Here is a 57,274-nt window from a genome sequence, read left to right on the forward strand (position 1 = left end):
ACAGGTCTCTCGACCATCTCGCATGGGGAGAGAGGCCCCTCACCCCAACCCTCTCCCCGTAAGAACGGGGAGAGGGAGAAGAGAGCTTAATCCAGCTTCGCCTCCATCCCCCGCTTCACGGCCGGGCGCGCCATCAGGGCCTCGTACCAGCGCTTGACGTTGGGGAAGTCGGCCAGATCAACCTTGTGGCGAGGATGGCGCCAGGCCCAGCCCAGGATGGCAAAATCGGCAACCGAGAGCTCGCCGGCGACGAAGTCGCGCCCCTCGAGGCGGCGGTCGAGCACGCCGTAGAGCCGGCGCGTCTCGGCCATGAAGCGCTTCAGGCCGTAGGCCCGGTCCTGCTCGTTCTCGAGTGCGATGAAATGGTGTACCTGGCCGGGCATCGGGCCGAAGCCGCCCATCTGCCACATCAGCCATTCGTAGACCGGGATGCGCTGGATAAGCGATTTCGGCAGGAATTTGCCGGTCTTTTCGCCGAGATAGAGCAGGATCGCGCCGGATTCGAAGATGCTGACTGGCTTGCCCTCAGGCCCCTCGGGGTCGACGATCGCGGGGATCTTGTTGTTCGGCGAGAGCTTGAGGAACTCGGGCGCCATCTGCTCGCCCTTGGTGATGTTCACCGGGATCACCTTATAGGGCAGCCCCATCTCCTCCAGCGCGACCGAGATCTTGCGGCCGTTCGGCGTGTTCCAGGTATAGAGCTCGATGGTCATTCCGTGTCCTTCCCCAAGAGGCGTGCCCCCTCACCTACTCCAGAAGGTTGCACCCTCACAACCTTTGGGCCGGGATGGCCGATCCCTGTTGACGGGAGACGCCCCCTCTGGAATGTCGCGTCGGTCGCGGATAAATTCCGCCCCCACCAAAAACGCTGTTCGAGGGACCGCCGTGTCGAAATCCGCCTCCCGCGCCCGCCTGTTCGAGATCATCCGCCGGCGCTCATTCGGCCGCGGCGAGGTGACGCTCGCGTCGGGCCGCAAGAGCGATTTCTACTTCAACCTCAAGCCGACCATGCTCGACCCCGAGGGCGCAACGCTGCTCGCCGAGCTGACTTACGAGGCGCTCAAGGACGACCAGCTGGATTTCATCGGCGGGCTAGAGATGGGCGCGGTGCCGCTCGCCGGCGCGCTGGCGCAGATCTCCTGGATCAAGGGTCATCCGATCGCGGCCTTCTTCGTGCGCAAGAAGCCGAAGGAGCACGGCGCGAAGCTCGCGATCGAGGGCCTGCCCAAGGGCGAGACGCTGGCGGGCAAGCGCGTCGTGATCGTCGAGGACGTCACCACCACGGGCGGCTCGGCGATGAAGGCGGTGGAATCGGTGCGCGAGGCCGGGGCCAATGTCGTGCTGGTGCTGACCATGGTCGATCGCGAGGAAGGCGCCACCGACACGTTCGGTGCGGCTGGCCTGCCGTTCCGCTCGCTGTACAAGGCGTCGGAATTCTTGAAGGGGTGAAGTGGCGGAAATTTCTCCGCCGTCATGCCTCAATGTGTCCCGGTAGCAACCACCCGTCCAAAGCTGCGCCCGGCCTTAAAGAGGCCACCGCCTCGTCTTGAAACCGCCTACGCTCAACTGCTCATTTACCATCCCGCTTTATGGTGAATCGTGTGCTGAGATCGCTCGGTCCCAGCCGATTCAGTAGCGTCGGGTGGAGTAAGCGTTGCGTACAGTCATGTCCCATGCGCGCGGCGGCGTCGCGCTTCGCTTGTGGCCGCCATGCTGGCAGCGCCGCTGCTGGCGGCGCCGACCTCGGTTGCGGCCGAAGGCCTGTTCGATTTCCTCTTCGGCGGAATGCAGCAGCGGCCGCAGCGCGAGGTGCCGCCGGCGAACTCCCACGTCGATCCCTTCAGCAGCCAGCAGAATGGCGCCACGCCGCAATATGTGCCGCCGACCCGCTCGGCCGCGGCCGGTGGCTCGGGACCGGCCTTCTGCGTACGCAGTTGCGACGGGAAATACTTTCCGCTGATGCGCGGTCTCGTCTCACCCGCGCAGATGTGTCAGGCGTTCTGTCCTGCCAGCGCGACCAAGGTCTATTTCGGCTCGTCGATCGACGGGGCCTACTCCCAGACTGGCGAGCGCTACGCCGACAGCGAGAACGCGTTCGCCTATCGCAAGGCGCTGCGCGCCGACTGCACCTGCAACGGCCGTGAACCCGTCGGTCTTGCCCCGGTCGACCTTGCGCTGGATTCCTCCCTGAAGGCCGGCGACGTGATCGCCACCAGCGACGGCCTCGTCGCCTATACCGGCGTCCGCGTCGGCAACGACCAGGCTGCGGATTTCACCCCGGTTGCCTCCTATCCCGGCCTCACCGCGCAGGTTCGAGCGCGGCTCGGCGAGATGAAGGTGGCGCCGGTGCGCGCCGAGACGGTGTCGGCAGATGCGCCAGCGTCAAACGAGTTCGTGCGCGAGCCGCTGCCGGACGTGACAGTGCCGAAGACCGCCGCGAAGCCGGCGAAGCGGGCGGGGTTGGATTAAGCCTCACCTGTAACCACACCGTCATTGCGAGCGTAGCGAAGCAATGACGGAATTTGCGGCACTACCTCCCGATGATCACGCCGATCACATTCGGCGCCGCCAGATATTTCTCCTCGATCGCGGCGCGCGCGGAGGCGCGGTTCTCCGGCGTCAGGAGGCCGCGCTTCTCGGCCAGGATCATCCAGCAGAAGCCCCACCAATCGGTCAGCATGCCCTGATCGCCGACGAGGTCATAGCCCTGCTCGGCCGCGAAGATGCGCGCATGCGCTTCGTCCAGCGTGTCGAGAAACAGATGGTCCTCGGGCGAGAACAGATCGTCGCTGACGTCGTCGATGGTGTAGCCCCAGATCGACTGGCAAACCGCGTTGAACTCGCGGTCGAACTGGTCGTCATCGACCCTCTGGCGCCGCGCGGCCTGATGCAGCCGTGACAGCGAGCGCGCGAAATCGGCGATCCGGGTGAGGGCAAACTGGTCGAAGGCAATGGTGGACATGTAGTCCTCGCAAAGTCGGACAGACGCTAGATATTGTATCGGCGAGGCGCCGAATCACAATGATATATCAAAGACTTGCTAAAGTGTTCTTAATTTGTTCTGGGCGCGCGTGGAATCGAAAGGGGCCGCCCGAGGCGACCCCTTTGCCGGTTGCAATCTTGTTCGGGATGAAATCCAGCCCCGGCAAGCGCGGACGTTAATACCGACAGCGGGCTTTGCGCGATTCCGGAAAAATACCGGTCGTAGTGCTGTCCTAATGCAGCCGGCGCCTCAATGGCAGCGCGAGGCCGCAATGGCGTGGACGCGGCGGTCGCCGAGGAGATGGGCGACAAAGCCATTCGCCGGAAAGATCTTTGCGAAGGCTGGATCGCGGACGCTGAGGCCCCCCGCGTAAGCACCGAATGCCGGCATCACCGCCCGCATCCCGTCGCTGGCGAAGCAGCGGCGCTCCATCGAGCGGCCACGCGCCGAGACACGCGCCTTCGGATGCAGATGACCGGCGATCTCGCCGTGGGCGCCGGTCGGCTCGTGGCGGAAGGTGATCGGGCCGATCGCGACTTCGTCCGCGATGGTGCCGCCGAGATCGCGCGGCAGCATGGGGTCGTGATTGCCGGAAATCCAGATCCAGTCGCGGCCGGTCTGGAGTGCGGCCAAGGCGTCGCGGTCCTCGGCGGACAGGCGCTCATGCGCGCTGCGGTCGTGAAAACTGTCGCCGAGCGCGATGACCACTCGCGGATCATGGCGGGAGATGACAGCAGCGAGCCGGCCGAGCGTCGCAATGGTATCGTAAGGCGGCAGCAGGACGCCGCGCGTGGCGAAGCTCGAGCCTTTCTCGAGATGCAGGTCGGAGACGACGAGCAGGCGCTGCTCGTCCCAGAACAGCGCGCCGGAGAGATCGGCCGCAAAGGTCACATCGCTGATCGTGACTCTGGAAACGCGCATGTCCTCGACATCTCCCGAAATCAGCGCGCCTGCCGTCACGTCTTACCCGCTTCTATCCATCGCCTCTTTGACGAGCTCGTCGGCGGCTTCCGCCAAAAGCTCGTCTGCAGCTTCGCCATAAACTGACTCGCGGCCGATTTCCAGCATCACGGGCACGGCGAGCGGGGAGACGCGGTCGAGTTCCCGGTGCGTGATGCGGCCGTGGATGCGCATCAGCATGTCGCCGAGCCGGCGCAAATCGAGCAGGCCGGTGGCGGCATCGGCGCGCGCAGCGCGGAGCAGGACGTGATCGGCCTGGTGCTTGCGCAACACGTCGTAGACGAGATCGGTCGAGAACAGCACCTGACGGCGGCTCTTCTCCTCCCCGGTGTGGCGGCGCGCGATCAGGCCGGAGATGATGGCGCAGTTGCGGAAGGTTCGCTTCATCAGCGCGGATTCGGCGAGCCAGGCTTCGAGATCATCGCCGAGCATGTCAGGATCGAACAGCGCGTTGAGGTCGATCCGCCCATCGCGGATCATGAAGGAGAGATCACCGAGCCCCCAGATCGCCACGGCATATTCATTGGCGACGAAGCCGAGCGGACGCGCGCGAGCGCGCTCCAGCCGGCGCGTCAGCAGCATGCCCAAGGTCTGATGCGCGAGACGGCCCTCGAAGGGGTAGCAAACGAGATAATGCTTGTTGGCCCGCGGAAAGCTCTCGACCAGCAGCTCGCGGACCGCCGGCACTCTGCTGACATCCTTCTGCAGCGACAGCCAGTCGCGCACCTGCTCCGGCAAGCCGCCCCAGGCGCGGCCATCATCGAGCAGGCGGCGCACGCGCTCGGCGAGATAGGTCGAAAGCGGAAACTTGCCGCCCATGTAGGACGGCACCTTCGGGTCCTTGTCATGCGCGCGCGAGACATAGACCTGGTCCTCGACCAGGGTCTCGTAGCGCACCACCTCGCCCGAGAACACGAATGTGTCGCCGGGGGAGAGGCCCTCGATGAAGGCTTCCTCGATCTCGCCGAGCAGTCGGCCGCCGCGTGCGATCACGCCTGTGGATCCTGCACCGCTGCCGCGCGAACGCACCAGCCGCACCTTCAGCATGTCGTCCTCGACGATGGTGCCGACATTCATGCGGTAGCTCTGCCGCACCTTGGGATTGGCGACGCGCCAGCGTCCCTCCTTGTCCTGCTTGATGCGAGCAAAGCGCTCATAGGTCTTCAGCGCATAGCCGCCGGAGGCGACGAAATCGACGACGTCGTCGAAATCCTGCCGCGACAGGCTTGCGTAGGGCGCGGCGGTGCGAACCTCGCCATAGAGCTCGTCGCTGAAGAACGGCTCGCCACAGGCACAGCCCAGAACATGCTGAGCCAGCACGTCGAGCGCGCCAGTGCGCAAGGGCGGCGTATCCTGCGCATTCTCGGCGATGGCGTCGATGGCGACGCGGCACTCCAGCACTTCAAAACGGTTGGCGGGCACCAGCACCGCGCGGGAAGCCTCGTCGAGGCGGTGATTGGCGCGGCCGATGCGCTGCATCAGACGCGAGGAGCCTTTTGGCGCGCCGATATTGACGACGAGATCGACGTCACCCCAGTCGACGCCGAGGTCGAGCGAGGAGGTGCAGACCACGCCGCGCAGCCGGCCCGCCGACATGGCGTCTTCGACCTTGCGGCGCTGGGCGACGTCGAGCGAGCCGTGATGCAGCGCGATGGCAAGGCCATCGTCGTTCATGCTCCAGAGATTCTGGAACAGCATCTCGGCCTGGCTGCGGGTGTTGACGAAGACCAGCGTGGTCTTGTTGGCCTTGATCAGCTCGTAGATTTCAGGGAGCGCGTGACGCGCGCTGTGACCGGCCCAGGGCAGCCGCTCGCGCGTATCGAGCATCTCGACCACGGGCGGCGCGGCGCCGCCGGCGACGACGATGTCGGCTGCCCGCTCCTTGCCGTCGGGCTGCGGCACCAGGAAGCGCGCGAGCTGCTCTGGCTCGGCTACGGTCGCGGACAAGCCGATCGCGCGCATCTGCGGCGCGAGGCGCCACAATCGCGCCAGCCCGAGGGAGAGCAGATCGCCCCGCTTGGACGTGACCAGCGCGTGCAGCTCGTCGAGCACGATGCGCTTGAGAGAGGAAAACAGGAACGGTGCGTCGTCGGAGGAGAGCAGCAGCGCGAGCTGCTCGGGCGTCGTCAGCAACACGTCGGGCGGATAGCGCCGCTGCCGCTGACGGCGCGACACCGGCGTATCGCCGGTGCGGGTCTCGACCTTGATGGGCAAGTCCATCTCGGCGATCGGACGCTCGAGATTGCGCGCGATGTCGACGGCGAGCGCCTTGAGCGGCGAGATGTAGAGGGTGTGCAGGCCGCCGCTGCGCTGCACGCTGCGGCCGGTGGAGACGAGGTTCTTCTTCGCACCCGCGTCGCGTGTCAGCGGCTGCGTCGACAGCTCGACCAGCGTCGGCAGAAATCCGGCCAGCGTCTTGCCGGCGCCGGTCGGCGCAATCAGGAGAGCGGACCGGTCCTCGCGCGCCTTCTCCAGCAGCGCCAATTGATGCGCGCGCGGCGACCAGCCGCGGGCTGCGAACCAGGCCCGAAAGCGATCCGGCAGCAGGGCGGCCGGCTCGGTCGATGTTTGGAGGATACGGGGCGGCACGGCATGACAGGTAAGCCGTAGGGATGGCTTCGTCGAGGGGGGCTATGGCCTGCGACAGGGCGATCGCACACGCGCTGTCCATTTGAGGCACGATAGACTCGACATCGTCATGGCCGGGCTTGTCCCGGCCATCCACGTCTTACCCGCGGCACGAAGAACGTGGATGCCCGGGACAAGCCCGGGCATGACGACCGCTTGTGAGGTCCAAATTTCGGTCCTCTCCTCGCCTGCGCGACGAGGGCCAGCGCTCTCACGCCCCGGCCGGGACCTGATCGAGAAATCCGGTCACGCTTCTGATCCGGCCGTCCTTCAGCACGGCGAAATCGGTGCCCTTGATCGGGCTGTCGGCGCCGTCAGGGCCAAGTCCCCACGAGAAGCGGATGTGATCGCCGTAGCCGTTGGGCTCGCCGATCAGCTTGAATGTGAAATCGGGAAAGCGCTGCTGCACACCTGCGATCAGCGCCTCGATGCCGTCCTGGCCGTCGCCCTTCATCACGGGGTCGACGTAGCTCGCATCCGTCGTCCAGCTTTCGCTCAGCAGCTCGCGGCGGCGGCCGGCGGTGCGCTCGTTCCAGAGCTCGATGTAGCGACGGGCGATGGTGACGGGGTCGGTCATGGTTCTCTCCTTCGATGGCGCCGTGTTGTCCGGCTGACCGTGACTATCGAAGGTTCACGCGCGTTGATCGATTACCTCGGAGGTCATCAACGCGCGTGAGGTTTTCGCAAAAATTACTTCGCCGCCGTCACCATGATCTCGACGGTGTATTGCGGGGCGGCCAGCTTGGCTTCGACGGTGGCGCGCGCAGGCGTATTGCCGGGCGAGACCCAGGCGTCCCACACAGCGTTCATCTCTGCGAAGGTCTTCATGTCGGTGATGTAGATCGTGGCCGAGAGCAGCTTCGACTTGTCGGTGCCGGCCTTGGCGAGGTGACCGTCGATGGTCGCCAGGATGTCCTGGGTCTGCTTCGTCACGCTTTCGCCGGCCGCCTTGTTGGCGACGACACCGGCGAGATAGACGGTGTTGCCGTGCACGACGACCTGGCTCATGCGCGGGCCGGTTTCAAAACGCTGAATGCTCATCTGGATCTCCTGGCTGGAATGGCGGCCCTGTCTAGCCCAGCGGTTTGCACTGTGCCACCCCTTGGCACGCGTGCGTTGCCTGCCACGCATGCGTTGCCCGGCACGCATGCGTGGGGCAGCAACGCCGTTCACGGAAACCGGCTGAAGAACGTCCAGATCGTTTCGGCGCCGTCGATGTCGCCGTTCTGCGGTCCGAGCAGGTTCCTGGCGACCTTCGGGAATCGGGCATCCGGAGCAAAGCCTGGCATGCGGTGGCCGCCGTGGTTGATGCGATAGAGCACGACGTCGTGCCCAGCCGGACAGCGCGAGCTGATCCGCGTCACCGTGGACTGGTCCGCCGGCGTCGCGTCGGGCATGTCGGTGATCCCGGCGTCGTCGGTCTCGCAGCCATTGAGCCTGCGCCAGAACGCCAGCGTCTCGTCCGTCGACCAGAATCCCTCTGCGGCAAAATAGCTCGATCCGCGCCCGCCCTCATAAGGGACCAGCGGATCTTCGGTCCCGTTCATGAGCAGCATCGGCAGCGGCCGCGACGGATGACAGGTGACGGCGGCTTCATCGTTGAGGTTCATGATCACACTCGCAGCCGCCGCAAACAGATCGGCCCGCGCGCAGGCCATGGTCATCGCCATGGCACCGCCATTGGAAACGCCGGCGACGTAGACGCGCTTCGCATCGGCCGTGCCGTCGGCCACCAGCTTCTCGACCAGCCTTGCGATGAAGGCGACGTCATCGGTGCCGACCGGTGGTCCGCGCAGGGCCGGCCCCGCCTTGGTGCGCGCGTCCGCCCATGCGTTGTTGAGCCCGTCCGGAAACACCACGGCGAGGCCCTCGCGCTTGGCGACCTGCGGCCAGGCCGTCCGTGTGACCATGTCGGCGCCGCGCTGGGTCTTGCCATGCAGCACGATTACGAGCGGTGCGGGCCGCTTGGCTGGCAGTTGCGCGGTGTAGGAGCGCTTCACACCGTTGACATCGACCGTATCGGCGGACGCAGCCGAAGCTGCCGTCAAAGCAGCGATCAGCGTGGCGATGCGCATCCGCCGCCGCATGGTCTAGCCCACTGCCTTGGCGGCGGCACGGCCAGCATTGCGGCCCGAGAACAGGCAGCCGCCCAGAAAGGTGCCTTCCAGCGAGCGATAGCCATGCACGCCGCCGCCACCGAAGCCGGCGGCCTCGCCGACGGCGTAAAGGCCGGGAATGACGCGGCCCTCCTCCCCGAACACGCGGGAGTCGAGATCGGTCTCGAAGCCGCCCAGCGTCTTGCGGGTGAGGATGTTGAGCTTCACCGCGATCAGCGGTCCATGCGCGGGATCGAGGATGCGGTGCGGGGAAGCGGTGCGGATCAACTTGTCGCCGATATAGCGGCGCGCATTGTGGATGTTCATGACCTGCGCATCCTTGACGTAGGGATTGGCGATCTCGCGGTCACGCGCCTCGATCTGCATCCTGATGTGCTCGAGCTTGAGGAGATCGCTGCCGGCGAGCTTGTTCATGGCCGCAACGAGCTCATCGAGCTTGTCGCGGACAATGAAGTCGACACCATGGCTCTTGAACGCCTCCACCGGCGCCGGCGCGCCCTTGTTGGTGGCGCGGCGAAGCGTCATGCGCCAGCTCTTGCCGGTCAGGTCCGGGTTCTGCTCCGAGCCCGACAGCGCAAACTCTTTCTTGATGATGCTCTGGGTCAGGATGAACCAGGAATAGTCATAGCCGGTCGACATGATGTATTTGAGCTGGCCGAGCGTGTCCGAGCCCGGGAATAGCGGCGCCGGCAGCCGCGTGCCTGTGGCGTCGAACCACATCGAGGAAGGACCCGGCAGGATGCGGATGCCGTGGCGCGGCCAGATCGGGTTCCAGTTCTGGATGCCCTCGACGTAGTGCCACATGCGGTCGCGGTTGATCAGCCGTGCGCCGGTCTTTTCCGTGATGCCTATCATGCGCCCGTCGACATGCTCGGGCACGCCGGAGATCATGAACTTCGGGGGCTCACCGAGCCGCTCCGGCCAGTTCTGCCGCACCAGCTCGTGGTTGCCGCCGATGCCGCCGGAGGCGACGATCACGGCCTGCGCCTTCAACGCGAAGTCACCAACCACGTTGCGCGAGGAGCTCTTACCGCGCTCTGCATCATCAGGCGCAAGAACGACGCCGCTGACGCCATCCACCGTGCCATTGGTGACCGAGAGCGCATCGACGCGATGGCGAAATCGGAAGATCAATCGGCCGGTCTTCATCGCCTCGCGCGCGCGGCGCTCGAACGGCTCGACGATGCCCGGGCCGGTGCCCCAGGTGACGTGGAAGCGCGGCACCGAATTGCCGTGGCCCATCGCATCATATCCGCCGCGCTCGGCCCAGCCGACCACGGGAAAGAAGCGATGGCCCATCGCGCGCAGCCAGCCGCGCTTCTCGCCGGCCGCGAAGGCCACATAGGCTTCGGCCCATTGGCGCGGCCAGAAATCCTCGTCGCGGTCGAAGCCGGCGGTGCCGAGCCAGTCCTGCATGGCAAGCTCGTAGGAGTCCTTGATGCCGAGCCGGCGCTGCTCCGGCGAATCGACCAGGAACAATCCGCCGAACGACCAGAACGCCTGGCCCCCCAGCGACTGCTCGCCTTCCTGGTCGATAACGATCACGCGCTTGCCCGCATCAGCGATCTCAGTGGCGGCAACGAGGCCCGACAGTCCCGCACCGACGACGATGACATCCGTTTCTTCAACCATGCGCTTCCCCCTCCAAGTTCTTCTCCTCCTCAAGGGTTCCCCCCTGTAGTTGCCCGGATTGAAGCCAGCGGTTGCAACTGAGATCAAGGGTATGGCGCGCAAGACCTCGTTAACTTGTTCCACTTTGGGATGGAGACCGGCCGGGTGCAGCGCGGACGCAACACTGGATTTAATTTGTTTTGAGCCAGCAGGCCTGCCTAGACAAAGCCTCGGTTACGACCGACGCTAGCCGTGCATCATCACCTGACACACAGATTCGAATTCGACTGGGGCGGGGGAAAATGAATTTTCTGACGGGGTTGCTTGCGGCGGTTCTCTTGATCGCAGGCATGGGGGCTTCTCACGCGGTGGTTCGGATCGCGGACGACCGCGGCGGCCGGATCGGAACCTACGTCGACAAGTACCAGGACCTCAGGCAATCGGGCGAGACGGTCATCATCGATGGCCTCTGTGCCTCGGCCTGCACCATCGTCCTCGGTGCTATCCCGCACGACCGCATCTGCGTGACCTCGCATGCGACGCTGGGCTTCCACGCCGCCTGGGATTTCGGCGCCAACGGCCGCGCCATCACCAATCCCGAAGCGACCCAGATGCTGTACGCGATGTATCCCTCGCAGATCAGGCGCTGGATCGGCCAGCGGGGCGGCCTCACCCCGCGGATGCTCTTCCTGAGGGGCAAGCAGCTCCAGGCCATGTACAAGCCGTGCTACCTGGACGCGCAGGCCTCGACGACCAGGCCGTCGCGCCGGTCGCTCCCGCAAGCGGAGCCGCTCGAATCCGCCCGGGGCCAGCTCCTCCACTGACATCCACAGGCTGGCGGCGTCCTTTGGCGCCGCCGCGGCGTCTTGCCAGCTGGCGGAGCCTTGCCTGCTGGCGGCGCCTTGCCGGCAGCCGGCGCAAAGCCTATCTGAAAGCCAGGGAACCGGGGCCTTCGTCCCGATCGTTGTCATGGCTCAACCGCTGCACCCGGCACATCGGCTATCGGACAATTCGCCCACTGCCGGGCGGATGCCATCCGTGCTGCTGTGGGCGGGCGCTGCAATCGGCGGTCTCGCCGTGATCGGCGCGCTGGCGCTCTGGTTCCACTATGGCAGCCAGGTGTTCTTCGAAATGATCAGGACCGGCTTTGCCGCCTGCTTCTGACCTGCGACAGGAAGTTTTCCGCCCATGAGCTCCGCCACCCGTCCGCTGGTGATCGCGACCGCCTTCGCTACAAGCCTCGTCGTCGGCCTCCTGATCATGTTCTGGGCGATGGGCGGGGTCGGCAAGGTGGCACAGCCGGCCGCGATCGGCGGCCCGTTCCAGCTGACCGACCAGAACGGCAAGGCCGTCACCGACAAGAGCCTGAAGGGCAAGCCGACCCTGATCTTCTTCGGCTACACCCATTGCCCCGACGTCTGCCCGACCTCGCTGTTCGAGATCTCGGAAGTGCTGCGCGCGCTGGGCAAGGACGCCGACAAGGTCAATGCCATCTTCATTTCGGTCGATCCCGAGCGCGACACGCCGGCGACGATGAAGGATTACCTGTCGAGCTTCGATCCGCACCTCCAGGGCCTGTCCGGCGACCCCGCCGAGACCGCCAAGGTGATCTCCTCCTACCGGGTCTATGCCAAAAAGGTCCCGACCAAGGACGGCGATTACACGATGGACCACACCGCGCTGATCTACCTGATGGACCGCGAGGGCAGGTTCGTCTCGCCGTTCAATTTGAAGCGGACGCCGGAAGAGGCAGCGGTTGATTTGAAGCGGTATCTCTGAGCTTCACGCTGGCCACAATCGGCGCTCGCGTTCCCGGCGGGATGGTCTATAAGGCCCTCCGATCCCGACGAAATTCATTCCTTCGGCCGATGGCTCCATCGCAACAGGCGAAATCGCTCAAATCTGTCCGTGGCTTGCTGGCAGGGCTGGCTGCTGGCCTTTGCCTGCTCGGCGGCCTCACCGAGGCGAACGCGCAAGCTCCCGCCAAGCGGCCTCCGGCTGCGCCACAGACCACCCCTCAGGCGGCGCCCCAGGCCGCCCCGCAGGCGGTGCCCGGGTTCTGGGACCCGCGCCGGCGCCCCGAACGGCCGGACCTGTCCCGCCTGACCGTGATCCGCTTCCTGACCGAGACCGACTATCCGCCGTTCAACTACACCGGTGCGGACGGCAATCCGGCCGGCTTCAACGTCGATTTCGCCCGCGCCCTGTGCGAGGAGATCAAGGTCACCTGCACGGTGCAGATGCGGCGTTTCGAGACGCTGGTCGATGCGCTCACCTCCAACCGGGGCGATGCCATCATCGCCTCCATGGCGGTGAGCCCGCAGCTGCGCGCCCGCGTCGACTTCACCGATCCCTATTACCGCGTGCCGGCGCGCTTCGTCTCGCGCAAGGATGCGGTGATGCCGGAGATCCGCCCCGAATATCTCGAGGGCAAGAAGGTCGGCGCCATCGCCGGCTCGGCGCACGAGGCGTATCTCAAGGCGATGTTCACCGACGCCGAGCTGCACGCCTACCCCAATGACGATGCGATGCGCGCAGCTCTGCGCAGGGGCGAGGTCGACTTCATCTTCGGCGACGCCATCTCGCTGGCGTTCTGGATCAACGGCACGGATTCGGCCGATTGCTGCGCCTTCTCCGGCGGTCCGTTCGTCGAGAGCCGTTTCTTCGGCGAGGGCATCGGCATCGCCGTGCGCAAGGGCAACGACGTGCTGCGCCAGGCCCTGAACTGGGCGATGTTCCGGATCTGGGAAAAAGGCCGCTACACCGATCTCTGGCTACGGTATTTCTCGGTCAGTCCGTTCTGACCTTTCGCCTCTCCGCCTGCAGCGGGAGTGCGGACGATCGCAGAGATCATCACGCGCGCGTCATACCCATTCACCACGCCTGAAATTCCCGGTCCCGCCCGCCCGCGAATTCCGCTATTGAAGGACGCGGCAATCGTTCCGTCCTCTCCGCGAGCATTCCGCGTTCGTCGATCCGTCTCGCCGGTGCGCAGGTTCAATGCAGCTTTACCTCCCGATCGCCGATCTTCCGGTCAACGTCTTCCTGGTGCTCGCCATGGGCGCGGCGGTCGGCTTCGTCTCCGGCATGTTCGGCATCGGCGGCGGCTTCTTGATGACGCCGCTTTTGATCTTCATCGGCATCACGCCGGCGGTCGCGGTGGCCTCCGTGGCGAGCCACATCGCGGCCTCCTCCTTTTCCGGCGCCCTCTCCTATTGGCGGCGGCGCGCGATCGATCCGGCGCTGGCGAGCGTGTTGTTATGCGGCGGCGTGACCGGCACGACGCTCGGCGTCTGGACCTTCACCCAGCTGCGGGCGCTCGGCCAGCTCGACCTGATGATCGCGCTCTCCTACGTCGTGCTGCTCACCACGGTCGGCAGCCTGATGTTCTCGGAAGGATTGCGCGCCTTGATGCGGACCCGGCGCGGGGCGCTGCCGCCGCGCCGCACCCACAACTGGATCCACGGCCTGCCGCTGAAGATGCGGTTCAAGCGCTCGAAGATCTATCTCTCGGTCATCCCCGTGGTGATCGTCGGCATCGTGATCGGTTTCATCGGCGCCATCATGGGCATAGGCGGCGGCTTCATCCTGGTGCCGATCATGATCTATCTCTTGAGGGTGCCGACCTCGACGGTGATCGGGACCTCGATGGTTCTCACCGTCGTCACCATGCTGTTCGCGACCATGCTGCACGCGGCGACCAATCACCTCGTCGATGCCGTGCTGGCGCTGATCCTGATGGTCGGCGGCGTCACCGGCGCGCAGTTCGGCGCCCGTGCCGGCCAGAAGATCCGCGGCGAGCAGCTGCGGCTGCTGCTGGGCTTGCTCATCCTCTCGGTCGGAATCCGCTTCGCGATCGAGCTGGTGATCCAGCCCTCCGATCTCTTCACCATCCGTGAGCTCGGAGTGAGCCGATGAGGCGCATGCTTCTCGCCATCGTCCTCGTCCTGCTGCTCGGCGGCGCTGCGCGGGCCGAGCGGCTGATTGTGTCGGTCTCGAATCACCGGGTCACGGTGACGCCGAACTATTCCGGCGAGGAGCTGGTGCTGTTCGGCTCGGTCGAGAAGGATACGACGACGCCCGCGGACCGCACGGCCTACGACCTCGTCGTCACCGTGATGGGCCCGCGCGCCGACATGGTGACGCGGCGGAAGGAGCGCACCTTCGGCATCTGGATCAACACCGACTACCGCCAATTCCTGCAGGTGCCGAGCTATCTCGCGCTGTTCGCCAACCGCCCGCTCGACGCCATCACCTCGCCCGAGATCGCGCGGCGGCAGCAGATCGGGCTCAACAACGTGCTGCTGACGCAGCGGGTCAGCGGCGACTTTGCCGACGTGGTGCCCAACGATGCGTTCCGCTCGGCCTTCATTCGCCTGCGCACCCAGCGCGGGCTCTACCGCGAAGACGGAAGCGCGGTCACGTTCCTGACGCCGACGCTGTTCCGCACCGGCATTCCGCTGCCCGCGGAGGTGCCGATCGGCACCTATGAGATCGAGATCAAGTTGTTCGCCAACGGCGCGTTCATCGGCAAGACCGAGACTGCGTTCGAGATCGTCAAGGTCGGCTTCGAGCAGTTCGTCGCCACCACCGCCCGCCAGAACGGCCTGATCTACGGCCTCGCCACCGTTGCGATGGCGCTGATGACGGGGTGGATGGCCTCGATCGTGTTCAGGAAGGACTAGCCCCCCGTCATTGCGAGCGCAGCGAAGCAATCCAGACTGCCTCCGCTGCGGCAGTCTGGATTGCTTCGTCGCAAGAGCTCCTCGCAATGACGATAGTGAACAGCGGGGCCTCCACCTACACCACCGCCTTCGCCGGCCGCGTCACCAGATAGATGCCGAGCGCGACCGGAATGATGCCAAGCAGGTCGCGCGCCTCGATGTGCTCGCCGAGCACGAGGAATGCGAACAGCATGCCGAGCGGCGGCATCAGGAAATGATAGGCGCTGGCGGCGGTGGCGCCACACGTCTTCAAGAGACGAAACCAGAGCCAAGAAGCGATGATCGAGCCGCCGAGCACGAGAAAGGCGAAGGCGCCGATCAGGCTCGGCGTATAGTCGATCGCGTCGACATCGGCGAAGGTGAGCGCGACCGGTGTCAGTACGATGCCGGCCGCGAGGTTCTGCACGCCATTGCCGATCCACAGGGATCCCTTCGGCGCCAGCAGCTTGAACAGGATGGTGCCGGCCACGATCGAAGCGAGCGAGGCCAGCGTGAAGACGATGCCGTGCAGCGAATCGGTGCCGACCGACAGGCGGTGCCAGACGATTGCGGTCACGCCGATGATGCCGAGCAAGAGGCCGCTCGCCTTGCGCCAGGTCATGCCTTCGCCGAGCAGCAGCGCGGCAAGGCCCGCGGTGAACACCGGATTGGCTGACACGATCAGGCCGCCGAGGCCGGCGGAGACCGATTGCAGGCCGGTGTAGCCGAGGCCGAGATAGAGCGCATTGTTGGCGATGCCGAGCACCGCGAAGATCGCGGCATCGCGCCACGACAACGACCAGGCTTCGCCGCGGATCAACGTGGCGCCCAGGATCAAGATACCCGCGAGCGAGAAGCGCGCGGCGAGCAGGATCAGCGGCGGGCAATGGGTGACGCCGATCTTGCCGGCGATGAAGGCGTAGCTCCAGAGCAGGCAGAACAGGCCGATCGCGAGCGGCAATGTGTTGAAGCGGCTGCGGGGGGCGGGAAGCGAGTTCGCGAGCGACATGAGGGGCATTCTCGGATGTTCTTTTCTGCCCTCGATCTAGGGAGGCCGCTTGCCATTTGGAAATTAAATGATTAACTCGCGCCCAGTGGATTTCTTAATGGAGGCGGCCGTGCTCGATCTTGAGCTGCTGCGCAGCTTCGTCTCGGTGGTCGAGGCCGGCGGCTTCACCCGCGCCGGCGAGCGCGTCCACCGCACGCAATCGACCGTGAGTCAGCAGATCAAGCGGCTGGAGGAGGATGTCGGTCAGGTGCTGCTGCACCGCGACGGCAAGGACGTGCGCCCGACCGAGGCCGGCGAGCGGCTGCTGTCCTATGCGCGGCGATTGCTCTCGCTGGCCGAGGAGGCGCGCGACGTGCTGCGCCAGCCTGATAGCGATGGCGCGATCCGGCTCGGCATCCCCGAGGACTTTGCCGCGTACCGGCTGGCAAAACTGCTGGGCGCGTTCTCGCGCTCGCATCCGGGATTGCGGCTGGACGTGCGCGCCGACCAGAGCAAGCATCTCGCCCGCGATCTCCAACGCGGCGAGCTCGACCTTGCGCTCTACAAGCGCGAGGCTGGCGCGAAGGACGCGATCGCGGTGTGGCCGGAGCGGGTGCACTGGGTCACCAGCAAGAGCCACCCGGTCGACGTCAACGTGCCGTCGGTGCCGCTGATCGGCTTTCCGCTCGGCTGCATCTACCGCGCCGGCGCCATCCACGCGCTGGAAACGGCCGGCCGCGCTTGGCACACCGCCTACACCTCATCGAGCCTCGCCGGCATTCAGGCCGCGGTCGCCGCCGGCATGGGCCTCAGCATCCTGTCGGAGATGGCGATCCAGACCGACCACCGCGTGCTGACGGCGAAGGACGGCTTTGCGCCGATCAACAAGACCGAGGTTGCACTGATGGCTTCGCCGGATGCGAGCCCGGCGACGCTGCGGCTTGCGGACCGTCTCGCGGAGTTTTGCGATGCGGTGCAGAGCAAGGCGGCTTGAGCTCGCCAAAGCTCCTACGGCTCTCAATTCGCTGCGGATATCAGCTTGTCGCCGCACGCGCTTGCGTAAAACTTGCCGCCGCATTGGCGCTTGATCGCAGCGCAGCGGGCTGCGGGCGACGCCTTCTGCGGCGCTGTGAAGCCGCAGCTGAGGCCATCGGCGCTGCGACCGGTCGTGCCGGCGGCAAACGCCGCACTGGTGGCGCTGATGCAGACGACGAGCAGGGCCGCAGTGGCGATTTCGATCAGCAGTCTCACGGTCCGCTTCTCCACACTGATGGCTGAATCTTTCGTAATCTAGCACCGAATCTGGGTTTCTCCGTGCTCCTCCGGGTTCCCAATTCGGCCCATTCCTTGCATAAATTTGCGCCAGCGCAGTGCACGACCTCGCGGGCGACAGTTCCGGTGCAAGGGCAGGACGCGTAGAGTTAAGAGTTGTTTCGACCTAGGAAGTAACGGCTTTGCAGGATTCATCGTTCCAGCCCAGTTATCCGGCCCCCGGGCAGCCCATCGACGAACTCGCGCTGGCCGAGATCAAGGGCGCAATCCTGGCGAAGCTGCGCCTTGCCATCGGCAAGGACGCTGGCATGGCGACCAGGCACGATTGGTACCAGGCCGCGGCGCTCGCGCTGCGCGACCGCATCGTGCATCGCTGGCTCACGGCCGAGAAGCACAGCTACGACGCCGGCCGCAAGCGGGTTTACTATCTCTCGCTCGAATTCCTGATCGGCCGGCTCTTCACCGACGCGCTCAACAACATGGGCCTGCTCAAGATCTTCGAGGTCGCGCTCGGCGATCTCGGCGTCTCGCTGCCGGAGCTGCGCAAATGCGAGCCGGATGCGGCGCTCGGCAATGGCGGCCTCGGCCGGCTCGCCGCCTGCTTCATGGAGAGCATGGCGACGCTGTCGATCCCCGCGATCGGCTACGGCATCCGCTACGATTACGGCCTGTTCCGTCAGATCATCAATCAGGGCTGGCAGCAGGAATATCCTGACGAATGGCTGAGCTTCGGCAACCCCTGGGAATTGCAGCGACCCGAGGTGATCTACGACGTCAATTTCGGCGGCGGCGTCGAGCATGTCGACGACAAGGGCCGCGACCGCTCGATCTGGCATCCTGCTGAAACCGTGCAGGCAATCGCCTATGACACGCCAATCGTCGGCTGGCGCGGCCACCACGTCAACGCGCTGCGGCTGTGGTCGGCGCGCTCGCCCGATCCGCTCAAGTTAGATGCCTTCAACAAAGGCGATTACGTCAGCGCCAGCGCCGAGCAGGCGCGCGCGGAGGCGATCTGCAAGTTCCTCTATCCGAACGACGAGAGCCCGGCGGGCCGCGAGCTGCGGCTGCGCCAGGAATATTTCTTCGTCTCCGCCTCACTCCAGGACCTGGTGAAGCGGCATCTCGCCTCCGACGGCCAGCTGCGCAACCTCGCCGGCAAGGTCGCGGTGCAGCTCAACGACACCCATCCGAGCCTTGCCGTCACCGAGCTGATGCGGATCCTCGTCGACCTCCACAATTTCCGCTGGGACGAGGCCTGGAAGATCACGGTCGCCACCCTCTCCTACACCAACCACACGCTGCTGCCGGAGGCGCTGGAGACCTGGCCGGTCGAGCTGTTCGAGCGGCTGCTGCCGCGGCATCTGGAGATCATCTACCGCATCAACGTGCAGCATCTGGCGCTCGCCGAAGCGCGCTGCCCGGGCGACATCGACTTCCGCGCCTCAGTGTCGCTGATCGACGAGAAGAGCGGCCGCCGCGTGCGCATGGGCCAACTCGCCTTCGTCGGCTCGCACCGCATCAACGGGGTCTCGGCGATGCATTCGGACCTGATGCGCGAGACCGTGTTCCACGACCTCAACCATCTCTATCCCGGACGGATCACCAACAAGACCAACGGCATCACCTTCCGACGCTGGCTGATGCTGGCGAACCCGAAGCTGACCGATTTGTTGCGCGAGAGCTGCGGCGATGCCGTGCTCGACGATCCGACCCAGCTCTCGCTGATCGAGGCGCGCGCCAGCGACGTCGAGTTCCAGAAGAAGTTCCGCAGCGTCAAGCACCACAACAAGGCCCAGCTCGCCCGCCTGATCGGCGAACGGCTCGGCATCAGGGTCGACCCGGGCGCATTGTTCGACGTGCAGATCAAGCGCATCCACGAGTACAAGCGCCAATTGCTCAACGTCATCGAAACGGTCGCGCTGTACCAGGCGATCAAGGACGAGCCCAACGGCAATTGGGTGCCGCGGGTGAAGATCTTCGCCGGCAAGGCGGCGGCGAGCTATCGCTACGCCAAGCTGATCATCAAGCTGATCAACGACGTCGCCGAAATCGTCAACAACGATCCCGCGATTGGCGGCAAGCTCAAGGTCGTGTTCCTGCCCGACTACAATGTCAGCCTCGCCGAGGTGATCATTCCCGCCGCCGATCTGTCCGAGCAGATCTCCACCGCGGGCATGGAAGCCTCCGGCACCGGCAACATGAAGCTGGCGCTGAACGGGGCCATCACCATCGGCACGCTCGACGGCGCCAATATCGAGATCCGCGACCATGTCGGCGCGGAGAATATCGCGATCTTCGGCATGGAAGCCGGCGACGTGATGATCCGGCGCAAGCAGGGGCTGGATGCTTCCGACGTGATCCGCCGGTCGCCGAAGCTGCAGCGTGCCATCAACGCGATCGGCGCCGGCGAGTTCTCGCCCGGCGACCCCGGCCGTTTCGAATCCATCGCGCACGCGCTGCGTTACCTCGACCATTACATGGTGAGCGCCGATTTCGATTCCTACTACGAGGCGCAGCGCGCGGTCGATGCGCGCTGGCAGGTGGCGCCGGCCTGGACCCGCGCCTCGATCCTCAATGTCGCGCGCATGGCCTGGTTCTCCTCGGACCGCACCATCCGCGAATATGCCGAGGAGATCTGGAACGTGCCGGTCAATCCCACCACGCCGCTGCTGCCGAATTTGCGCGACGCCGCGGGCTGATTTTTCCGCGGCGTGGAAGCGGCGTTACCTGCGAGGTTATTGCATCCTTCGCGAGGGATGATGATATGATCGTCATCATCCCCTAAGCGGCGTTGTGACACGACGCCGCAACCTCAACCGCCGTCATTGCGAGCGCAGCGAAGCAATCCAGAATCTTTCCGCGGAGACAGTCTGGATTGCTTCGCTGCGCTCGCAATGACGGCTGTGGAGGCATCGAGGACCAACAATGCACGCCAAGCTCCCGCACCCCTTCGACGAGGCCACGCGCGTCACCGCCGGTGACTCGAGCTGGCAGGGGCACACCAGCGACGATTACTGGGCCTTTGTCGGCCCGTTCGGCGGCGCCACCGCTGCGACGATCCTGCGGGCGCTGATCGAGCATCCGCAAGCCGCCGGCGATCCGCTCGCCCTCACCGTCAATTATTGCGCGCCGATCGCCAAGGGTCCTTTCGATCTCGACGTACGCCTCGTCAAGGCCAACCGCTCCAGCCAGCACTGGAGCGTCGAGCTCAGCCAGGGCGGCGGCGAGGTCGCAACGCTCGCCACCGCGGTGTTCGCCGAGCGCCGTCCGTCCTGGGAGCACAGGGTGGCGCAATATCCGGATGCCAAGCCGTTCGAGCAGACGCTGCCATTCCCGAAGATCTCGGCATCCTGGGCCAACCAGTATGAATTCCGCTTCGTCGAGGGCGAGATGCGGATCGGCCCGCCGCAGGCCGAGCCCGCCAGCACCTACTCGAAGATCTGGATCAGCGACCGCACGCCGCGCAAGCTCGACATGCTATCGCTGATGTCGATGTCGGACGCCTTCTTCGGCCGCATTTTCCACGCCCGGCGCGAGCTGGTGCCGTTCGGCACGGTGTCGCTGACGACCTACTTCCACACCGACGCCGAGGAGCTTGCGGCTGAAGACATCACGCGCGTGCTCGCGACGGCGGATTCCAAGATCATGCACAAGAGCTACGCCGACCAGAACGCCGAGCTGTGGTCGCCGAACGGCCGGCTGCTCGCGACCACGACGCAGATCGCGTATTTCAAGGCGTAGCTTTCTCCTCCCCTCTCCCCTTGTGGGAGAGGGTGGATCGCCGCGTAGCGGCGAGACGGGCGAGGGGTTCTCTCCGCGGGCACTTCCCTCGCACTTGAGTTTGCGGACAGAACCCCTCATCCGGCGCTTCGCGCCACCTTCTCCCGCAAGGGGAGAAGGAAAGAAAAAGGGCGGCCTTTCGGCCGCCCTTTCGCAATTCAAACAACGAGACCTTACTCCGCGGCCAGCTTCACGTCCGGGGCAGCCGCGCGCACCTCGGCGTCCACCTGTGCTTCGAACTTGGCAAAATTCTTCTGGAACATGCCGACCAGCGCGCGGGCGGTCTTGTCGAACTCGTCCTTGTCCTTCCAGGTATTGACCGGGTTGAGGATCTCGGCCGGCACGCCCGGCAGCGCGGTCGGGACCGCAAAGCCGAAATACTTGTCGGTGCGGAATTCGACGTTGCGAAGCGAGCCGTCGAGCGCGGCGGTGAGCAGCGCGCGCGTCACCTTGATCGGCATGCGCGAGCCGACACCATACTTGCCGCCGGTCCACCCGGTGTTGACCAGCCAGCAATCGACATTGTGCTGGGCGATGAGGTCGCGCAGCATGTTGCCGTAGACGGATGGATCGAGCGGCAGGAAGGGCGAGCCGAAGCAGGTCGAGAATTCCGGCTGCGGCTCGTTGCCGAGGCCGCGCTCGGTGCCGGCGACCTTGGCGGTGTAGCCGGACAGGAAGTGATACATCGCCTGCGCCGGCGAGAGCTTGGCGATCGGCGGCAGCACGCCGAAGGCGTCGGCGGCCAGCATCACCACGTTCTTCGGCTGCGGCGCGCGGCCGGTGCGCGAGGCGTTCGGGATGAAGTCGAGCGGATAGGCCGAACGCGTGTTCTCGGTCTTGGAGCCGTCGTCGAAATCGACGACGCGGGTGTCCTCATCGAGCACGCAGTTCTCGAGCACCGCGCCGAAGCGGGTCGAGGCGGCATAGATCTCCGGTTCGGCTTCCTGCGACAGCTTGATGCACTTGGCGTAGCAGCCGCCTTCGAAATTGAAGACGCCGTTCGGGCCCCAGCCGTGCTCGTCGTCGCCGATCAGCGTGCGGTTGGGATCGGCCGACAGCGTCGTCTTGCCGGTGCCCGACAGGCCGAAGAAGATCGCGGTGTCGCCCTTGGCGCCGACATTCGCCGAGCAGTGCATCGGCATCACACCGCGCTCGGGCAGATAATAATTCAGCGTCGTGAAGACCGACTTCTTCATCTCGCCGGCATAATAAGACCCGCCGATCAGGACGATCTTGCGGGCGAAATCGATCGCGACCACGTTCTCCGAGCGGCAGCCATGGCGTTTAGGATCGGCGCGGAAGCTCGGCATGTCGATGATGGTGAGCTCCGGCACGAAGGTCGGCAGCTCGATCGCCTCGGGGCGGATCAGCAGCGTGCGGATGAACAGCGAGTGCCAGGCGAGCTCGGTGAAGACGCGCGTCTTGATCCGGTAGGCCGGGTCGGCGCCGCCATAGAGGTCCTGCGCGAACAGGCGCTTGCCTTCGGCGTGCTTGAGGAAATCCTGGTAGAGCGTCTCGAATTGCTCTGCGGTGATCGACTGGTTGCCGGCCCACCACATCTTCTTGTCGGTGGTGGCGTCGCGCACCGTGAACTTGTCCTTCGGGCTGCGCCCGGTGAACTCGCCGGTGTCGGCGCAGAGCGCGCCGTCGGCGGAGAGCACCGCCTCACCCGCTGCCAGCGAGTATTGATAGAGTTGTGGCGCACCCAGATTCCAGTGAACCTGCTTGAGATTCTTTAAGCCGAATTTGTCGGCGCCGAAGGCACCGTTGCGCACGCCCGTCTCTTGCACGAAAAATCCCTCCTAGAACCCGCGACATCAAGCGCGGCCAAGTTTGGCGCCGTCGCGATCACCGTGAATATGGGCCGTTCGGCCTCGGCTGAACGACCTAATAATGATGAACGCCGGCGTTGCCAAGCTGATCCCGCAGGATTTGGTTTATTCAAGGACCGCGCCAAACGCCGCGCATGTCAGCTCTGAAAGGCCGCATTGAGAATGTGCGGATGATCGCGCAACCAAATGCACATCTGCGCGTTATGTCCGGTTATTGCGACGCACAATCACTGCGTCAACACCCCTATCTTACCTCGCCCTCTCCGATCAACGCGAACGGTCCCCACATCGCGGGATAAGCGTTGCGCGGCGACGAGGCGTCGTCGAGATAGGTTAACATCGCGCGGCGCAAGGCTTCGGCGCGGCCGAGCTTTGGCTCGTTCTTCAGCAGCTCGAACGTCGACGTGGTCAAGCGGGTCGCAGCCTCCGAATCCACGGCCCAATGCGACACCAGGAGCGCGCGAGCACCTGCGTAGAAGAACGAGCGCGCCAATCCCGACAACGCCTCGGCACCGGGCTTGTCGCCCGCGATGGTGTTGCAGGCGGACAGCACAACCCAATCGGCATTGAGCTTGAGCTGGGCCACTTCGCTCGCGGTGAGAAGACCATCGTCGAGCTCCGTCGGCTGGTCGGGGATGGAGAGCGCCAGCGAGGGCTCCCCCAATCCCTTGACATCGCCGGCGACGAGGCCGTGGGTGGCAAAGTAGATGATGCCGTATTGGGCAAGCGCTGCACGCTTGAGCGTCGTTTCGCTGGCGTCGCGGCCGAGATGGATGTCAGCCTCGGCAGCGCCGACGTCCCTCGCCACCGCGTTCAATTCGTCGGCGGTATCGGGCAGCTGCGGCAGCGCCTGGGCCAGCCGCGCACGATCCACGCCTGCGCCGCGCCAGAAGTCGGCATAGGCGATCGTCGCGATGTTGCGTGCGGCGACCTTGCCGTTCGCGGCACGCCGGTCGGCAGGCCCTTCGGCTGCAGGGTTGAACACGGGATCGCCGAAACCGGTCATCGGCTTGACGCTTTGATCCCTGCGGGCAAAAGCGCGCAGCGATTTCAGGCTGATCACTGACGGCAGGACCGAAACGGCCTGACGCCGCAGCAGCCAGGCAGCACTGCGATAGCCCTCGAGCCGGTCCGGGATCGCAGCCTGTGGCTTCTCCGTGACCAGCAGATGAAACGGCATTGCGGTCAATGCCGCCGACGGCACGACCAGCAGGTTGCGCTTGTCCTTGGTCAGCGCCTCAACCGGGCCGAGCAGCGCGACATAGAGCTCGTTGGCAAGACCGAGGTCGAACAATCCCGATTTGCCGGATGCTTCGCGCGCCTTGCCGACATCGAGCCCCCTGCGGAAGGCCGTGACCTTCTGTGCGACCGCGTCCGCTCCGAGCGGAATCTCCTTCCAGTCGACGCTCTCGCCCGTGATCGCGACGACATAGCTCCGCCTGTCGACGACGGAATAGACCACCATCGCCTCGTCGGACGCCAGCAGCGGCTGGATGTCCTTGACGGTCAGCGGCAGCGGGTTGGATAGCGAGGAATAGTCGGGAAACTCGACGGCGAGCGTCTTCTGCAATCCATTGCGCGCGCCCGCGATCGCCGCGATCCGCACGCGGCTGCGCTGCTCGGCCGCGACGTCGCGCTGCGCCGATGGCTTCGACACTGCAGCGATGATCGCCTTGTCGAGCGCTTCGGACTCGGCCGCGAGATCCTGATCCTTGCGCACGAGCTCGGCGAGCCGGTCGCTGCCGGCGGCGAGCCGCACCGCGAGCTTGTTCACGGCAGAAGCGGCAGAGGATTGCGTGCCGCGCTGGATCGCAGCGAGCGCATCGTCGAGCGCCTTCTCGCTCGCCAGCAGCGATTGCTGCCGTGCCGCGAATAGGATCGGCAGCACGACGCGCAGCTGCGCACGATTGGCCGCGAGCGTCTTCTGCGCCAACGGCAAGGCATCCGCCGTCCGCCCCGTCGCCTGCAGAAAGTCGGCAAGATTGCTCGTCGAAGTCGCAACATCAGGGTGATCCGGCCCGAGCGCGCGTTCGCGGATCGCCAGCGCGCGACGATACAGCGGCTCGGCATCGGCAAAACGCTGCTGGTGCTGGTAGAGCCCGGCGAGATTATTGAGCGAGCGCGCGACGTCGGGGTGTTCAGGCCCCAGCACCTTTTCGCGGATCGCGAGCGAGCGCTTGATCGGCGCTTCGGCACCGGCGTCGCGATTGAGGTCGCGCTCGACCTGTCCGATGTTGTTCAGGACCGTGGCGACCGCGGGATGCTCGGGACCGGCAGCCTTCTGATAGATCGCGAGCGCACGGCGGAACAGTGGCTCGGCATCGGCCGGACGCTGCTGCTTGGCGTAGAGCGTGGCGATATTGTTGAGGGATTGACCGACGTCGGGATGCTCGCGCGGCAGCGCCTTCTCGCGCACGGCAAGTGCACGCTTGAACAGCGGCTCGGCCTCTGCGAAGCGACCCTGCCGCTGATAGAGCGCGGCAAGATTGGTCAGCTCGGCCGCAACCAGGGCGTTGTCGGAGCCGAGCGATTTTTCCATGAGTGCGATCGCGCGCTTGTAGAGCGGCTCAGCCAGATCGTCCCGTCCCTGACCGGCATGGACCTGGCCGAGATTGTTCAACGCGCCCGAGAGATCGCGGCCGTTGTCCTTCTCCAGGCTGGCGACCATCGCCTGCGCCAACGGCAGCGCTTCCGAATATTTTCCGGCACCGATGAGCGCGGTGAGCCGCGCGCTCTCGGCGGCGAGACCTTTCTGCGCAAGGGCTGGCGTGGCGAGCAAGGTGGTGATGGCGAGCGCGAGAGCCGCCGTCCATGCCAAACGTTGACGCGTCATGACCCCTCTCGCTGCGAGCCCGAAAACCATCACGGTCATGGGTCGCGGCGATCGGTAGCCGCGTTCAAGCGGTTGCGCCCTGGTCCACCTTCGTGCGCGCTTCGCCAGCGAGGCGAACCAGCATCTTGCGAAGCGCCGTGCCATCCGTCACCCGCTCCGGGAAGTCCAGCCGCAGCGTTGCCTGGCCGACCTGCATGTCGAGGCCTTCAGGATCACAGCCGGTACAGCGCCAGTCGCCCTCGGTGGCGCCGAGCAGCTTCGTGGCATAAAGATTGAGGGCGTCGCGATGGTCGGCGTTCATGTGCTCGACGGCGCCCTCCTCCGCCGCCAGCAGGTCCTCGGCGCCGGTGAGGTCCGTCAGGAATTGCTCCGGCTTGAGGTCGACGATCCGGCCAAAGCCGGCGACCAGATGTGTTCCCGTGGGCCGGATCCGGAAGAAGGAGAAATCCTTAAAAGAAACAAAGCCTTCTGCCGAGGGATGAGCACTCAGATACCGTCGCTGGAGCAGATCCTTGTTGGAATCGGCCTCCTCGGCCCGGCCGGACAGCATGATCCGGGCGCCTTCCAGGGGATCCCCGGCCGCGCGCTCGTCCAGCATCAGCGAGACCCTGGAGTCCGCGAGGACGTTCTTGGTGTGCACGGCGAGGCGCGAGATCAGCAGGATCGGCGAGCCGTCGGGATGGCTGGCCAGATTGACCAGGGAACAATAGGGATCGCCGTTGCCGACCATCAGCGTCGCCAGAGCCCCCTGCCGGGACCGCCTCAGCAGCGATTTGGCGAGCTTTGCGGGGTCGAAATTGGGGGTCGGTTGCATTGGCTTTCTCGGCTCAGGTGGTTGCAAGGAGGGCCTTTTTTCGGGTAAACGGGGGCCCGGTTATGGGTCGAGATGCGGCGAATCTGCCGTGTTTCGTGGAACTTGGTCACACTTCAGCCCAGCTTGCATTGCTCGGTGACAAGGTTCGAACGCCACTTCGGCACCCATGTATGCGGCGCATCACTGATTGCTCGCCGTTTCAAGCCACGACCCAAACGGAAAGCAGAAAGCAGAGAGGCTCATGCCCACAATCGCTTTGGTCGACGACGACCGCAACATTCTCACATCCGTCTCGATCGCGCTGGAAGCCGAAGGCTACCGTATCATGACCTACACCGACGGCGCTTCCGCGCTCGACGGTTTCCGCACCACCCAGCCCGATCTCGCCATCCTCGACATCAAGATGCCGCGCATGGACGGCATGGAGACGCTGCGCCGTCTCAGGCAAAAGTCCGACCTGCCGGTGATCTTCCTCACCTCCAAGGACGAGGAGATCGACGAGCTGTTCGGCCTCAAGATGGGCGCCGACGACTTCATCCGCAAACCGTTCTCGCAGCGTTTGCTGGTCGAGCGCGTCAAGGCGGTGCTGCGGCGCTCGGCGCCGAAGGATCCGACCGTCGCGCCGAAGGAGAACGACGCCAAGGCGCTCGACCGCGGTCTGCTGCGCATGGACCCCGAGCGCCATACCTGCACCTGGAAGAACGAGCCGGTGACGCTCACCGTGACCGAATTCCTCATCCTGCAGGCGCTCGCGACCCGGCCCGGCGTGGTGAAGAGCCGCAACGCGCTGATGGACGCCGCCTATGACGACCAGGTCTATGTCGACGACCGCACCATCGACAGCCACATCAAGCGGCTGCGCAAGAAGTTCAAGGTGGTCGACAACGAGTTCGAGATGATCGAGACGCTCTACGGCGTCGGCTACCGTTTCAAGGAAGCCTGAGGGCGCCTCCTCCACGGCGATCGAGAGCATCTCCGGTTCTCGTTCCATCGGGACGAGGATCGCTCTAGGATGCGGGGACCTTCGCACGGGCCGTCCTAACGCGGGCGTAAGCATTGCTTGACCGAACGCAGCCTGACCCTAACCAGAGCGCCGGGGATATCGCATCCGACGGCGTTCAGGAGCACGTTGCCGACAACAAGCCGCAGGGCTTCCGGCCGCTGAACTGGTTGAAACGCGCCGGGCAGTTCTTCTTCGCGCTGTCCTTCTCGAGCCTGACCCGCCGCATCGTCTCGCTCAACCTCGCCGGCCTCGTCGCGCTTGTGGCGAGCATCCTGTACCTGTCGCAATTCCGTGCCGGCCTGATCGACGCCCGCGCCCAGAGCCTGCTGGTGCAGGCCGAGATCATCGCCGGGGCGATCGCGGCCTCTGCCACGGTGCAGACCAACGCCATCACCATCGATCCCGACCGGCTGCTCGACCTCAAGCCGGGCGAGACCTATGGCGGCTCGGACGAGTATTCGCCGCTGGACTTCCCGATCAATCCGGAGCGCGTCGCGCCGGTGCTGCGCACCTTGATCTCGCCGACCAAGACGCGCGCCCGTATCTACGATCCGAACGGCAGCCTGCTGCTCGACAGCCGCAACCTCGAAAACGTTCTGCGCTTTCCGCTGCCTCCGCCGGCCGAGCAACCCGGCATCATCGAGCGTGGCAAGGTCGCGGTGCGCACCTGGCTGAACCGCGGCGACCTGCCGCTCTATCGCGAGCTCGGGCCCGAGAACGGCAACGGCTATGCCGAAGTGGGCGACGCCCTCCAGGGCCAGAAACGCTCGATGGTGCGGGTCAATGCACGCGGCGAGGTGATCGTCTCGGTCGCCGTCCCCGTGCTGCGCTCGCGTGCGATCCACGGCGCCTTGATGCTGTCGACGCAAGGCGACGACATCGACCAGATGGTCACCGCCGAGCGCCTCGCCATCCTGAAGGTCGGCGGCGTCGCCGCCGCCGTCATGATCATGCTGTCACTGCTGCTGGCGAGCACGATCGCAGGTCCAGTGCGCCGGCTCGCCGACAGCGCCGAACGCGTCCGCCGCCGCATCAAGGCCCGCATCGAGATTCCCGATTTCACCCGCCGCCGCGACGAGATCGGCCACCTCTCCGGCGCGCTGCGCGACATGACCAGCGCGCTCTACAGCCGCATCGAGGCGATCGAGATGTTCGCTGCCGACGTTGCCCATGAATTGAAGAACCCGCTGACCTCGCTGCGCTCGGCGGTCGAGACGCTGCCGCTGGCGCGCAACGAGAACAGCCGCGCCCGCCTGCTCGAGGTGATCGAGCACGACGTCAAGCGGCTCGACCGGCTGATCTCCGACATCTCCGACGCCAGCCGCCTCGATGCCGAGCTGCAGCGCCAGGATATGATCCCGGTCGATTTGCGCCGGCTGCTGACGACGCTGGTGTCCGTCGCCAACGAAACCAAGCTCGGCCACGACGTCGCGGTCGAAACGCGCTTCGAGGGCCGCAGCCCGACCGACACCTTCGCCGTGAGCGGCCACGATTCCCGGCTCGGACAGGTCGTCTCCAACCTGCTCTCCAACGCGCAATCCTTCTCCGAACGCGGCAGCAAGGTGCGCCTCACCTGCCGCCGCGTTCGCTCCGAGATCGAGATCGTGGTCGACGACGACGGCCCCGGCATTCGCGAGGACGCGCTCGAGCGCATCTTCGAGCGCTTCTACACCGACCGCCCGCATCAGGGCTTTGGCCAGAACTCCGGCCTCGGCCTGTCGATCTCCAAGCAGATCGTCGACGCCCATGGCGGACGGATCTGGGCGGAGAACCGCCCTGGCCCGCCGGACGCCGACGGCACTCCGACAATTGCCGGTGCGCGCTTCGTGGTCAGGCTGCCGGCGCTATGAACGAAGGCGGGCCCAGCGTTCACGCCTCTGCCGTCAAGGTCGGGCCTTACGCCGTGCTGATCCGCGGGCCCTCGGGGTCCGGCAAATCGCGGCTTGCCTTCGATCTAATCATGGCGGGGCGCTCAGGCGTCGTGGAAAGGGCCGTTCTGGTCGGTGACGACCGTGTCCATCTGGCGACACTCGGCCACGAAATTGAGGTCCGCCCCGCGCCTCGCCTGGCGGGCCTGATCGAGATCCGGGGCCTCGGAATCCGCCGCTGCGACTTCGTGGAGCATGCGACTGTCGGTCTCGTGGTCGATCTGGCCGCAGTCGACGCGGAGCGCCTGCCGCCGGCTGAAGCCCTTAAAACCAGCATTTTTGGTGTCGAAATACCGCGAATCCCTCTTGCCCGCGACTATTCGCCCCTTCCCCTGGTTGTTGCGGCCTTGACCACTACCAAGAGTTCATCTTCCGTTAACCCATCAGGCGATTGTTTGAAGGGAAATGGTAACCATATGAACCCCACTATCGCGACCGAATAGACCGGCGCAGCTCCCCTCATCCATCCGTCTAGATTCAGGGAGATACGCAACATCCCCTCTTGCGCGGGGGCTCTGGATGGTCAAAGTGGCGCGTTCGTGCGGTGCACCAAAAGCGCCCGCGAGGAGTTTTCCGATGATTGGTCTAGTACTTGTGACCCACGGGCGCCTTGCCGACGAATTCAAGGCAGCGCTTGAGCATGTCATGGGCCCACAAAAGCAAATCGAAGCGATCACGATCGGCGCCGAAGATGATTCCGATCTCTGCCGAAGCGACATCATCGAGGCGGTCAACCGCGTCGATTCCGGCGACGGCGTTGCGATCCTCACCGACATGTTCGGCGGCACGCCGTCGAACCTGGCAATATCCTGCATGAGCCGGCCCAAGGTCGAAGTGCTCGCGGGCATCAACCTGCCCATGCTGGTCAAGCTTGCCAAGGTGCGCGAGGAGCGACCGCTGCCCGACGCGATCGCGATGGCGCAGGAAGCTGGCCGCAAATACGTCACCATCGCCAGCCGGGTGCTCGCCGGCAAATGAGCGAGGAGGCGCCACAAGCCGCGACCGGCGTGCCCGCGGGCGCGATCTCCAAGGATCTCCTGATCATCAACAAGCGCGGCCTGCATGCGCGCGCCTCGGCGAAATTCGTCCAGGCGGTCGAGCGCTTCGATGCGCAGGTGTGGGTGACGCGCGGCGGCGAGACCGTCGGCGGCACCTCGATCATGGGCTTGATGATGCTCGCCGCGGGTCCCGGCACGACGATCACGGTGGCGGCGGCAGGGACCGACGCCGAAGCCGCGCTCGCGGCGATCACGGAGCTCGTTGAAAGCAAGTTCAACGAGGAAGGGGTTTAGGCCCTTCTCTCACCACGCGGCCAGGTGCGCTCCCTCGCCCCGTACTTGCGGGAGAGGTGAAGAAATCACTTCCCCGGCGGCGCGAAGTAGATGTTCCAGCTCATCGACGGGCCGGCCTTGCCGTTGGTGAAGCGGCGCGTTGTCATCACGATGCGCTCGGCGTTGGGCGCAACCTCCGACACCCATTTCTCGAACGCGGGCAGGCGGCCGTCGGTCGGATCGAACACGCCGATGAAGCCGTACTTCCTGGCGTCGTCGCGCGAGGTCAGTCCGGAATCCCAGGCCTCCAACGGCAGCAGCGCGGACGGATGATCCGGGCTGTAGAACACCAGCGGCTGGATCTGCTCCATCGTGCCGGCAACGACGGCCCAGCGCGAGCCGAAGCGGGTGTGCCAGGCCTGGGTCAATTCGCGCGCGAGCTCCGAGCGCGCGCCATAGATCTGGGCATTGCCGGCATTGGCCGCCATCTCGCGCGCGGCGATCCAGGGCGAAGCGGCGAGCGTCGCGGCGCTGAGCACGAGCCAGATCGCAGCGATGTTGAACAGCGCGGCGCTCTGCACGCGCAGCGTCGGGATCGCGACCAGTGCGAGCGGCACCAGGAAGAACAGCGAGATGCCCCAATCCGTCTTCATGTAGATGCTGAAGGCGAGCGCCCCGAGCGGCGGGCCGACTGCGACGATGGCCTGGACGATCCAGACATTCAGCGCCTGCGAGACATTGACCCCTGCATTGGCGCCACGCGCCCAGGCGCGCGTGACGATGCGCAACGGCGCAGCCAGCAGCAATCTGCCCCATGGCGGCACCAGCGCCATGGCCAGCGCCGCGAGCGCCACCGGCAATGCCAGCAGCGCGAAGTTGTGCAGCACATAGCCCGCGACGAGCTGATGCACCTGGGCCTTGTCCTGAAGGCTGTAGGTGTCGCCGGCATAGGTCAGCGGCACGAAATGCGCATCCGCCAGCCAGACGAGGTGCGGGATCATCGCCGCGACCATCGTGGCAATCGCGACCCACGGCGCGGGCGACGACAGGAAGCGCAACCGGTCGGGATGGATCAGCGCGGCGAGGCCGATCGCGCCGATCATGGTCAGCACCCAATATTTGGTCATCAGCGCCAGCGCGCCGGCAAGCCCGAGCAGGATTCCGGATTGCCAGCTCCGCTTCTCGAAGGCGTTGAGATAAGCGAGCACCAGGAGCGGCAGCGTGACGAGCTGCAGCAGGTCCGGGTTGTACTTGAAGCCCTTGAAATTGAAGATCGGGTAGAGCGCGATCATCACCACGACCAGGAACGCGCGGCGCGCATCCACCACGCGCAAGGCGATCAGCCAGCAGATCACCATGCCGACGCTCACCGTCGTCATCGCCAGCGCATAGGTCGCCCAGTCCGCCGCCGGGAGCGCCTTGAACCAGAGGCCGGCCACCCAGCCCGACAACGGCGGGTGCTTGCCATAGCCCCAGAGGAATTTCTGGCCCCAGCCCCAGGCTTCTGCGACGTCCATATGAACGTCCTGCGCCGCCTTCAGATTGATCAGGATGAAGGTCCAGAGCACCGCATGCAGGATGGCAAATTGGATCACCAGCCACAGGCGCGCCTCGGGGCGGACCGCACAGGCAACCAGGAAGGCCCGGAAGCGGTTGTAACTCAAGCGGGTCTTTGCCCGCGCTCCGGCAGTGGGAAGAGAGGTCGTGGACATGGCCGTGCGTAGCGCGTTTTGGCCCGTCATGGAATCAGCTTGGCGTGAACAAAGGCCCTGAAAATACAGCAATATGGTTGCCGCACGGGGATGTGAGTGGTATCCCGCGCCCATGACGACCGTCCCCATTTCCAACATCCGCAATTTCTCCATCGTCGCCCATATCGACCATGGCAAATCGACGCTGGCCGACCGCCTGATCCAGATGACCGGCGGCCTCTCCGACCGCGAGATGGCGGGCAAGGAACAGGTGCTCGATTCCATGGACATCGAGCGCGAGCGCGGCATCACGATCAAGGCGCAGACGGTGCGCCTCGCCTACCGCGCCAAGGACGGCAAGGACTACATCTTCAACCTGATGGACACGCCCGGCCATGTCGACTTCGCTTACGAGGTCTCGCGGTCGCTGGCGGCCTGCGAGGGTTCCCTGCTTGTGGTCGACGCCAGCCAGGGCGTCGAGGCGCAGACGCTCGCCAACGTCTACCAGGCGCTCGACAACAATCACGAGATCGTCCCGGTCCTGAACAAGGTCGACCTGCCCGCGGCGGAGCCCGAGAAGGTCAAGCAGCAGATCGAGGACGTCATCGGCATCGACGCCTCGGACGCGGTGATGATCTCGGCCAAGACCGGCCTCGGCATTCCTGATGTGCTGGAAGCCATCGTCACCCGCCTGCCGCCGCCGAAGGGCGACCGCGACGCGACCTTGAAGGCGCTCTTGGTCGACAGCTGGTACGACGTCTATCTCGGCGTCGTCGTGCTGGTGCGCATCGTCGATGGCACGATGAAGAAGGGCCAGCGCGTGCGCATGATGGGCACGGGCGCGGCCTATGACGTCGAGCGCGTCGGCTTCTTCACGCCGAAGATGCAGCAGGTCGAGGAGCTCGGCCCCGGCGAGATCGGCTTCATCACCGCCGCGATCAAGGAGGTCGCCGACACCCGCGTCGGCGACACCATCACCGACGACAGGAAGCCGGTCGCCGAGATGCTGCCGGGCTTCAAGCCGGCGATCCCGGTGGTGTTCTGCGGCCTGTTCCCGGTCGACGCCGACGATTTCGAGACGCTGCGCGCGGCGATGGGCAAGCTGCGCCTCAACGACGCCAGCTTCTCGTTCGAGATGGAGACGTCGGCCGCGCTCGGCTTCGGATTCCGCTGCGGCTTCCTCGGGCTGCTGCACCTCGAGATCATCCAGGAGCGGCTGTCGCGCGAATTCGATCTCAACCTGATCGCGACCGCGCCGAGCGTCATCTACAAGATGAAGCTCACCGACGGCCAGGAGATCGAGATCCACAATCCCGTCGACATGCCTGATGTCGTCAAGATCGCCGAGATCGACGAGCCCTGGATCGAGGCGACGATCCTAACGCCCGACGAATATCTCGGCAGCGTCTTGAAGCTGTGCCAGGACCGCCGCGGCGCGCAGAAGGAGCTCACTTACGTCGGCTCCCGCGCCATGGTGAAGTACGACCTGCCGCTCAACGAGGTCGTGTTCGACTTCTACGACCGCCTCAAATCGGTCTCCAAGGGCTACGCCTCGTTCGACTATCACCTCACCGACTACAAGCCGGCCGATCTCGTCAAGATGCAGATCCTGGTCAATGCCGAGCCGGTCGATGCGCTCTCGATGCTGGTCCACCGCACCCGCGCGGAGGGGCGCGGCCGTGCCATGGTCGAGAAGATGAAGGAGCTGATCCCGCCGCATATGTTCCAGATCCCGATCCAGGCGGCGATCGGCGGCAAGGTGATCGCCCGCGAGACGGTGCGCGCGCTGCGCAAGGACGTCACCGCGAAATGCTACGGCGGCGACATCACGCGTAAGCGCAAGCTTCTGGAGAAGCAGAAGGAAGGCAAGAAGAAGATGCGGCAGTTCGGCAAGGTCGACATCCCGCAGGAAGCTTTTATTGCCGCGCTGAAGGTCGACAGCTGAGGCGAGGCTCGGGACGGGCCAGCCGGGTCGCCGGGGCCGGCAAACAGGCGCTCTCCCGACGGCAAACAAAAAAGTGCGAAAACAACCCCATGCACAGTAGCCGCCCTCTTGGCGGCATTGTGCTTTTTCGATTTTACGAAGTCGGTTTGACCCGTCGGGCAAAACAGGGGTATGGTGGCATCATCGAACGCTTGCCTCTCAGCCGTGTATCTATTCCTCGCCCCTCTTCGCGATCCTGATGCCCTCGATGATCCGGTCGCTCGGGTGCAACACGACGCGATCACCTGCAGCTAGTCCGGAGAGAACTTCGGCCACGCGGTTATTCCGGTGGCCGATGCGGACCGGGACGGTTCTTGCACGGCCGTTCTCGTCGGCGAAAACCGCCCATTGGTCGCCTTTTCGGAACAAAGCGCTCACCGGCACGGTCAGCGACTCGGTCGCGCTCCATGTCGTCACGTGAACGATAACACGATAGTCGTGCCCGAGCGTGCCCCACTTCTCGGGCGGGTCGGTGAAATCGATGGTCACGCGGACCCGCTGCTCCTCGGTGCCGAGTGCGGAGACTTTCAGGAAACCGGCCGGGTCGACCCGGACCACCTTTCCCGCGATGGGCTGACCGCCCCAGCCATCGATCCGGACCGGCGCGCCGACCTTGATCTGGACCGCGTCAGTCGAGAGCAGGTCGGCCACGACCTCGAGATCGAACGGGTCGCCGATATCAACCAGCGGCGTCCCGGGCAGAACCGTCGTCTCGCTGTCCTGGATGATCTTCAATACCCGTCCGCTTGTCGGCGCCAGCACACGGATGCAGCAGGTCGGCTCCGCGGGAGGGATAGCGCTTGCCGGGTCCATCAGCCGGGCCGCCAGGCTGGTCCGCACTGCGCGGCGCATCTCGACCTGGGCCTTGGCACCTCTCAGGGCGGCCTCGTTGGTGGCGACCTCGAATTTCGCCTTGTCGTAGGCCTGGGCCGAGGTGGATTGCGTCCGCAACAGCGTCTGCACCCGCTGGAACTCGGTCCGCGAAAAATCCAGCGCGGCTTCGATCCGCTGCACTTCAGCTTCCTGCTGCTGGATCGCGGCGTCTGCGGCCAGGACCTCCGCCTGCAGCTGATCGCGCGATCGCGCATCGATGAAGCCGGGCAGCGTCGGTTGCATCAGGGCGACGGTCTGGTTAGCGACGACGTCGTCGCCGACATGGAGCGAAGGCCCCTGCTCGCCGAGCGGATGCGAGATTCTCAAGACCTTGCCCGCGATCGGCGCCGACACCGTGTAGACGTGGCGCACGCGGGTCTTGCCGTCGTCGTCCGCCGTGACCTCGATCGCCCCCTTCGCGACGGTCGCGAGATCGACCAGAACCGGTCGGGGCCAGGCGAACCAAGCGAGCCCTGCGAGGATCGCAGCAGCGAGCGCGGCGCCGATGATGCGTTTGGTCCAGTTGGCGGGCATGGCTAATCTCGCGTCTTGAGGACCGCAACAAGGTCCAATCTGTCGATGCGTTCTCGGATCACGGCGGCGGAAACGATGGCGGCCAGCACCACGACGGACGTGGCGATCACGTAAGTCGAGTGCTCGACGACGAGGCGGACGCGCATCAACTCGCCGGCGAGGTTCGTTTTCATTACCCAGGCGAGGCCGTAGCCCATCAGCCAACCGGGCGGTTGGGCGGTCAGGGTGAGGATGGCGAGCTCAAGCAGCAGGATGCGCAGCACCTCGCCGCGCGTGAAGCCGAGCACGCGCAGGCTGGCCAGTTCGCGCGCCCGTTCGGACAGCGAAATGCGCGCATTGTTGTAGACGACGCCGAACGCGATCACGCCGGCAAGGCCCGTGTAGATACTCGCCATCGTGGTGACGAGCAGCGCGACGGTCTTGCGGAAGTTCGCCAGCGAAACGCGCTGCAGCGCCACGCCGCCGACCGTCGGTATGGACTTCACCGCCGTGTAGAAGTCCTCCGTCCGGTTCTCGTCGAGGCTGAGATTGACGCTAGTGACGACGGGCGCCTCGCGCATCAGCTTGTGCAACGCCTCGATCTCCATCATGCCCCTAATCCCGAAGTAGTCCTCGACGGTCGCGACGACCGGCACCGTCACGGATCGCCTGGCGCCCTCCAACAGATCGACCTCGACGCTATCGCCTGGTCCGACGCCGAGGATATGCGCGAGCATGCCGGAGATGGCGAGGCCCGTCTCCGGCAGGATGACCGGCCGAAGCTCGACGTCGATGATGCGCCTGAGGTGGGCAGCAGCCGGTCGGCCGCTGATGACGATGCGCCGTTCGACGTTGCCGTGGCGGATCCGGACCGGCACCTCGCGGAACGGCTCGGCGGCGAGAACGCCCGGAAGCCGGCTCACCTGCTCCACGACATTTGCGATCCGCTTCTCGGCAAAGCCGATGGTTGCGTCCTGCCGGTCGGCGAGGAAGTAGGTCACATCGGTCAGATGCTCCATGCTGTCCCGCGTGAACAGCGAGACGACTAGGATCGCGGTGGCCAGCGCCATGCCGAGCGCCGTGAAGAAGGCCCGTACCGGATGCCGGGCGATGTTGCGGATCATCATCAGCGTCGGCTGCGACACGATCCGGTCGAGCTGGATGCGCGCCGAAAGCAGCCGGCGATAGACCGGCGGGGCCGGCGCCTGCATGGCGACGGCCGGGGGCAGCTTCACCACCTCGCGCAACGCACGGAATGCGCCGATCGCCGCAGCCGCCGCGCTAAGCGCACCTGCCGTGAGATAAACGTCCGGTGCCTTCGCGAACACCAGGAACGGAAAGTGGAAGAAGTCGCCGAACAGCGCGGTGACGTGCAAACCGAGCCAGGTGCCCACGATGCCGCCCAACACGATGCCGACCACGACGATGAAGGCAACGAACTTGAAATAGTGCAGCACGATGCTGCCGTCTGAATAACCCAGCGCCTTCAGCAGGCCGATCTGCTCGCGCTCGAGCGCGACCAGCCGGGTCAAGGTGAGATTGACGAGGAAGGCCGCGACCAGCAGGAAGATCGGCGGCAGCGTGCGGCTCATGTTGTTGAGCATGTCGAGTTCATGATCGAGCCAGGCGTGCGAGGTCTGGTCCTTGCGGCCATGCGCCGCCTGCCCGCCATAAGGATCGAGCAGGGCGTCCAGTCGCCGGACCACATCGCGCTCGGAGGCGCCGGGCTGCAGCTTGACCGCGACCGCCGAGAAGGCGCCGTCGAGATCGTAGGCAGCGCTAAGCACCTTCTCCGACATCCAGACGATGGCATAGCGGCGATCGTCCGGCATCAGGTCGCCCGGTCCGACCGTGTAAACGAACTCGGGCGACAGCGCGATGCCGACGATGACGAGCTCGCGCTTCCTGCCGTTGAGGATGGCGGAGAACCGCGCCCCCTCGACGAAACCGTGCGCCCGAGCGAACGGCTCGTTGACGACGACCTCTTCAGTCCGTCCCGGCGCCGGGAACCGCCCGGAGCGCATGTAGAGCCGGTTGAGATGCTGCTCACCCGTGTCGGCCAGCGAAACGAACTGCGCGCTGGCCGGCGCGGAGAAACCGGGAATGTCGAGTAGCGCCGGCTTGGCGATACGGGTGTCGATGGCGGCGACTCCTGGGATCTCGCCGATCCTGTCGGTGAGCGCCTTCGGTGCCCGCTTCGCCTGCGCGAACACATCGGCAAAGCCGTAACGCTCGTAATAAGCGATCCGGGTCTCCTCCAGCGATCGGTGCGAGCCCACCGCGAGCACCAGCGTCGCAACCCCGCCGCCGACGACCAGCGCGACCGCGAGCACCTGCGCCCAGAGCCGTCTGACGTCACGAAGCAGCTTGATGTCTAGCACCTTCATGTCGTCACCAGGTGAGCTCGGCGGCCTCCCGCCGGGCCTCGTTGGTCCGGATGCGGGAGATGCGACCGTCGGCGAAGAACAGCACTCGGTCGGCGACCTCCTGGATGCTGGCGTTGTGGGTGATGATGACTGTAGTGGTCCCGAGCTGCCGGTTGACGCCAAGCAGCGCCTCGATGACGCGGATGCCGGTCTTCGAATCCAACGCCCCGGTCGGCTCGTCGCAGAGCAGCACCGCCGGCCGCTTCGCGATCGCGCGGGCGATGGCGACGCGCTGCTGCTCGCCGCCGGAGAGCTGGGCGGGAAAGTGATGCATCCTCGCTTCGAGTCCGACCAGCGCGAGGGCGTCGGCCGGCCGCATCGGATTCTTGGCGACTTCGGTGACCAGCGCGACGTTTTCGTAGGCCGTGAGGCTGGGCACCAGATTGTAGAACTGGAAGACGAAGCCGACGTGATCGCGGCGGTACTTCGTGAGTTCGCGGTCCTCCAGGTCCGTTAGGTCCAGATCGCGGAAGAACAGCCGGCCGCTGGTCGGACGGTCGAGGCCGCCCATGATGTTGAGCAACGTCGTCTTGCCGCTGCCGGAGGGGCCGAGCAGCACGACCACTTCCTTCTCGGGAATGTCGAGGTCGACCTCGTTGAGGGCATGCACCATCACTTCGCCGGAGATATAGATCTTAGTCAGCGCCTTTGCGGTGAAGACGGGAACGCTCATTGACGTCCTTTAAAGCTAGCGCCGTTTGCAGGCATCTCCTGGCGAAGGTCAGCCGTGACGATAGCCGCCAGAAGAGCTATGACCGGATCGCCGGTTGAGATGGGGAATGAAGGCCGGCACCTGCGCGGCATACCGGGCATAGGCCTCGCCGAACTCGCTCCGGGCCTCACGCTCCTCGTCCCTGGCGAGCTTCACGTACATGACGGTCAACACCGGAAACATCGCCAAGGTCAGAATCGTCGGCCATTGCAACAGGAAGCCGAACATCACCAGCACGAAGCCGACATATTGCGGATGCCGGACGTAGCTGTAAGGACCGGTGGTGGCGAGGCTCCGGGTCTGCTGCGCCTCGTACAGCGTCCTCCAGGCGAGGGAGATCAGGATGAACCCGGCGCCGATGAAGATGAAGCTGACGACATGGAACGGCCCCGTGTGGGGATTGGTCTTCCAGCCGAACATCATCTCGAGCAGATGACCGGCGTCGTGCGAGAACCAGTCGACGTTCGGGTAGCGCGACTGCAGCCAACCCGACAGGAAATAGATGGTGAGCGGAAAACCGTACATCTCCGCGAACAGCGCCACCAGGAACGCGCTGAAGGCGCCGAAGGAGCGCCAGTCGCGCGAGGTCTGCGGCTTGAAGAAGCTGTAGGAAAACAGGATGAACACCGCCGAGTTGACGGTGACGAGGCTCCAGAGGCCGTAAGCAGGCGGAATGTCGTGCATCACGCGCTCCTCGAATCGTTTGGCCGGCCGCCACCGTGACGGTGACCATGGCCGCCATGCATGAAGAAATGCATCAGCGGACAGGCAAGGAGCGGCAGCCAGACCAGGAGCCCCAGCACGTGAGCCCTGTGCTCGCTGAACAGCAGCACGCCGGCGATGGCCAGGAATCCGATCAGGACCAGGCCAGCCTTGGCTCTCATGGACATGCCCGCGGCATGCCGCTGTCGATAAGCGGAATGATCCTGCACCGGCATGGGCGCGCTCCTCTCGATCCCCGCAGCATAGGAGCACCGCCGCCATCGCTTTTGACGCAGATCAAAGGCTCGCGGGAGCTGAGCGCGCGAGACAATTAGCAACCGATCGTACCTTGAGATTCGTCAAGACCGACGTTGCGCCGATGCGTATCGTGGACCTTCGCAACCTGGAGGACCGAACATGACCACCAAGACGCTTCTCGCCACAATCGGCATTGTTTCCCTGCTGGCCGTACCCGCCACGGCTCAATCCACCGACAAGGAAAAGAACGGCCATCACTACAGCGGCGGACCCAAGACAGAAGTTCCGCACCACATGGGCAAGAAAGAAAAGACCGGCACCTCTGCCAACGCTCAATCAGGCGGTCATCACTACACGGGCGGCCCCGGCACGTCGTCGCCTCATCACATGGGCAACAAGAAATAGTTCGATCTTAGCGGCACGCGAAGGCAAGAAGAAGATGCGGCAATTCGGCAAGGTCGACATGCCGCAGGAAGCTTCATGGCCGCGCTGAAGCATGGCACCTGCATCGCAGCGTGTGCGATGCAGGCATCCACGTTCGCTGCTAATCGATCACGATTTCCTCTTTGCCTCGACGTATCGCGCAAAATTGTCGAGGATCGCCTGCCAGCCGCCCTGCTGCTGTTCGACCGAGTGCGTGGTTTCGGCGTCGAAGACGACACGGACGACAACACTCTTCGGGCCGGGCACGAACTCGACCTCGGCCTTTCGATCGCCGAACGCGTATTCGATCCGCTTGTGCTCGACGATCTTGGTGTAGGTGCCGGCGAAGTCGAAGCCGATGCTGCCGTCCTTGGCCTCCATCCGCGACGAGAAGGCGCCGCCGTCCCGCAGGTCGACCGTCGCACTGGTCGTATGCCAGTCGTCGGACGCGGCATTCCACTTCACGATGTCGGCTGGCGTCGTATAGGCACGCCAGACCTGATCGATCGGGGCGGCTACGCTGGTTTCGACGGTGATCCTCATGGGCATTGCTCCAGTTGCGACTTTGACGCTCGAGTTGACGGAATCTCGCCAGCGTGCCGGGTCCATTTCCTGCACGACCGGGACGTGTCGACCCGAGGACGATCGAGACCGGCCCATGCCGACATGGTTCGGCGTCAATGTGCCAAAAAAAAGTTGGAGAAGTTGTGGTGTGGGCAAGCGAAGTGTGCCTGCGCGCACGCCTCGTCCTTCGAGACGACGCTGACGCGTCTCCTCAGGATGAGGCTCATTGGGCGTCGGTGCCTGTTGAAACTGCTGCCGCGGACTCCGCCCTCATCCTGAGGAGCCTGCTCAAGCGGGCGTCTCGAAGGATGGCCGCAGGGAAAAACTCTCTAATGCGATAGCCCTGCCCGCCAGCTTCGCTCTTCGGGCTGCGGCGGACAAGTCGCACTACCATCCTGCGCTGCTCGTCAGATCGGCCTCGTCTTCCCTCGGATGGCCATCGACCGCTTCAGGGCCTGCTGGGCATCGGCATAGCGGCCTTGATACTTGTAGAGACCGGCGAGGTTTTCCAGAACGCCGGCGAGATCCGGATGGTCAGGGCCGAGGGTTTTCTCGAAAGTGGCCGCCGACCGCTTGAACAGCCGCTCGGCCTCCGCGTTACGGCCCTGACGCCCATAGAGCGCAGCCAGATTGTTCTGTGCCTGCGCGATATCGGGATGATCCGGGCCGAACGCCTTCTCGGTCACCGCCATCGACCGCTTCAGCAGGCGCTCGGCATCGGCATAGCGATGGCGATTGATATAGGCGTCGGCCAGATTGTTCATCAGCACCGTCGCTTCGGGGTCGTCGGGACCGAGCGCCTTCTGCAGCACGGCGAGGCCTCGCTTGAACAGCGGTATGGCCTCATCGTATCGGCCCTGATGGCTGTAGACGGCGCCCAGATTGCTCAACGCCATCACGATCGATGAATCACCGCTTTTCTCGTGAATGGCGATCGACTGCTTGAGCACCGGCTCCGCTTCGGCGTAACGCTCTTCCGCGCGATAGAGGTCGCCGAGATTGTTCAGCACCATCGCGACTTCGGCATGATTCGGACCGAGTGTCTTCTCGTCAATGGCCAGCGCGCGCTTGTACAGCGGTTCGGCAACGGCGTATTGGCCGAGATTGTAATGGATCGTGCCGAGGTCGTTCAGCGGCGTCGCGACCTGCGCATCATCAGGGCCGAACTCCTTCTCGCGAAGGGCCAGCGACTTCTGGGCCAGAGGCAGTGCTTCCATGTACTTCCCGGCCCGATAAAGCTGCTTCATCTGCCGGGCCAGCGTGCCCGCCTCGTCCTCTTCGGCATGGGACGGCACGCCGAACGACAGACTCAAGGCAAGCGCAGCAACTGCAACGCAGATCGATGCTGTCAAGGTCCTCATCGCGCCTTCCCTCGTCGCGGCTATTGGGACTTACGCGCCATTGGTGCTCCCGGAAGCCGGACAGGTTCAATGCAACCGCGGCTTTCCGACGCGACCGACCGCGCCTGCGTGGCTATATGCCATTGGCAGGCATCAGCAATTGATCATTGCCCGAGCTGTTGAAGCACAGCAGACCACAACGCAAGCGGCTCCCGGAGCGCGCCAGGCTCGGACGGCTTCTGACGAACGGCCGTGTGCACCATGACGAGCTTGGACGCGGGATCAACCAGGATGAGCTGACCGCGAATGCCGATGAGGGCAAATCCGCGCTGCTCGCCGGGGAGGAGCCACACCTGATAGCCGTAGCCGAAATAGCGCGTGGCCACGCGCGGAGCGAGATGACCGTCCTCTGGCCTGACGGTCGTGGCATCCAGCAGCCACTGCCGGGGGATCAGCTGCCGGCCTTCCCAGGCGCCGTCATGGGCGAGCAACCGGGCCAGGCGCGCATAATCGCGCAAGGTTGCGTTGAAGCAGCAATAGGCGATCTCCTGCCCGGTGCCGTCGATCACCCAGGAGGCGTCCGCCTCGGTGCCGATGGGGTCCCAGATCCGGTCGTGGAGATAGTCAGCGACCGGCGTGCCCGTGGCGGCGCGCAGGACCAAGCCGAGTATCTCCGTTTCAACGCTGGCATAGTGGAATTTGGTGCCCGGCCGCGCGGTCCGCGTGTTGAACTGCGCGACGATGGCGGCGGGATCTTTCGGCGGGCCGGCGAACAAGGCCCGCCCAAGCCGGGCGATGTCGTCGTTCCCGTCATAGACTTCCGAGAATTCGACGCCCGACGACATGTTCAACAAGGCGCGGATGGACGTGTTGCCATATTCCGTGCCTGCAAGGCCGCCGACATAGGTCGAGACGAGGTCGTCGATCGACTTGATCCGTCCCTCCGAGACCGCGATCCCGACCAGCATGGCCACCAGCGTCTTCGCCATGGACTGCGAGACAAAGCGGTGGTGGTCGGTCCGTGCATATTGATAGTGCTCGTACAGGATGGTGTCGTCCCTGGCGATCAGGAGGCCCGTCGCCGGGTTGCGCTTGAGGTAGTCCGCAATGCCGAGCTTTTCGGTGCCAAGACTGTAGGTGACCTGTGGCTCCGGCGCGCGCTTGAATTGCCAGGGCGCCGTCGCGCGAGCGACCCGGCGCGAGGGATAGATCTCGCCGAAATGGCTGTAGCTGCCGACGAGCTTGTCGAGCGGGGGAGCGGCGCCCCGCGTGCCGACCGGATAGCCCTCAGCCGCACCGTAGAGCTCGGCATCGGGACCGCTCTCCGAAAAGACCGGCCCCGGCGCGGCGGGCGCGCTTCGGACGTCCTGCGCGCACGCCAGCGGCGACCAGATCGCGGAAGCAAAAATGACGGGCAGGAAAAGCCGGCGGCACCCGCGCGGCCTAAACGACGCTCCCCAGTTCATTGCACTTGCCTCCCCGCATGTTGGTGGGTGTGCGCTTCACGAGAACAACGTCGCAGGCTGGTGACGCGCGGCATGCTATCATTGCGGGCGGGCCGTGTCAGCCTGCGGTGGCAACCCGCCTTGCTCTCGCCCTGCAGATAAGCCACCATCCTCTCCGCGCCATCAACAAAACCAACAGCGCTGAGGAAACGCATGAGCAAGCCGTCACGCTTCGACTATGGCTGGGTCGTTGTCGCCGCGGGCGCGCTGATGACCTGCATCGGGTTCGGCACGATGCTGTCGCTGGCGGTGTTCCTGCAGCCGATCTCGGAGGCGATGGGCTGGTCGCGCGCCGGGGTGTCGGCTGCCGCGACGCTGGATTTCCTCTTTATGGGATTCGCCGCATTCCTATGGGGCACGCTGTCGGACCGGTTCGGCACCCGCATCGTGGTGCTCTCGGGAAGCGTTCTGCTGGGACTAGGTCTCGTCACAGCGAGCCAGGCCGCAAGCCTGTGGCAATTCCAGCTTTGCTTCGGCGTGCTGATCGGGATCGCCGTGGGCAGCTTCTACGCACCGATGATGGCGCTCGCGAGCGCCTGGATCGAAAAGAACCGCAGCCTCGCCGTGGCGCTGGTCTCGGCCGGCATGGGCGTGTCCCCGGTGACGGTCGCGCCGGCCGCGAGCTGGCTGATCACGGCCTATGATTGGCGCACCGCGATGCTGACGATCGGCATCGCTTCGTGGGCGCTGTTGATCCCCGCCTGCTTCCTGGTACGTCCGGCGCCGCCAGCCGCTGGCTCCGCAACGACGGACGCGGCGCCAGAGGTCGAGATGGGCGCGGCGCAGGCGCTGCGCACGCCGCAATTCATCGCGCTCGCAGCGGCGCATTTCGCCTGCTGCGCGGCGCATTCCGGCCCGATCTTCCACATGGTGTCCTATGCGATGGTCTGCGGCATCGCTCCGCTCACGGCGGTGACGGTCTATAGCGTCGCCGGCGTCTCAGGCCTCGGCGGACGCCTGCTGCTGGGCGTGTTGGCCGATCGCATCGGGGCGAAACCGGTCCTTGTCGGCGGGCTGTTCGTGCAGGCGATGTGCATCGCGACCTATCTGGCCGTGGCGCAGCTCGGCGAGTTCTACGCGCTCTCGGTCGTGTTCGGCCTCGCCTATGGTGGGGTGATGCCGCTCTATGCGGTGCTGGTCCGCGAGTTCTTCGGCGCGCGCATTATGGGCACGGTGTTCGGTGCCGTGTCGGCCTTCGCCAGCCTCGGCATGGCGCTCGGGCCCTGGGCCGGCGGGATCGTGTTCGATACTTTCCAGCAATACACCTGGCTGCACGCCGGCTCCTTCGCGATCGGGCTTGCGGCGGTCGCGGTGGCGCTGAGTTTTCCGACGCGGCGCAGGCCATCGCTCGATCTTGGCCGCGCGACGGCGTGACACCGGATAGTGGCGATTGCCGGATCTGACTTTGCATCAATGTAGGTTTGATGGATTTCGCCTCCCTCGGTCATCCTACTTCCTGCCTTCTGGCACCGATTATCTTCGTGTACCATTGCCCTTGTGATCAGATCGTTCTGGCATCGCGAGAGGCCAAATGAGGCGGCGGACGTTTCTGAGCTTCTTGGGAATGACGGCGATATCGGCGCGCGAAGCCTTGGCCCAAAAGCGCATTCCGGTCGTGGGATTCGTCGGATTTGCCACGCCGGACATCGACAATGCGGTGCTCGTTCCGTTCCGGAAGGCGCTTGCCGAGCTGGGTTACGTGGAGGGCCGCACCATCGTCATCGAGGCCCACTCGACGGCCGGCGATGTGTCGCGGGGCCTTGCATTGATCGACGACCTCGTGGCCAGACAGGTGGACGTGCTGCTTTCGCCCGGCCCGGCCGCAGCACGCGCGATCATCAGGAAAACCAATATTCCCGTCGTCGCCGTGGCGCTGCCTGCGGTGCAAAGCGACCCTGAATTGTTTCAGAGCCTCGCGCGGCCGGGCGGCAGTCTCACCGGCTTCGCCGCGTTCGGCGAGGAGATGTCGGCCAAGCGCATCGAGATGATCCGGGAGATCCTGCCCTCGCTGAAGCGGATCGGCGTCTTGAACAATGCGACGGACCCGACGTTCAGCGCCTGGGGCGCGCAAACCATCGAGGAAGCACGACGCGCCGGGCTGGAACCGGTGCGCCTCGGACTGACGAGCGCGTCGCCGGCGGCGGTTGCCGAGCAATTCAACGTGCTCGCGGCCGCCGGCGGCAACGCCGTGATTGTCATTCGCGACTACATGACCGCCGCGATGCAGGACGCAATTTGCCGTATCGGCATCGACATGAAGATCGCCGTCATCGGCCAGCAGAAGGAGTTCGCCCATGCCGGCGCTCTGATCAGCTATGGTGCCGACATCGGCGACCTGTTTCGTCGCGCGGCGGGCTATGTTGATCTGATCCTGAAGGGACAAAAGCCGGCAAATATGCCAATCCAGCTGCCAACCAAATTCGAGCTGGCCGTCAATCTCAAGACTGCGCGTGCGCTTGGCGTGACGATCCCGCCCACCATCCTCGTGCTGACGGACGACTTGATCGAGTGACGGGTCGTTGAAAATCCGCCGATTGCCGCGCCGTGAGGCGGGCTCAAATCCAGTCATTCGCGAAGCTTCGGCGGAGCAGTTCATGGAATGCAGCATCCGGCCCGCGCTCGACGATGACGCCGCGGCCATCAGCGCGGTCATCTTGCGTGCGCTGCGCGAAACGAATGCAAGGGACTATACGGCGGAGATCATCGCGCGGATCGAGCCCAGCTTCGGCCCGGATGCCGTGCGCCGGCTGATCGGGCAGCGCACCGTTTTCGTCGCCACGATCGGCGGCCGCCTGGTCGGAACGGCAAGCCTCGACGGAAGCGTCGTCCGCACAGTCTTCGTTTCTCCGGACGTTCAGGCTCGCGGGATCGGCAAGCTACTGATGGCCGAGATCGAGCGCACGGCGCGCGAGCGGAACATTCCGTCCTTGACGGTCCCTTCATCGGTCACTGCAGAGACCTTCTATGCGCGACTGGGGTTCAATGCCGTGCGCGACAGCTATTATGGGGACGAACGCACGATCATCATGGAGCGGGTGCTCATCGAGCGGACCTAGACCTGGTCCACACCATGGCAATCGCCGCGGAGAGCCCGACGCGTGGTGGTAGTTCGAGCTCTTGCGGAACCCATCGCCGACGGACGGGCGCGAGTATCTCGCCGTTCTTGCCAGTTCTGATTAGTAAGCACGAAGCCTGATGGTCCGGTCTCGATCTACCGATACGAGCTGAATTGCGCCAGTTGTGTTCGATGCGCGATTTGTAGCCGCAACGAAAGTCGAGTCGCGCTTCGAAAAGTGGAAATTAGTTTTGCGACATAATCGTAATGACTCCGACGCAAAAAAAGAAAATAGGGTGCAATCAACAAGAATATAATGGGAGGAGCAGATGGATACTGCGGGTCGCCTGCGCGCGATGGCATTATTGTGCCGTCAGACAGCCGCGCGTCATCCGGATCGAGGTTGGAAACTACTCGCGGAAGCTGAATATTGGGAGCACTTGGCCAATGATGCGCCGCTCGAGCATGTCGACCATTGCTCGGTTCGCTCACCGCTTCACCGTGAGCACGCTATGATACAATCGGCCACGGCCGACGCGAGGTGAGAGCGAAACAGAATAATTTGTTAGCTTCTGTGTGCCTAACCTGAAGAGTGCCGCCCACCGCCGATGCGGCACATTGGAATGGGAATGCCGGCCCCGGCTGTTACCCCATCCTGCGGCTGGGGCCGTTTTGAACTTTCGCAGCATCGTTCAAACCCGATCCACAACCATGCTCAGAAGCATCGCTATAGCGCTCTTCGGAAAAGGCATCTTGTCTCGGCTCGATCGAGCGCTCTCCCATGGTCGCAGTACTGAGGCTGCGCCCAGCCTTGTGCGGGACATCGGCCGAGGCTTCGGGCTGTAGGGCGCCGTCCACGCGCCTCGTCGATCAGGCAGCGCCTGCCCTACCGGCGACTATTTCTTCAACAATATTCCTTTCGCTCGCGCCATTCGCCTGACTGATCCGGCGTGGCGGCCCAGTTCGGCGGCAATCTTCGATACCCCAATGCCCTGCCGGGCCAGCGTGACCAGCCGTCGAACCTCCTGCTCGGCCCATTGCTTCGGCTTCGGTGTCTTCATGGTGCGACCCCACGACCGCACGACTTAACGACGGCAGCTGACGGTCCGCACTTGGGAAATTTACGGGTGGCGCGCCCGGGCCATTATCCGTCCGAACCTCCAAACGGAAATTGACCGACGCCGCGCTGTCATGCGCCCCGGCCTTTGGCCTCGTTGTTGAGGCAGATCAAGGCTGCTGGCGCCGGGCAAGGCGGGAGAGGCCGATCGGCGAAGCGGTGCGTTCTTAGATATCGTGGAGGCGAGCGGTCACGCCACCAGCGCGGCGTCCTCGTTGCGGTCGATGCCGCGCTGTGCGGCCAGCAGGCTGACGATCTCCGCATTCGGCCGGGCCTTGCTGAACAGGAAGCCCTGGCCCTCATGGCAGCCTTCGGCGCGGAGGCAGCTGAGCTCGGCTTCGGTCTCGACGCCTTCGGCGGTGATGGTGACGCCAAGGCCCTTGCCGAGGCTGACGATCGAGCGGATGATCGCCTGGGCCTCGCGGTTGGCCGCGAGATCGCGCACGAAGGACTGGTCGATCTTGATCTTGTCGAACGGGAAGCTGCGTAGGTAGCTGAGGCTGGAATAGCCGGTGCCGAAATCGTCCATGGAGATGCGCACGCCGAGCGCGCGCAGCGCATGCAGCGTCGCCAGCACCTGCGCGCTCTTCTCCAGGAGCAGCGTCTCGGTGATCTCGAGCTCGAGCCGCCGCGGCGCCAGGCCGGAATGTTTCAGCGCGTCAGTAACCATCGAGAGCAGATTGCCGCTGCGGAACTGGAGTGGCGACAGGTTGACCGCGACGCGGACGTCGTCGGGCCAGGCCGCGGCGTCGAGGCAGGCCCGGCGCAGCATCAGCCCGCCGAGCGGATTGATCAGGCCGGTGTCTTCGGCGACCGGAATGAACTCGGCCGGCGACACCATGCCGCGCTCGGCATGCGGCCAGCGCACCAGCGCCTCGAAGCCGGTGATGCGGCCGCTCGCGAGGTCGATCAGCGGCTGGTAGTACGGCCGCAGCACGTCATTCTGGATCGCATCGCGCAGCTCGACCTCGATCTTGCGGCGGCTCTGCGCCTTCGCGTCGAGTGCGGCCTCGAAGAAGGCGAAGCTGCCGCGCGCGTCCAGCTTGGCCCGCGACAGCGCCATGTCGGCGCTCTTGAGCAGCTTTTCGGAATCCTCGCCGTCGCCCGGCGCCATCGCAATGCCGATCGAGGCACCGATCACCACGGAGTGACCGTCGAGCAGATAGGGATCGGCAATGGCCGCAAGGAGGCGTTTTGCGAGACCCACCGCATCTTCCGGCCGAGCCAATCCGCTCTGCAGAACCGCGAACTCATCGGAATTGAGCCGGGCCAGCCCATCCTCGTCGCGCAAGGTGGAACGCAGCCGCTTGGCGACGCCGCGCAGCAGCTTGTCGCCGACCGCGTGCCCCAGCGTGTCGTTGACCGCCTTGAAATTGTCGAGCCCTAGTATCAGCAGCGCGACCTTCTCGGAGCCGCGGCGCGTGTGCAGCAGCATCTCGTCCATCTGCTGCCGCAGCAGGCTGCGATTGGGCAGACCGGTCAGCCCGTCATGCTGGGCCATGAAGGCGAGTCGCGCCTCGGCGCGCTTGCGCTCGGTGATGTCCATCAGCGCGAGCAGCACCGCGGGCCGCTCGCCATAAATCAATTCGCGGGAATAGATCGCAAGGTCGATCAGCCCACCGTCGGCCTTGACGTGCTTCCAGGTGCGGCCGGCCTGATTCTCGCCGGTCCCATCGACGGTCCAGGGCGGCTCGCTTTCGAACGCCTGCAAAGACCGGATCTTCAATCGCTCGAACTCGGCGCGGCTGTAGCCATAATGCGCGACCGCGGCATCGTTGACGCCGAGGATGCGCTCGTCGTCCGGCGCGCAGACGATCATGGGCACGGGATTGCCGTCGAACAGCAGGCGGAACGAGGCCTCGCGCTGCTTGAGCTCGGTGATATCGACGCGCAGGCCGACGACGCCGCCGTCATCGGTCAAGCGCTCGTCGATCAGGATGACGCGGCCGTCCGACAGCTTCTGCTCGTGGCGCGCGCCGGGCTTGTAGAGTTTTTGCAGGCGCTCTGCGATCCAGGCTTCTTCATTGCCGATGGCCTCGGGATAGTCGCCGCGGGCGACGCCGATGCGCAGCGTGTCCTCGAGCCGCGCGCCCTCCTCGAACAGATCGGCGGTCTTGCTGTAGATCTCGGCGTATTTCCTGTTCCAGAGGACGTAGCGGCCTTCGGCGTCGAGAAACACGATGCCCTGCGGCAGGATGTCGATGGCCTGGCGCAGGCGCTCATGCGACTTGCGCGCCTCCGCGATCGCGGCTTCCGCCTCGGCACGGCTGCGCAGGATTTCGTCGTGTTCGGAAAGGGCACGGTGCGCGCGCGCGAAGCGCGGCTTGCGCGCCTTTTGGCCGGCGCGGGCAAGCATGCTTTGCTTTCGCTTTCTTGTTCTTCGAGACCCCAAACTCAACTTCACTCGTCCCAGTCGCGTCCAGCGGCCGCAAGTTTTGAGGCAAGTGTCTGAAAAAAAAGTAATCTTAGCCCGCCGCGGTCCGCGCGCGGCGCGCTTACTGCCTGTTTGCGCGGCGTGGCGAGCGGCGGCAGGCGCCATCAGACTGAGTGTGGCGCCGCAATCAATGAGCGATCTGGCGCAAAATTGCGCGCACGCCTGAATCGGTTCCGAAATTGCGCGCGATTGCATGCGAACCGCAAAATTTTCTGCGCGCTGCGCACGAATTTTGGTCAATGCAGGATACGGTTATTACACCCTTAAGAAACGGCGGGTCGAGACGCGATTCGGGGCGCGCTGCGATGAGCCGGCGGCGGGCTCGTCGCCTCGTTCTTAACCCTGGTGCAGCATTGGGTTATAAGAGCGTCAGCATGAGTCGCCGCGGCATCACCCTCCTCCTGCTCTCGTTCGTCTGCCTGGGCGCCGGTGGCGCGCTGGCCCAGGACCGTGGCAGCATCAACCCGAAGCCGCTGCCGCCGCTCGCCAATCCCAACGACCCCGATCTCGCCGCCAAGGAATTGTTCGCGCGCAAGCTGCTGCCATCGAAGGGGCCGGCCCATATCATCGGCTCCTACACCAGGGGCTGCATCGGCGGCGCCGCGCAGATGCCGGTCAACGGCGACAATTGGCAGGTGATGCGGCTGTCGCGCAATCGCAGCTACGGTCATCCCGACATGATCGCGCTGATCAGGCGGCTTGCCGCGAAGGCGCACAAGGACGCAGGCTGGCCCGGCATCCTGGTCGGCGACATCGCCCAGCCGCGCGGCGGGCCGGCGCTGTCAGGCCATGCCAGCCACCAGATCGGTCTCGACGCCGACATCTGGCTGACGCCGATGCCGGACCGCCGGCTCTCGCGCGAGGAGCGCGAGGAGATGTCGGCGGTGATGATGGTGCGCCAGGACCGGCTCGACATCGACCCCAAGGTGTTCACACCAAGCCACGTGCTGGTGCTGCGCGCTGCGGCGCGAGAACCCGCCGTGCAGCGCATCTTCGTCAACGCCGCGATCAAGAAGGCGCTGTGCCGCGAGGCCAAGGGCGACCGCGCCTGGCTGTCGAAGATCCGCCCCTGGTGGGGCCACGACTACCACTTCCACATCCGCATGCACTGCCCGGCCGGGGCCGGCGAATGCGAGGGCCAGCCGTCACAGGCCGAGGACGAAGGCTGCAAGCCCGCCGATCTCGCCTACTGGTTCTCCGATGCGGTGCTGCACCCCAAGCCGCCGCCCGAGCCGCCCAAGCCGAAGCCGCCGATGACGCTTGCGCAGATGCCGGCAGCCTGCAAGGCGGTGCTGCATGCAGGGGATGTGAAGCCGTAAGGGCTCGCCCACGGACGTCGTCCCGGGGCGCGCAGCGAGCCCGGCACCCATAACCACAGGGAGTGATACTTGCGCGAAGCAGGTCACTCCGAGTCTTCGCCCGACGCAATCCTGTGGTTATGGATCCCGGGCTCGCGCTACGCGCGCCCCGGGATGACGAACTCGCCGGCCCGATAGAAGCTGGCCGACAAACGGCCGGCTTTGACCTGCGGCTACGGCCTGCTATGTTTGCACTGCGATATCCCCGCCGGCCGTAAGCCGTCGCTTGGGACCGTGGAACAGCGTGTCCGCCCGTCGCATCTGACCAGCCAACGCCAGATTTCGCGCGTGCAACCTTGCGCGCGCGAGCCCGCACGGAGCGCATCCATGTTTCGTCTATCAGGACTTTTCACCGCCTTCGTCATTCTCGCCAGCACGGCCGTCGCGCCCGCCGCGGCCGAGGACAAGACCATCACCGTGTTCGCCGCCGCCTCGATGAAGAACGCGCTGGACGACATCGACGCCGCCTACACCGCCAGGACCGGCGTCAAGTTCAGCGTCAGCTACGCCGCTAGCTCGGTGCTGGCCAAGCAGATCGAGCAGGGTGCGCCGGCCGACGTGTTCGTCTCGGCCGACACCGACTGGATGGACTACGCGATCGCCAAGAAGACCATCAACGAGCCTTCCAGAGTGAATCTGCTCGGCAACAGCATCGTGCTGATCGCGCCGAAGGATTCCAAGATCGACAGTGTGACGATCGCGGCAGGTTTCGATCTCGCCAAGCTCGCCGGCGACGGCAGGATCGCGACCGGTGACGTCAAGTCGGTCCCTGCAGGCAAATATGCCAAGGCGGCGCTGGAAAAGCTCGGGGCCTGGCAGGCGGCAGAGCCGAAATTCGCCATGGCCGAGAGCGTGCGCGCGGCGCTGACACTGGTCGCCCGCGGCGAGGCCGTGCTCGGCATTGTCTATTCGACCGACGCCAAGATCGAGCCGGGCGTGAAGATCGTCGGCACCTTCCCGGCGGATTCGCATCCTGCGATCATCTATCCGGTCGCGGCGACCAGCATCGCCAAGCCGGAGGCGAACGGCTATCTCGCCTTCCTGCGCACGGCGGCGGCCAAGGCCATCTTGGAAAAATACGGCTTCAAGTTCCTGATCAGCCCGACGACCTGATTGTTGCGACCTGACTGTTGCAACCTGATTTTACAACCTGTTTTCTGCGACCTGATATGACGACTTGATGTTCGAGATCTCTCCCGCCGAATGGACGGCGATCCTGCTTTCGCTCAGGGTCGCCGTCATCGCCACGCTGGTCGCAACGCCGTTCGGCATTGCGCTGGCGTGGCTGCTCGCGCGGCGTGATTTCTGGGGCAAGTCGGTGCTCGACGCACTCGTGCATCTGCCCCTGGTGCTACCGCCCGTCGTCACCGGTTATCTGCTGCTGCTCAGCTTCGGTCGCAAAGGCCTCATTGGCAGCTTTCTCGCCGACCATCTCGGCATCGTCTTCGCGTTCCGCTGGACCGGTGCTGCGCTCGCCTGCGGCGTGATGGCGTTTCCGCTGCTGGTGCGGCCGATGCGACTGTCGATCGAGGCGATCGACCGCCGGCTTGAGCAGGCTGCGGAGACCCTCGGCGCAGCGCCGTGGAAAGTGTTCTTCACGGTGACGCTGCCGCTGGCGCTGCCGGGCGTGCTCGCCGGCATGGTGCTGGGCTTTGCCAAGGCGATCGGCGAGTTCGGCGCCACCATCACCTTCGTCTCCAACATTCCAGGAGAGACCCAGACGATTTCGTCCGCGATCTATTCGCTGATCCAGACGCCGGACGGCGATGCCGCTGCGGGAAGGCTCGTGATCGTCTCGATCGTGCTCGCGATCGGTGCGCTGATCGCGGCCGAATGGTTCGCCCGCCGCGCCACGCAGCGGCTGCACGGGAATTGACCATGCTGCGCGTCGACGTCGAAAAACAGCTCGGTGAATTCTCGCTGTCCGCTTCCTTCAGCAGCGAGGGGCGCGTCATCGGGCTGTTCGGCGCCTCGGGCGCCGGCAAGAGCTCGCTGGTCAACATGATCGCCGGCCTGCTGCGGCCCGATCGCGGCACCATCGCGATCGACGGCGAGATCGTCGACGACACCGCGGCCGGCATTCACGTGCCCACTTACCGCCGCCGCATCGGCTACGTGTTCCAAGATGCGCGGCTGTTTCCGCATCTGAGCGTGGCGCAGAACCTCGACTACGGACGGCGAATGAACGGGCTTGCGCCCGATCCGGCGCAGCACAAGCGCATCATCGACCTGCTCGACATCGGCGCGCTCAGGGATCGCCGTCCCGGGAAGCTGTCCGGCGGCGAGCGCCAGCGCGTCGCGCTCGGCCGCGCGCTGCTGTCGAAGCCGCGCCTCCTGCTGCTCGACGAGCCGCTCGGCGCGCTCGACGAGGGCCGCAAGCTCGAGATCCTGCCCTACCTGGTGCGACTGCGCGACGAGGCCAATGTGCCGATGGTCTATGTCAGCCACGACGTCGCCGAGCTGCGCCAGCTCGCGACGCAGATCGTGATGCTGAAGCAGGGACGGGTGACGTCGTTCGGCGGGGTGAAGGTGCTGACGTGATCGGGCCAACCCCCGCTACCAGCCGCGGTCGACGTTTCGCACTTCGCCGGTCCGGGCATCCACATCGACCTCGATCCAGCGGCCGGCGCGGTCGCGGCCCTCAATCTGCCATTCGTCGCCGAGGAAGTTCGTGTGCGACACCGTCGCAACGCCAAGATCGGTCGCGACGTCAAGCGCAACCTGCATCGAGATCTGATCGCCGGTGTCGTAGGCCATAGCCGGCGCCGCTGCGCCCAGCACGAGGACAGTCGCGATCGGAAGGGCGAACTTTCGCATTGGCGTACTCCTGTCAGTCCAAACTTCTATACAGCTTAGAACGAGAGGCAATGCGGAGCGTTCCGGATCCGGATGTCACGAAGCCGCGCAAAACTTCGGCGGTTGCGGCGATTTGGTGGCAGTTCCTCTTCGCAAGTCAAACTCCGGCGACCGAAGTCCAGACATCGGCGAGCTTCTTTCTCACCGCCTGCGCGCGGGTCAGCGGCGGCGGCGTTTCGTCTTCTTCCGGCAGACGCAGGCCGACGACGTTGACGCGGCCGCCGGAGATTGATCGTGCGACCAGCACGATCTCGTCCAGCGGCAGCTCGGCGCCCTCTTTCGGCGCGTGGTCGAGATGGACGTCGAAATAATCTGCCAGGGTCAGCTTGCCGTCGTCCTCGCCGACCTTCACACCGTAGATCGCGGCGAGCTCGGCGAGCGTGTGCTCGCCGGAGACCATGAAGTCGCCGAGCAGATGCGGATCGGGCGCGGTGCTCGGCTGCATGTCGACGAAGAAACGGTCCAGCGCTTCGGCCTTTTCCGGCGGCGCCAGCAGATAGATGTAGTCGCCCGGTGCGATTGGATCGGCCTCCGTCGGCGTCAGGATGTGCTCGTTGCGGATCACCAGTGTCGGCTTGGACCAGGACGGGATCAGGCCGCGGCGGAAATACAGGCTCTTGGGCCGCACCGGATAGCCGACCAGCTGCTGCTCGAGCTGGCCGGGCAGATCGAGCTCGACGCGGCGGGGGCCGCGGTCGGCACGGGGCAGCGCCACGTGCAGCTTGCGCGCGGCCGGCGCCAGGGTCCAGCCTTGCAGCAGAAGCGAGATGATGACGACGACAAAGGCCACGTCGAAATAGAGATAGGCCTTGGGCAACCCGACCAGCATCGGGATCGAGGCCAGGAAGATCGCGACCGCACCGCGGAGGCCCGTCCAGGCGATGAAAATCTTCTCACGCCAGTTGAAGCGGAACGGCGACAGGCACACGAACACCGCGAGCGGGCGCGCCACCAGCATCAAGACGAGCGCGACGGCGACCGCTGGCAGCACGCTGGAACCCAACCGACTCGGCGAGACCAGAAGGCCGAGCAGCACGAACATCACGATCTGCGCCAGCCAGGTCGCGGCGTCGAGGAACGTCACCACCGAATTATGCGCGCGGGTCGGCCGGTTGCCGATGATGATGCCGGCGAGATAAACGGCGAGGAAGCCGGAGGCGTGCATGATCTGCGAGCCGCCGAAGATGACGAGCGCGGCCGTGGTCACGAAGGGCGCATGCAGGCCCTGCGGTAGGGCGACCTTGTTGAGCGCGATGACGACGAGGCGGCCGCCGATGACGCCGACGACGGCGCCCAGCACCGCCTCCTGGATGAACTCCATCAGCACATGGCCGGGCGAGCTGGTACCGACCGAGATGTATTCCACCAGCATCAAGGTGAGGAAGATCGCGAAGGGATCGTTGGTGCCGGATTCCGCCTCCAGCGTCGCGCCGACGCGCGGGCGTAGACGCAGGCCCTGGGTGTGCACCAGGAGGAACACGGCCGCAGCGTCGGTCGAGGCCACCACCGCCCCGACCAGCAGCGACTCCGACCAGTTGAGGTCGAGCGCGTATTTGGCGAACGGCGCCGTGACCAGCGCGGTCAGCAGCACGCCTGCGGTCGCGAGCACCACGGACGGCGCAAGCACGGTGCGGATGCTGGCAAAGCGCGTGCGCAGGCCGCCGTCGAACAGGATCAAAGCGAGCGCGACGGAGCCGACCAGATAGGTGGTGCGGACGTCGTCGAACTGGAGCTGACCTGGGCCGGAATCGCCGGCGAGCATGCCGATGATGAGGAAGACGAGCAGCAAGGGCGCGCCGAAGCGCAGCGCAAGCAGGCTGGAGAGGATGCCGGCCATGACGAGGACGGCGCCGAGCAATATGGCGAGACTGACGGAGTCGAGGGAAGCCATCCACCTTCCGGGTAAGAAATCGCTGGAATTTCATCCTTATCGTCGGTGGACTCGCGCGCCAACCCATTTTCGCTCTTCGCGGCAATCTGCCCGCATTTTACGGCCTTAACGCGCTTCACTTCACGGTGTATCGATGGCCCGGCCGCGTCCTTTGTGGGATTGTCCGGCGCCCTCGAATCAATTCCTCCCCGCTTGCCGACGAGACCCGATGGACATGGACCTCAAAGACTTCATGGAGCTCGTGCAGACCACCGCACGCAGCGTCGGGGCAGAATTCTCCTCACCCTGGTTCTACCTGCAATTCGGCCTCATCCTGGCCGCCGCCGGCATCGCCTATGCCGCGGAGGCCGCTATTCGCAGCCGTGTCGACCTGACCTCGCTGGCGATGCGCTGGCCGCTGCCGCTCCGGCATTTCGTCCGGGTCATGGTCGCCAGCGCCTCGACGGCGGTGTTCACGCTGCTCGTGATCGTCTCGCGCGTGGTGATGTATCACGCGACCTGGCCGAGCCGCTCCTATCTGCTGATGGTCGCAGCCAAGCTGGGTTTCGCCTGGCTGGTGATCCGGCTCGTGACCTCGGTGCTGCGCAACGCCTTCATCGTCAAGCTGGTGTCGATCACGGCATGGTTCATCGCCGCGCTCTCCATCGTCGGCCAGCTCGATGCGACGGTCGACCTATTGGATTCCTTCGCGATCGTGCTCGGCGGCCTCAGGCTGACCCCCCTCCTGGCGCTGAAGGCCGGCGCGCTGCTGCTGATCGCGCTCTGGCTCACCAACATCGCCAGCAATTTCGCCGAGAGCCGGATCAATTCGACCACCGATCTGACGCCGTCGGTGCAGGTGCTGCTGGT

At 65.1% G+C, this 57,274-nt stretch carries 51 protein-coding genes and 1 pseudogene (1 of these 52 cut by a window edge); 26 read left to right on the forward strand and 26 right to left on the reverse strand.

Features of this window, described 5'->3' with window-relative positions; translation table 11 throughout:
* Window positions 1-86: 86 nt before the first annotated feature.
* Entirely contained in the window at window positions 87-713 is a 627-nt protein-coding gene (locus tag XF30_RS37115) for a glutathione S-transferase family protein (RefSeq protein ID WP_057027514.1), read from the reverse strand.
* A gap of 172 nt (window positions 714-885) precedes the next feature.
* Between XF30_RS37115 and pyrE the strand changes: the two genes are divergently transcribed.
* Both pyrE and XF30_RS37125 read left to right on the forward strand, forming a co-directional pair.
* Complete coding sequence (gene pyrE / locus XF30_RS37120; protein ID WP_036014130.1) at window positions 886-1,449, forward strand: orotate phosphoribosyltransferase; 564 nt, start codon at window positions 886-888, stop codon at window positions 1,447-1,449.
* Between the two features lie 217 nt (window positions 1,450-1,666).
* A pseudogene (locus XF30_RS37125) lies at window positions 1,667-2,469 on the forward strand (DUF2865 domain-containing protein).
* A gap of 61 nt (window positions 2,470-2,530) precedes the next feature.
* Here the strand turns inward: XF30_RS37125 and XF30_RS37130 are convergent.
* From XF30_RS37130 to XF30_RS37160, 7 genes are all read right to left on the reverse strand, one after another.
* Window positions 2,531-2,962, reverse strand: a complete 432-nt coding sequence (locus tag XF30_RS37130) for a hypothetical protein (RefSeq protein ID WP_109145468.1) — start codon at window positions 2,960-2,962, stop codon at window positions 2,531-2,533.
* A 270-nt stretch (window positions 2,963-3,232) separates the two neighbouring features.
* Window positions 3,233-3,904, reverse strand: a complete 672-nt coding sequence (gene pdeM, locus XF30_RS37135; RefSeq protein WP_050995974.1) for a ligase-associated DNA damage response endonuclease PdeM — start codon at window positions 3,902-3,904, stop codon at window positions 3,233-3,235.
* A gap of 42 nt (window positions 3,905-3,946) precedes the next feature.
* Window positions 3,947-6,532, reverse strand: a complete 2,586-nt coding sequence (locus XF30_RS37140; RefSeq protein WP_109145469.1) for a ligase-associated DNA damage response DEXH box helicase — start codon at window positions 6,530-6,532, stop codon at window positions 3,947-3,949.
* Window positions 6,533-6,782: 250 nt separating this feature from the next.
* Window positions 6,783-7,148: a nuclear transport factor 2 family protein gene (locus XF30_RS37145; protein ID WP_036026464.1), complete on the reverse strand. Its 366-nt coding sequence runs from the start codon at window positions 7,146-7,148 to the stop codon at window positions 6,783-6,785.
* Window positions 7,149-7,261: 113 nt separating this feature from the next.
* The gene (locus XF30_RS37150) at window positions 7,262-7,612 is read right to left on the reverse strand and encodes a RidA family protein (RefSeq protein ID WP_025032572.1); all 351 of its coding nucleotides are present in this window, start codon (window positions 7,610-7,612) and stop codon (window positions 7,262-7,264) included.
* 128 nt (window positions 7,613-7,740) lie between these two features.
* Window positions 7,741-8,658: a CE1 family esterase gene (locus XF30_RS37155; RefSeq protein WP_109145470.1), complete on the reverse strand. Its 918-nt coding sequence runs from the start codon at window positions 8,656-8,658 to the stop codon at window positions 7,741-7,743.
* A 3-nt stretch (window positions 8,659-8,661) separates the two neighbouring features.
* Window positions 8,662-10,320: an FAD-binding dehydrogenase gene (locus tag XF30_RS37160; protein WP_036026461.1), complete on the reverse strand. Its 1,659-nt coding sequence runs from the start codon at window positions 10,318-10,320 to the stop codon at window positions 8,662-8,664.
* Window positions 10,321-10,601: 281 nt separating this feature from the next.
* Between XF30_RS37160 and XF30_RS37165 the strand changes: the two genes are divergently transcribed.
* The 6 genes from XF30_RS37165 (at window position 10,602) to XF30_RS37190 (ending at window position 14,984) form a co-directional block, all read left to right on the forward strand.
* A complete protein-coding gene (locus tag XF30_RS37165) occupies window positions 10,602-11,123 on the forward strand; it encodes a Clp protease/crotonase-like domain-containing protein (RefSeq protein WP_036014153.1) in 522 nt (173 codons plus the stop codon).
* A 145-nt stretch (window positions 11,124-11,268) separates the two neighbouring features.
* Complete coding sequence (locus XF30_RS37170; protein ID WP_036014155.1) at window positions 11,269-11,463, forward strand: hypothetical protein; 195 nt, start codon at window positions 11,269-11,271, stop codon at window positions 11,461-11,463.
* A 24-nt stretch (window positions 11,464-11,487) separates the two neighbouring features.
* Complete coding sequence (locus tag XF30_RS37175; protein WP_036014156.1) at window positions 11,488-12,078, forward strand: SCO family protein; 591 nt, start codon at window positions 11,488-11,490, stop codon at window positions 12,076-12,078.
* Between the two features lie 89 nt (window positions 12,079-12,167).
* Complete coding sequence (locus XF30_RS37180) at window positions 12,168-13,103, forward strand: transporter substrate-binding domain-containing protein (protein WP_036014158.1); 936 nt, start codon at window positions 12,168-12,170, stop codon at window positions 13,101-13,103.
* Between the two features lie 196 nt (window positions 13,104-13,299).
* Complete coding sequence (locus XF30_RS37185; RefSeq protein WP_074448058.1) at window positions 13,300-14,217, forward strand: sulfite exporter TauE/SafE family protein; 918 nt, start codon at window positions 13,300-13,302, stop codon at window positions 14,215-14,217.
* A complete protein-coding gene (locus XF30_RS37190) occupies window positions 14,214-14,984 on the forward strand; it encodes a TIGR02186 family protein (protein WP_036014162.1) in 771 nt (256 codons plus the stop codon). The genes XF30_RS37185 and XF30_RS37190 overlap by 4 nt, the downstream gene beginning before the upstream one ends.
* A gap of 115 nt (window positions 14,985-15,099) precedes the next feature.
* Here the strand turns inward: XF30_RS37190 and XF30_RS37195 are convergent, their stop codons facing one another.
* On the reverse strand, window positions 15,100-16,011 hold the full coding sequence (locus XF30_RS37195; RefSeq protein ID WP_109145471.1) for a DMT family transporter: 912 nt from the start codon (window positions 16,009-16,011) through the stop codon (window positions 15,100-15,102).
* A gap of 109 nt (window positions 16,012-16,120) precedes the next feature.
* On the opposite strand from XF30_RS37195, the gene XF30_RS37200 reads away from it, so the two are divergent.
* The gene (locus XF30_RS37200) at window positions 16,121-16,984 is read left to right on the forward strand and encodes a LysR family transcriptional regulator (RefSeq protein WP_036026460.1); all 864 of its coding nucleotides are present in this window, start codon (window positions 16,121-16,123) and stop codon (window positions 16,982-16,984) included.
* Window positions 16,985-17,007: 23 nt separating this feature from the next.
* Here the strand turns inward: XF30_RS37200 and XF30_RS37205 are convergent, their stop codons facing one another.
* Window positions 17,008-17,241: a hypothetical protein gene (locus XF30_RS37205; protein ID WP_057027807.1), complete on the reverse strand. Its 234-nt coding sequence runs from the start codon at window positions 17,239-17,241 to the stop codon at window positions 17,008-17,010.
* 203 nt (window positions 17,242-17,444) lie between these two features.
* Between XF30_RS37205 and XF30_RS37210 the strand changes: the two genes are divergently transcribed.
* Both XF30_RS37210 and XF30_RS37215 read left to right on the forward strand, forming a co-directional pair.
* Window positions 17,445-19,961, forward strand: coding sequence for a glycogen/starch/alpha-glucan phosphorylase (locus XF30_RS37210; protein ID WP_109145472.1), 2,517 nt, complete (start codon window positions 17,445-17,447; stop codon window positions 19,959-19,961).
* Window positions 19,962-20,187: 226 nt separating this feature from the next.
* Window positions 20,188-21,003, forward strand: coding sequence for an acyl-CoA thioesterase (locus tag XF30_RS37215; RefSeq protein WP_109145473.1), 816 nt, complete (start codon window positions 20,188-20,190; stop codon window positions 21,001-21,003).
* A gap of 212 nt (window positions 21,004-21,215) precedes the next feature.
* On the opposite strand, the gene XF30_RS37220 is transcribed toward XF30_RS37215, so the two are convergent.
* The 3 genes from XF30_RS37220 to XF30_RS37230 all read right to left on the reverse strand — a co-directional run bounded on the left by XF30_RS37220 (window position 21,216) and on the right by XF30_RS37230 (window position 26,521).
* Window positions 21,216-22,832 carry a phosphoenolpyruvate carboxykinase gene (locus tag XF30_RS37220; RefSeq protein WP_109145474.1) on the reverse strand — a complete coding sequence of 539 codons (1,617 nt, stop codon included), beginning with the start codon at window positions 22,830-22,832 and terminating at the stop codon, window positions 21,216-21,218.
* 286 nt (window positions 22,833-23,118) lie between these two features.
* Window positions 23,119-25,707: a CHAT domain-containing tetratricopeptide repeat protein gene (locus XF30_RS37225; protein ID WP_192893368.1), complete on the reverse strand. Its 2,589-nt coding sequence runs from the start codon at window positions 25,705-25,707 to the stop codon at window positions 23,119-23,121.
* A 64-nt stretch (window positions 25,708-25,771) separates the two neighbouring features.
* Complete coding sequence (locus tag XF30_RS37230) at window positions 25,772-26,521, reverse strand: HugZ family pyridoxamine 5'-phosphate oxidase (RefSeq protein WP_036026441.1); 750 nt, start codon at window positions 26,519-26,521, stop codon at window positions 25,772-25,774.
* Window positions 26,522-26,762: 241 nt separating this feature from the next.
* Between XF30_RS37230 and XF30_RS37235 the strand changes: the two genes are divergently transcribed.
* The 5 genes from XF30_RS37235 (at window position 26,763) to XF30_RS37255 (ending at window position 30,744) form a co-directional block, all read left to right on the forward strand.
* Window positions 26,763-27,464, forward strand: coding sequence for a response regulator transcription factor (locus XF30_RS37235; protein ID WP_008542552.1), 702 nt, complete (start codon window positions 26,763-26,765; stop codon window positions 27,462-27,464).
* A 113-nt stretch (window positions 27,465-27,577) separates the two neighbouring features.
* Window positions 27,578-29,374: a sensor histidine kinase gene (locus XF30_RS37240; RefSeq protein ID WP_192893369.1), complete on the forward strand. Its 1,797-nt coding sequence runs from the start codon at window positions 27,578-27,580 to the stop codon at window positions 29,372-29,374.
* A complete protein-coding gene (locus XF30_RS37245) occupies window positions 29,371-29,895 on the forward strand; it encodes an HPr kinase/phosphorylase (RefSeq protein ID WP_109145475.1) in 525 nt (174 codons plus the stop codon). Before XF30_RS37240 ends, XF30_RS37245 begins: the two co-directional genes overlap by 4 nt.
* Before the next feature lie 133 nt (window positions 29,896-30,028).
* A complete protein-coding gene (locus XF30_RS37250) occupies window positions 30,029-30,430 on the forward strand; it encodes a PTS sugar transporter subunit IIA (protein ID WP_007597752.1) in 402 nt (133 codons plus the stop codon).
* On the forward strand, window positions 30,427-30,744 hold the full coding sequence (locus tag XF30_RS37255) for an HPr family phosphocarrier protein (protein ID WP_036014186.1): 318 nt from the start codon (window positions 30,427-30,429) through the stop codon (window positions 30,742-30,744). The genes XF30_RS37250 and XF30_RS37255 overlap by 4 nt, the downstream gene beginning before the upstream one ends.
* A gap of 65 nt (window positions 30,745-30,809) precedes the next feature.
* Here the strand turns inward: XF30_RS37255 and XF30_RS37260 are convergent, their stop codons facing one another.
* Window positions 30,810-32,435 (reverse strand): glycosyltransferase family 39 protein, encoded by a 1,626-nt coding sequence (locus tag XF30_RS37260; RefSeq protein WP_109145476.1) that lies wholly within the window; start codon window positions 32,433-32,435, stop codon window positions 30,810-30,812.
* Window positions 32,436-32,547: 112 nt separating this feature from the next.
* On the opposite strand from XF30_RS37260, the gene lepA reads away from it, so the two are divergent.
* A complete protein-coding gene (lepA, locus tag XF30_RS37265; RefSeq protein WP_036041840.1) occupies window positions 32,548-34,359 on the forward strand; it encodes a translation elongation factor 4 in 1,812 nt (603 codons plus the stop codon).
* Window positions 34,360-34,569: 210 nt separating this feature from the next.
* Here the strand turns inward: lepA and XF30_RS37270 are convergent, their stop codons facing one another.
* Genes XF30_RS37270 through XF30_RS37290 form a run of 5 tightly spaced genes read right to left on the reverse strand, consistent with a single transcriptional unit; the run spans window position 34,570 to window position 39,860 of the window.
* Window positions 34,570-35,805 (reverse strand): efflux RND transporter periplasmic adaptor subunit, encoded by a 1,236-nt coding sequence (locus XF30_RS37270; protein ID WP_109145477.1) that lies wholly within the window; start codon window positions 35,803-35,805, stop codon window positions 34,570-34,572.
* A gap of 2 nt (window positions 35,806-35,807) precedes the next feature.
* Window positions 35,808-38,171, reverse strand: coding sequence for an ABC transporter permease (locus XF30_RS37275; protein ID WP_109145478.1), 2,364 nt, complete (start codon window positions 38,169-38,171; stop codon window positions 35,808-35,810).
* Between the two features lie 4 nt (window positions 38,172-38,175).
* The gene (locus XF30_RS37280) at window positions 38,176-38,883 is read right to left on the reverse strand and encodes an ABC transporter ATP-binding protein (RefSeq protein WP_109145479.1); all 708 of its coding nucleotides are present in this window, start codon (window positions 38,881-38,883) and stop codon (window positions 38,176-38,178) included.
* Window positions 38,884-38,931: 48 nt separating this feature from the next.
* Entirely contained in the window at window positions 38,932-39,606 is a 675-nt protein-coding gene (locus tag XF30_RS37285) for a methyltransferase family protein (RefSeq protein ID WP_036014198.1), read from the reverse strand.
* Entirely contained in the window at window positions 39,606-39,860 is a 255-nt protein-coding gene (locus tag XF30_RS37290; protein ID WP_036026429.1) for a DUF2933 domain-containing protein, read from the reverse strand. The genes XF30_RS37285 and XF30_RS37290 overlap by 1 nt, the downstream gene beginning before the upstream one ends.
* Window positions 39,861-40,041: 181 nt before the next feature.
* Between XF30_RS37290 and XF30_RS37295 the strand changes: the two genes are divergently transcribed.
* The gene (locus tag XF30_RS37295; RefSeq protein WP_109145480.1) at window positions 40,042-40,287 is read left to right on the forward strand and encodes a hypothetical protein; all 246 of its coding nucleotides are present in this window, start codon (window positions 40,042-40,044) and stop codon (window positions 40,285-40,287) included.
* A 147-nt stretch (window positions 40,288-40,434) separates the two neighbouring features.
* Here the strand turns inward: XF30_RS37295 and XF30_RS37300 are convergent, their stop codons facing one another.
* From XF30_RS37300 to XF30_RS37310, 3 genes are all read right to left on the reverse strand, one after another.
* Window positions 40,435-40,848 carry an SRPBCC family protein gene (locus tag XF30_RS37300; RefSeq protein WP_109146002.1) on the reverse strand — a complete coding sequence of 138 codons (414 nt, stop codon included), beginning with the start codon at window positions 40,846-40,848 and terminating at the stop codon, window positions 40,435-40,437.
* 428 nt (window positions 40,849-41,276) lie between these two features.
* Window positions 41,277-42,230, reverse strand: coding sequence for a tetratricopeptide repeat protein (locus XF30_RS37305; RefSeq protein WP_109145481.1), 954 nt, complete (start codon window positions 42,228-42,230; stop codon window positions 41,277-41,279).
* Window positions 42,231-42,373: 143 nt separating this feature from the next.
* A complete protein-coding gene (locus XF30_RS37310; RefSeq protein ID WP_192893370.1) occupies window positions 42,374-43,675 on the reverse strand; it encodes a serine hydrolase domain-containing protein in 1,302 nt (433 codons plus the stop codon).
* A 192-nt stretch (window positions 43,676-43,867) separates the two neighbouring features.
* Here XF30_RS37310 and XF30_RS37315 point away from each other — a divergent pair, with 192 nt between their 5' ends.
* The 3 genes from XF30_RS37315 (at window position 43,868) to XF30_RS37325 (ending at window position 46,770) form a co-directional block, all read left to right on the forward strand.
* Window positions 43,868-45,088 carry an MFS transporter gene (locus XF30_RS37315; RefSeq protein WP_109145482.1) on the forward strand — a complete coding sequence of 407 codons (1,221 nt, stop codon included), beginning with the start codon at window positions 43,868-43,870 and terminating at the stop codon, window positions 45,086-45,088.
* A 190-nt stretch (window positions 45,089-45,278) separates the two neighbouring features.
* Complete coding sequence (locus XF30_RS37320; protein ID WP_158284449.1) at window positions 45,279-46,226, forward strand: ABC transporter substrate-binding protein; 948 nt, start codon at window positions 45,279-45,281, stop codon at window positions 46,224-46,226.
* Between the two features lie 82 nt (window positions 46,227-46,308).
* Window positions 46,309-46,770, forward strand: coding sequence for a GNAT family N-acetyltransferase (locus XF30_RS37325; protein WP_109145484.1), 462 nt, complete (start codon window positions 46,309-46,311; stop codon window positions 46,768-46,770).
* Between the two features lie 895 nt (window positions 46,771-47,665).
* Here XF30_RS37325 and XF30_RS37335 read toward each other — a convergent pair.
* Entirely contained in the window at window positions 47,666-47,830 is a 165-nt protein-coding gene (locus XF30_RS37335; RefSeq protein ID WP_162130849.1) for a helix-turn-helix domain-containing protein, read from the reverse strand.
* A 246-nt stretch (window positions 47,831-48,076) separates the two neighbouring features.
* Window positions 48,077-50,242 carry a putative bifunctional diguanylate cyclase/phosphodiesterase gene (locus tag XF30_RS37340; protein WP_109145485.1) on the reverse strand — a complete coding sequence of 722 codons (2,166 nt, stop codon included), beginning with the start codon at window positions 50,240-50,242 and terminating at the stop codon, window positions 48,077-48,079.
* A 452-nt stretch (window positions 50,243-50,694) separates the two neighbouring features.
* Here XF30_RS37340 and mepA point away from each other — a divergent pair, with 452 nt between their 5' ends.
* The 4 genes from mepA to modC all read left to right on the forward strand — a co-directional run bounded on the left by mepA (window position 50,695) and on the right by modC (window position 54,219).
* A complete protein-coding gene (gene mepA / locus XF30_RS37345; RefSeq protein ID WP_109145486.1) occupies window positions 50,695-51,639 on the forward strand; it encodes a penicillin-insensitive murein endopeptidase in 945 nt (314 codons plus the stop codon).
* A 366-nt stretch (window positions 51,640-52,005) separates the two neighbouring features.
* Window positions 52,006-52,791 (forward strand): molybdate ABC transporter substrate-binding protein, encoded by a 786-nt coding sequence (gene modA / locus XF30_RS37350; RefSeq protein WP_109145487.1) that lies wholly within the window; start codon window positions 52,006-52,008, stop codon window positions 52,789-52,791.
* A 67-nt stretch (window positions 52,792-52,858) separates the two neighbouring features.
* Window positions 52,859-53,554, forward strand: a complete 696-nt coding sequence (gene modB / locus XF30_RS37355) for a molybdate ABC transporter permease subunit (RefSeq protein WP_109146003.1) — start codon at window positions 52,859-52,861, stop codon at window positions 53,552-53,554.
* A gap of 2 nt (window positions 53,555-53,556) precedes the next feature.
* A complete protein-coding gene (modC, locus tag XF30_RS37360) occupies window positions 53,557-54,219 on the forward strand; it encodes a molybdenum ABC transporter ATP-binding protein (RefSeq protein WP_036014214.1) in 663 nt (220 codons plus the stop codon).
* A gap of 15 nt (window positions 54,220-54,234) precedes the next feature.
* On the opposite strand, the gene XF30_RS37365 is transcribed toward modC, so the two are convergent.
* Window positions 54,235-54,495, reverse strand: coding sequence for a PepSY domain-containing protein (locus XF30_RS37365; protein WP_036014215.1), 261 nt, complete (start codon window positions 54,493-54,495; stop codon window positions 54,235-54,237).
* Between the two features lie 136 nt (window positions 54,496-54,631).
* A complete protein-coding gene (locus tag XF30_RS37370) occupies window positions 54,632-56,425 on the reverse strand; it encodes a potassium/proton antiporter (RefSeq protein WP_036026415.1) in 1,794 nt (597 codons plus the stop codon).
* A 208-nt stretch (window positions 56,426-56,633) separates the two neighbouring features.
* On the opposite strand from XF30_RS37370, the gene XF30_RS37375 reads away from it, so the two are divergent.
* A protein-coding gene (locus XF30_RS37375; RefSeq protein WP_036014217.1) for a mechanosensitive ion channel family protein crosses the window boundary here: on the forward strand, window positions 56,634-57,274 show its 5' portion. 676 nt of this gene lie beyond the right edge of the window; only the first 641 of its 1,317 coding nucleotides appear in the window; its start codon is at window positions 56,634-56,636; its stop codon lies beyond the right edge, outside the window.

Source organism: Bradyrhizobium sp. SUTN9-2 (genome assembly GCF_003122645.1).
In the GTDB taxonomy this organism is placed as follows: Bacteria; Pseudomonadota; Alphaproteobacteria; order Rhizobiales; family Xanthobacteraceae; genus Bradyrhizobium; species Bradyrhizobium yuanmingense.

Coding starts and splice junctions, on each gene's coding strand:
- XF30_RS37115 (WP_057027514.1), bottom strand. CDS start 713: ATGACCATCGAGCTCTATACCTGGAACACGCCGAACGGCCGCAAGATC.
- XF30_RS37130 (WP_109145468.1), bottom strand. CDS start 2,962: ATGTCCACCATTGCCTTCGACCAGTTTGCCCTCACCCGGATCGCCGAT.
- pdeM (WP_050995974.1), bottom strand. CDS start 3,904: ATGCGCGTTTCCAGAGTCACGATCAGCGATGTGACCTTTGCGGCCGAT.
- XF30_RS37145 (WP_036026464.1), bottom strand. CDS start 7,148: ATGACCGACCCCGTCACCATCGCCCGTCGCTACATCGAGCTCTGGAAC.
- XF30_RS37150 (WP_025032572.1), bottom strand. CDS start 7,612: ATGAGCATTCAGCGTTTTGAAACCGGCCCGCGCATGAGCCAGGTCGTC.
- XF30_RS37155 (WP_109145470.1), bottom strand. CDS start 8,658: ATGCGGCGGCGGATGCGCATCGCCACGCTGATCGCTGCTTTGACGGCA.
- XF30_RS37160 (WP_036026461.1), bottom strand. CDS start 10,320: ATGGTTGAAGAAACGGATGTCATCGTCGTCGGTGCGGGACTGTCGGGC.
- XF30_RS37165 (WP_036014153.1), top strand. CDS start 10,602: ATGAATTTTCTGACGGGGTTGCTTGCGGCGGTTCTCTTGATCGCAGGC.
- XF30_RS37170 (WP_036014155.1), top strand. CDS start 11,269: ATGGCTCAACCGCTGCACCCGGCACATCGGCTATCGGACAATTCGCCC.
- XF30_RS37175 (WP_036014156.1), top strand. CDS start 11,488: ATGAGCTCCGCCACCCGTCCGCTGGTGATCGCGACCGCCTTCGCTACA.
- XF30_RS37180 (WP_036014158.1), top strand. CDS start 12,168: ATGGCTCCATCGCAACAGGCGAAATCGCTCAAATCTGTCCGTGGCTTG.
- XF30_RS37185 (WP_074448058.1), top strand. CDS start 13,300: ATGCAGCTTTACCTCCCGATCGCCGATCTTCCGGTCAACGTCTTCCTG.
- XF30_RS37190 (WP_036014162.1), top strand. CDS start 14,214: ATGAGGCGCATGCTTCTCGCCATCGTCCTCGTCCTGCTGCTCGGCGGC.
- XF30_RS37195 (WP_109145471.1), bottom strand. CDS start 16,011: ATGTCGCTCGCGAACTCGCTTCCCGCCCCCCGCAGCCGCTTCAACACA.
- XF30_RS37215 (WP_109145473.1), top strand. CDS start 20,188: ATGCACGCCAAGCTCCCGCACCCCTTCGACGAGGCCACGCGCGTCACC.
- XF30_RS37225 (WP_192893368.1), bottom strand. CDS start 25,707: ATGACGCGTCAACGTTTGGCATGGACGGCGGCTCTCGCGCTCGCCATC.
- XF30_RS37230 (WP_036026441.1), bottom strand. CDS start 26,521: ATGCAACCGACCCCCAATTTCGACCCCGCAAAGCTCGCCAAATCGCTG.
- XF30_RS37235 (WP_008542552.1), top strand. CDS start 26,763: ATGCCCACAATCGCTTTGGTCGACGACGACCGCAACATTCTCACATCC.
- XF30_RS37245 (WP_109145475.1), top strand. CDS start 29,371: ATGAACGAAGGCGGGCCCAGCGTTCACGCCTCTGCCGTCAAGGTCGGG.
- XF30_RS37250 (WP_007597752.1), top strand. CDS start 30,029: ATGATTGGTCTAGTACTTGTGACCCACGGGCGCCTTGCCGACGAATTC.
- XF30_RS37255 (WP_036014186.1), top strand. CDS start 30,427: ATGAGCGAGGAGGCGCCACAAGCCGCGACCGGCGTGCCCGCGGGCGCG.
- XF30_RS37260 (WP_109145476.1), bottom strand. CDS start 32,435: ATGTCCACGACCTCTCTTCCCACTGCCGGAGCGCGGGCAAAGACCCGC.
- lepA (WP_036041840.1), top strand. CDS start 32,548: ATGACGACCGTCCCCATTTCCAACATCCGCAATTTCTCCATCGTCGCC.
- XF30_RS37270 (WP_109145477.1), bottom strand. CDS start 35,805: ATGCCCGCCAACTGGACCAAACGCATCATCGGCGCCGCGCTCGCTGCT.
- XF30_RS37275 (WP_109145478.1), bottom strand. CDS start 38,171: ATGAAGGTGCTAGACATCAAGCTGCTTCGTGACGTCAGACGGCTCTGG.
- XF30_RS37280 (WP_109145479.1), bottom strand. CDS start 38,883: ATGAGCGTTCCCGTCTTCACCGCAAAGGCGCTGACTAAGATCTATATC.
- XF30_RS37285 (WP_036014198.1), bottom strand. CDS start 39,606: ATGCACGACATTCCGCCTGCTTACGGCCTCTGGAGCCTCGTCACCGTC.
- XF30_RS37290 (WP_036026429.1), bottom strand. CDS start 39,860: ATGCCGGTGCAGGATCATTCCGCTTATCGACAGCGGCATGCCGCGGGC.
- XF30_RS37295 (WP_109145480.1), top strand. CDS start 40,042: ATGACCACCAAGACGCTTCTCGCCACAATCGGCATTGTTTCCCTGCTG.
- XF30_RS37300 (WP_109146002.1), bottom strand. CDS start 40,848: ATGAGGATCACCGTCGAAACCAGCGTAGCCGCCCCGATCGATCAGGTC.
- XF30_RS37305 (WP_109145481.1), bottom strand. CDS start 42,230: ATGAGGACCTTGACAGCATCGATCTGCGTTGCAGTTGCTGCGCTTGCC.
- XF30_RS37310 (WP_192893370.1), bottom strand. CDS start 43,675: ATGAACTGGGGAGCGTCGTTTAGGCCGCGCGGGTGCCGCCGGCTTTTC.
- XF30_RS37315 (WP_109145482.1), top strand. CDS start 43,868: ATGAGCAAGCCGTCACGCTTCGACTATGGCTGGGTCGTTGTCGCCGCG.
- XF30_RS37320 (WP_158284449.1), top strand. CDS start 45,279: ATGACGGCGATATCGGCGCGCGAAGCCTTGGCCCAAAAGCGCATTCCG.
- XF30_RS37325 (WP_109145484.1), top strand. CDS start 46,309: ATGGAATGCAGCATCCGGCCCGCGCTCGACGATGACGCCGCGGCCATC.
- XF30_RS37335 (WP_162130849.1), bottom strand. CDS start 47,830: ATGAAGACACCGAAGCCGAAGCAATGGGCCGAGCAGGAGGTTCGACGG.
- XF30_RS37340 (WP_109145485.1), bottom strand. CDS start 50,242: ATGCTTGCCCGCGCCGGCCAAAAGGCGCGCAAGCCGCGCTTCGCGCGC.
- mepA (WP_109145486.1), top strand. CDS start 50,695: ATGAGTCGCCGCGGCATCACCCTCCTCCTGCTCTCGTTCGTCTGCCTG.
- modA (WP_109145487.1), top strand. CDS start 52,006: ATGTTTCGTCTATCAGGACTTTTCACCGCCTTCGTCATTCTCGCCAGC.
- modB (WP_109146003.1), top strand. CDS start 52,859: ATGTTCGAGATCTCTCCCGCCGAATGGACGGCGATCCTGCTTTCGCTC.
- modC (WP_036014214.1), top strand. CDS start 53,557: ATGCTGCGCGTCGACGTCGAAAAACAGCTCGGTGAATTCTCGCTGTCC.
- XF30_RS37365 (WP_036014215.1), bottom strand. CDS start 54,495: ATGCGAAAGTTCGCCCTTCCGATCGCGACTGTCCTCGTGCTGGGCGCA.
- XF30_RS37370 (WP_036026415.1), bottom strand. CDS start 56,425: ATGGCTTCCCTCGACTCCGTCAGTCTCGCCATATTGCTCGGCGCCGTC.